The organism is Peribacillus sp. FSL K6-1552 (assembly GCF_038005205.1).
Lineage (GTDB): Bacteria > Bacillota > Bacilli > Bacillales > DSM-1321 > Peribacillus > Peribacillus butanolivorans.
Genome location: NZ_JBBOST010000001.1, coordinates 2,651,330 through 2,709,000, shown reverse-complemented (window position 1 = coordinate 2,709,000; position 57,671 = coordinate 2,651,330). Strand labels below are relative to the sequence as shown.

Genomic DNA, 57,671 nt, shown 5'->3' with positions numbered 1-57,671 from the left:
AACTTGCAAAACGAAGGTGGAGTCCTAATGATATATCGCTTACTAATTCTTGTATTCCTTTCAATCATAGTGATTACTGGTTGCTCTCATCTTGGTTCAAAGAATGAGCGGAATTCTCCAATAATTATGCAAACAAAGGACTCCGCCTCGCCTAAAGTTGTCCTTCTTGTTATTGATTCATTAATGGACGAACCTTTACAAAAAGCCATACAGGAGGATAAAGCCCCCGCCCTAGGATTTTTTCTAAAGCATGGTCAATATAGTAAAGGATTGGTAAGTTCCTATCCAACAATGTCAGTTACTATTGACAGTACTTTAATAACTGGTACTAATCCAGACAAACATAAGATTCCTGGTCTTGTCTGGTTTAACCAAGACGAACAACGTATTATTAGTTACGGAAACGGATTTTTTGAAACCTTGAAGTACGGAGTTCCTCACGTTGCTCAAAACAGCCTATTTCAATTTAATAATGTGGATCTCGATTCGAATGTTAAAACCATACATGAAGAATTAGACAACAATGGGGTACAAACTGCTTCTATAAATGCTTTAATTTACAGGGGGAATTATAACCATACCTTAAAAACCCCGAAGATCTTGGCAAAAATGACTCCCTTGCCTGATCAATATCGAACCAATGGACCAAAAATATTGTCTTTTGGAGATTTTATCAATCTGGACCCGAAAAATAAGCATGTGGTGAATCGATTGGGACTTAATGATGCATTTTCTGCTCAAGAATTTAAGTACCTTTTAAAGAAAGATATACTTCCTGAATTTACAATTATGTACATGCCAGAAAACGATCATTCAGTTCATATAAAGGGCCCTATGACAACGAAAGGGATTGAGAAACTTGATAAACATCTACAAGAAATATTAAATGTTTATCCAAAGTGGGAAAACGCTCTTGATAATATCATTTGGATCATTATTGGGGACAGCAAGCAATCATCAATTAAAAAGAACAAAAAGGAAGCTTTAATTGACTTAAGAAAGTCCCTATCGAATTATCATGTTGTAAAGCTGGGGGAAACAGTTCGAAATAATGATGAAGTTGTAATTACAGCGAATGAACGAATGGCATATGTATATAAAATAAATAATGGTTTCTCTATAAAGGATATAGCTAGTAAATTGCAAGCAGATTCACGGATTGCATGGATAGCATGGAAAGAAAACGAAATGATCCAAGTAATTTCGGGAGCTAACAAGGAAGTTTTTCAATTTAAACCGGGTGGACCTTATAAAGATGTTTATGATCAAACTTGGTATATAAAAGGAAATAGTGCAATTTTAGATCTAAATATAAAGAGTAATCATCATATTACCTACAGAAATTACCCTGATGGATTATCAAGATTATATGGGGCATTACATTCACATAAAGGAGATTTTCTAATAGTTGATGCTAAACCCGGCTACGAATTTATAGGTGAAAGTTCTCCAGAACATGCTGGAGGGGGTGCACACGGTTCCATGCACAAAGATGATTCACTCACACCAATGATAGTTACAGGGACCGATAAAAGCATTGATCATTTACGAATTGTTGATATAAAAAGTTGGATATTAGATATCTTTGAAGGGGATATCATACGAAGTAATTAATTCAAAACCTATTAAATCAACTAAAAAAGAAATCTGACTACGAGAAAACAGGTTGGTTATTTACAACTAACTAATCTGATTCCAATGCTCTTTTTGTTATATTTCATATTTCACTAAACTGCCAAGTTCGTTGAACAATTAAAGAGTACTTTTTTTGTAATGAATTTTTAACTTTTGCACATCTAACTTTTTGAAAAGCCAATGGCTAAATCATTACAAGAGCTAAAGAGCTACAGATTTTTCCCATTTCAAGGGACTTCATAGGCTCGGTCCAGTCGACTAAGTCCCTTTCTATACTACTAAAGTAGGCCAATTCGGGACTTTCTTGTGATTTTGAATCAGATTATTTAGTTCCCTTCCATCTTATAAAATACTATTAGAATTATTTTAGCCTGTGCCTGCCTCTGCCTTTTATCTAATTAACCAGCAACTATTAAAGCTCTTAATTTTGAATCGATATATCTTACACAGTTTTCTATCATGCTGAAAATCAATCTTGACTACACCTCAAAACACCCCCCCATCCTTTCGTCGATTAATAATCCTTATTTAGAATAAAATGATTTCCGAATGACACACTTTACGCATAGGCCCTAGTGGCTCTATTCGGCTTTGTACCCAAGTAATATACCGTTCACGAATCAAGTTACAATTATATTCTAATAAGGTTAATATGGGATGAAATTGGAATAATAGGATAATAAGCTTAAGTTTAGAGGTGGAAATGTTGTTTAACCGCAGAAATTCCCAAAAAAACTTAAATCGAAAAGACGATTTTAATAAGGTTTCCGATATACGAAGCCTATTTAATTCCCTTTCGTCATCAAATGATTTTATAAACCATCAAGGCAACTTAAAGGGAATTGGCTATTGGGTATCTTTTTATCGCTCTTTAATTGACGGGCAAGAACTACATGAGAGCGTACTATCTGTAATACCAACTTTAGAAACGATTAGTTTGGAACAAATTAAAGAAAATATCCCCATAGAGAATACTCTAATCACTAGCACTAGGAAGGTAATTGAAGAAAGGATGATGAGAGGCGAAATTGCCATTCGTTTAGATATGAACCTCGATGAGTGTTTGTTGATAAATATTGCCTCCAAACAAGGAAGACAAATTGGTAAACCCGAGCTTGAATTTGGAATCATTAGTCCTCAAGAAGCTTTTGTCGAAGATATTGATATCAATCTGAATCTAGTGAGAAAAAGACTGCCTATCCCAGAGTTACAAGTAAAGGAATTAACTGTAGGATCCTTATCTAAAACAAAAGTAGCTGTTATATATATAGAAGGAATTGTTGAACAGGAAAATGTCGATACCGTTATACAACGAATCAATGAAATAGAGTTCGATGAAATTTTGGATGGATCCAATCTAGCTCAAATGCTTTATGATGATTCAAATACTCTATTCCCACTTTTTTTACATACGGAAAGACCCGATCGGATTGCAAGTGCTTTGTCTGAAGGTAAGGTAGCCATGGTGATAGATAGGTCTTCTTCTGCACTAATTGCTCCAACCATTTTATTGGAGTATTTTATTACCATGGAAGATTATAATATGCCATGGATTCCAGCTTCCGCCTTCCGATTATTAAGAATATTCGCGGTCATTTTTTCCATATTCGCTACACCTCTTTATGTAGCCGTGCTAACCTTTCATTATGAACTGATTCCTAAAGACCTTTTGGAGACGATCGTTGCTTCAAGGAATTTGATACCTTTCCCTCCTTTAATTGAAGCATTATTCTTAGAGATTTCAATTGAACTGTTAAGGGAAGCCGCCGCTAGGTTACCAACAAAGGTAGGTCAGACATTAGGTATCGTCGGCGGTATTGTTATCGGTCAGGCTGCTGTTGTAGCTGGACTGACAAGTAATATTTTATTAATCATTGTCGCCTTATCGGCACTAGCATCATTTGTAACGCCAATTTATAAAATGGGAAATGCCATTCGATTACTTAGATTCCCCTTTCTACTAGGGGCACAAATCTGGGGTTTGCTTGGGATAACCATTGCGTCCGTGTTTTTAATGACACATCTTATTAAGTTGACTTCAATGGGACATCCTTACCTAGAACCAATATACCCGTTTCGCATTAAAGATTGGAAAGACAGCTTTGTTCGACTTCCTTTTATTTTTTTCAAGTCACGACCTGTAAATTTACGAACAGAGAATGTGACAAGACAACCACAAAAGCAAAAAACATCAAAAAAAAGAAAGAATGATTTTAATGAGTGATAAAAAATGAGGGTACTGTATGAACCAAGCTGGTGTAAATGATAAATATAAAGTATCACCATTCTATGTGTTTTTTTTAGTACATTCCATGCAAACAGGCATAGGTGTGTTGAGTTTCCAAAGAGTTTTAGCGAAGTCGGCGGGGACGGACGGCTGGATCTCCATAATTCTAGCAGGGCTAATTGTTCATATTATGATTTGGATCATCTATAAAATATTCAGTATCGTTCCAGGGGATATCATTTCCGCCAATACACAGGCATTAGGGAAATGGCTTGGGAATTTCTTCAGTCTGTTATTCATCATTTACTTTTTGATTCTTGGGATGACAGTAATAATTAGCTATATAAATGTCGTACATGTTTGGATGTTTGAAGAAGTACCTTCCTGGGCATTTGCTTTAGTGTTTCTAATTCTGATTTATTACATAAATTCTGGGGGGTTCCGAACTGTTACCGGCGTTACCTTTTTAACTGTATTGTTGACATACTGGCTTCTATTTGACCTTATCTATGCTATGAAATATGCTGAATTTACGAATTTGCTTCCTATTTTTGACCACAGCATTTTAGATATACTTAAAGGAGTAAAAGATAATTCATTAACCATGATTGGATTTGAATTGATTCTGATGTTTTATCCGTTTATCAAAGATGCTAAAACTTCACAAAAATATGCCCATGGAGGTGCCTTAACAACTACGTTACTGACCGTGTTCATTTATTTAGTTTCACTGGTCTTTTATTCACAAAAACAGTTAGTCCTGACTATTTGGCCGACACTGACAATGACTAGCGTTGTCGAGTTGCCCTTTATTCAACGTTTCGAATATATTGAGATCTCTTGGTGGACCTTAGTTATCATACCCAATATGACCATTTCATTATGGGCTGCCAGCAGGGGATTTAAACGCTTATTTAATGTTCAGCAAAAGTATCCATTATGGGGTATGTGTATTATTATTCTGCTTATCAATATTTTTGTTTTTGATATGGATTCCCTTTATATTTTGAATAAAATTATCAATCCATATGGCCTGTACTTCATTTGTTTATACTTGCCTCTTCTTTTGTTAATCATCTATACAAAGAAATTGAGGAACCGTTTATGAGAAAAGTACTTCCGGTTATCTTAATCTATTCACTTCTTTGCAGTTGTGCACAACAGAAAGTAGTCGACGAAGTGAATATGGCCCAGGCTATTGGCTACGATTTAACAGAAGATGATATGATCGAAGGAATGTTCGTCATCCCCATCTTTCAACAAGAAAAGATGGGGAAATATCAAATCTTAAGTGGAAAATCAACGACAACGAGTGATGTTCAAGCTATTGTATCAAAAAAGGCAAATAAGCCGGTGCTCCTTGGACAGACACGAATCGTTTTTTTTAGTGAGAAAATCGTTCAACAAATTGGAATGACAGAGCTAACCGATTATATCTACCGTGAACCCCAACTTGGGAACAGGGTTATTTTGGCAATTGTCGAAGGAAAGGTTAAAGATGTCATTTATACAAAATCTCCTAATAGTAATGTGAATATTGGCATTTTTTTAGCCGATTTAATTACTCAACAAAATGAGTCTGGTAACGGACCGGATACTAATCTCCATATTTTTTTAAAGGACGCTCTAGCAGATGGCGGAGATGCGTTTCTTCCGTTATTAAAAAAACGTAATAACGATATTATGGTTTCTGGAGTGGCATTGTTACACGAAAATAAAATAGTGAGTAAAGTGAAAACCCAAGATATGTTTGTATTTAAGACTTTAGTTCAATCCCATAAACGAGGAATTTATAAATTCAGTTTAAAAGATAAGAAAAAAAGCGAAATTGTGGTAGAGAGTATCCGAAGTGGTTCAAGTTATAATGTTTCAGACTCAGGGAGTGACCCCTCCATCACGATTAAAATCAAAATTGAAGGTCAAGTAAAGGAATCCATGAGAAGTGAAAACCTAACTAATAGAAAAATGATTAAAAAAATTGAAATGGCAATGAAACAGGATTTAACTAGGGAAGCTAACAAACTTATTAATGATTTTCAGAAAAAAAACATTGATCCGATTGGCTTAAAGGAGAAATATCATGCCAAAAATAAAAGAATGACATATGAAGAATGGAAAAAGATTTATCCTAATATGACGATAAAAGTAGAAACTGAAGTTCACATTCTTCAAACTGGCGTTTCGGAATAATATAACTACAAACACATAAGCAAAAGATTGAAAGCGAGCAAAAGAAATCATGACGTATCACTCTACAAAGGTCAAATAGAACAGAATGTATAGTTCACTCTGTTCTAAAAATGGAGGAATCCACTATAATTTATCTTGAAATGAGAGATATTCGCGAAACAAACAACCATTCATAAAAAAATGATTACAAAGAAAGCGTGCAAATGAAATAAGTTCAACTTCATTATGCACGCTTTCGGATGAAATGCAGGTTTATATAGGTATTTTACAGGTGCCTCAAATTACTTAGGGCAGTTCAAGTATTGACTTTTTTTACTTACCCCTTTATTTCTAAAGACGAGCTTACAGTAAATTCAGCCTCAGTATTGCTTTTCACTTGATCAAGTGTAACCCCGTTCTGCAATTCGATCAATTCCATACCTGATTCTGAAAATTGAAAAACTGCCAAGTCAGTAATCAGGCAATGGATGACATTTTCTCCCGTCAATGGCAGTGTACAGCTCTTTTTCACTTTTGATTCCCCATGCTTGTTCACATGATCCATAATGACAACGATTCGTTTTGCCCCTTGGACGAGGTCCATCGCCCCACCCATTCCTTTTACCATCTTCCCAGGGATCATCCAGTTAGCTAAATCCCCTTTTTCGGAAACTTCCATTCCACCTAAAATGGCAAGATCGATATGTCCGCCGCGAATCATCGCGAACGACTCAGCACTATCAAAAAAGGAAGCCCCGGCTTTTGCCGTTACTGTTTCCTTTCCTGCATTAATCAGATCCGGATCCACTTCATCTTTATTTGGATAAGGCCCAATTCCAAGTAAGCCATTTTCCGATTGAAGCATGACATTGAGGTCACCAGGAATCATGTTAGCAATCAAGGTCGGCATGCCGATTCCTAAATTCACACACATACCATCTTGGATTTCTTTTACGGCCCGTTCTAATATTTGTTGTCTTGACATTCGAAAACTCCCCCTTTTTATGCGTTAGTGGTTGTAAGTTTTTCAATTCGTTTTTGATAATGGTTTCCTACAAAGATTTTTTGTACATAAACCCCAGGAGTATGAATTTCATCTGGATCAAGCTCTCCAATATTGACAAGCTCCTCCACTTCGGCAATCGTAATTTTCCCCGCGGTGGCTACAACTGGGTTAAAGTTTCTTGCCGTTTTTCTATAAATGAGATTACCAAACGGATCTGACTTCCATGCTTTGATAAAGGCGAAGTCCCCGACTATCCCTTTTTCCATAATGTAAGTGCGACCATCAAATTCCTTATGTTCTTTACCTTCAGCCACTTCTGTCCCAACTCCAGTAGCTGTATAAAAAGCAGGAATACCTGCTCCACCCGCTCTTAGACGCTCAGCAAGAGTCCCCTGAGGAACTAGCTCAACCTCCAGTTCTCCATTTAAAAATTGTTGCTCAAACAATTTATTTTCACCTACATAAGAAGCAATCATTTTTTTGATTTGCCTATTCTCCAACAATATTCCGAGACCTGCATCATCGACTCCACAATTATTGCTGATAACAGTCAAATCTTTTACACCTTTATCACGCAAAGCATGAATTAGATTTTCTGGAATTCCACTTAATCCAAAACCGCCAACAACAATCGTTGCTCCATCCTCAATTTGTTGAATGGCACTATCCAAAGAAGACAATAATTTCCCCATTTTCTCCATCTCCATTTCCTAGTTTATTCTTTTAAATAAACAGTGATGCTGAAAAAGCAAGGATGAACACTGTAACCGTTTTCAAGATCGTAATAACAAATATGTCTTTATACGATTGCCGATGTGTCAATCCTGTAATCGCAAGTAAGGTAATAACGGCACCGTTATGTGGAAGCGTATCCATCCCTCCGGATGCCATGGAAGCAATACGATGAAGCATTTCCGGGCTGAACCCAACAGTTTGTGCCACCTGCAAGTAATGACTTCCCATTACCTCTAATGCAATGGAAAGTCCACCAGAAGCAGATCCGGTAATTCCTGATAGCACATTGACAGCGACTGCTTCCGAAACGAGTGGATTGCTGCTTGCGTTGAACACCCAATTTTGAATCACAGAGAAACCCGGAAGCGTTTTCACAACATTTCCAAAACCAACCTCAGAAGCGGTATTGAAGATTGCTAGCAAAGATCCCATTGCAGCAGCTGTTAAACCACTTGCCAGTTTGACCTTTATGCGCCCAACATTCAGAAGCATCGCTGCTAGGATCCCGATTGTCAGTGCAACAATCAAAGACCAAGAAGAAGTTACTGAGCTTATATCAGCGATATTGAAGGTTTCCTTTAACATCGTGCCATCATACCAGTTCTTTACGGAAATAGCACTGCGACTGAAAGCGAAGTTGAACGCAACTACAAGCACAAGTGGTACGATGGACAGCCAAAAGTTAGGCAGGTTTTGCTGTTCGCCACTTTCGGGTTCATTAGTATGTCCTTCCCCGTAACCTTCACCTTTTGCTAACGCTTGTTTACGACGATGTTCTAACCAGATCATTCCACCTGTGAATACCATGATTGCACCAATGATTCCGATTAATGGTGCCGCATACGTATCTGTTCCAAAATAATTCGTTGGAATGATGTTTTGAATCTGCGGTGTTCCAGGAAGCGCATCCATCGTATAAGTGAAAGCACCCAGTGCTATAGTTCCTGGCAATAACCGCTTTGGAATATCCGCCTCTTTATAAATCGCTGCAGCAAATGGATAAACTGCAAAGGCTACAACAAACAGTGAAACCCCACCATATGTCAGCGCTGAACAGGCTAGGACTACAGCAAGAATGGCCCGCTTTGAACCTAGTGATTTAACGATGGTCTTGGCAATAGATGCTGCTGCACCACTCATCTCCATTACTTTCCCAAATATAGCACCTAATAGAAATATTGGGAAGAATGATTTTACATAATTTGCTGCATATGTCATATATGTCTCTGTATAGCTCGGTAACAAATGACCACCAGATAAAATGACCGCCAATAATGTGACAAGCGGTGCTATAATAATGACCGGATAACCTCTATAAGCTAAAAAGATTAAAAGTCCAAGAGCCACAACAATGGCTAAAATTTGAATCACCAATACAATTCCCCCTTTTCTCTTCTCCCTATGCCCCCAAATTCACATTTTCAATCGGATTTTACAATTCGAGCCTGCCTTCCCCAAGTCAAGCTGAATGATTATACTACTACTTCCCCCAATTGATAATGCTTTCAACAAACTATGAAACTTTAAAATTGCTCCCTATCCATTTTCCCAATCGTAGCCCTTTGTAAAATGACAGATTGACCATTCAGCAAAATACATATGCAATAATTGTGCCAACATAATTAAAATTTAAAATTACTCATCTATTAAAGCATTTCAAATCATTTTCCCTCTCCTTTTTATTAACTGTAGAAGCTAAAATCCTCTAAAACTGTTCAGGTTTCTTTACACTCTATTAATAACCTCCAAAAAATTGTAAGCCTTTTCATACACAATTCAAATTACCTCTCGTTTAATGAACGGATTTCTTAACACATTCATAAAAATTTCCAAACAAAGAAAACTCGCCGACTTACACAAGTGTCGTAGTTTCCTAATAAAGACCACTACGAAACCTCTAGATTAATCCTCTAAAAGAGGGTGTTCAAAAGTATAAAAAAGTACCCGTTGCAAATGCACAGGGTACTTTTCTATAATCATAATTCATAAACCATACTTATTCATCTTCTCATAAAGTGTCGTCCGACTCACTCCGAGTCGCTTTGCCGTTTCGGATTTATTACCTGAAGTCATTTCCAAACTAGAAAATATTGTAGCACGTTCGGTTTCTTCCATTACTTCGGCTAAAGTGCGGATTGGGACTAGTTCTTTATGACCCGTTATTTCTTCAGGAAGATGCTTGGAATCTATCATTTCCTCTTCTTCAACAATATTCAACGCGCGTTCAATGATATTTTCCAGCTCACGAATATTACCCGGCCACTTATAGAGACGAAGTAGCCGTAAAGCTTGATCACTCATACCCTGTACACGCTTTTTCATAAGGTTTTGGTATTTTCCAACAAAATAATTCACCAGAATTTCAACGTCCACTAATCGCTTCCTTAAGGACGGAACGTGAATTTGCATGACCTTTAACCGATAATACAAATCAAGCCTGAACTCACCTTTTGAAACCATTTCTTCTAGATTGCGGTTCGTTGCCGCGATTACCCGTACATCAATCTGAACACTGCCCGTAGAACCGACCCGTTCAATTTCTTTTTCTTGTAAAACACGAAGCAATTTCACCTGCATATGCAGTGGTAGCTCACCGATTTCATCAAGAAAAATTGTCCCGCCATCAGCTGCTTCGAACTTACCTGCCTTCCCGCCTTTTTTTGCACCGGTGAAAGAACCCTCTTCATAGCCAAAGAGCTCTGACTCTAGCAATTCTGCTGGGATAGCTGCACAGTTCACTTTAACGAATACACCCATGGCTCGTCTGCTTTCATTATGAATGGAATGGGCAAACAGCTCCTTACCTGTTCCGCTTTCACCCAGTATCAACACATTTGAGTCACTTTTAGCTGCAATTCTGGCTTGTACTTTTACTTCCATAAGAGCAGGACTTTTCCCCATAATATGATCAAACGTATAGGATGCTTTATTTCTCTCGCGAAAATCACCTTTATACTTTTTTAGCTCTATTTCCAATAAGTTTACCCGTTTGGAAAGAGCAGTAAATTGCCCGACATTTTTAAATAATATTTTCCCGACCGCCCCTACGATTTTACCTTGTTTCAGAATCGGGGAACGGGTCGCAATAATGTAATTATCTTTAATTTTTTGTAATTCAGCGACTTCCTGTTTGCCAGTTTTGGCTACTAAATGCATACGGGTATTTTCGATGATTTCCGTTACATGCTTCCCAATTGAGCTTTCCTGATCGACCCCAAGAAAATCAGCATAGGCATGGCTCAACATTTGTACATACCCTTCCGTATCAACCATAACCAAACCATCATAGGCAAATTCTATAATATCTTTAAAAAGGATTTCTTCATGATTATCAATATTGAGAAAATCATTTTTATTGTTCGTAAATAACAGGAAATAAAATTGATACTCCTCATCAGCCACTTGAACAATCTCTTTTCTAACAATCACATTATTACCGTTCAAATAAATAGGCGTATTTACAGATGACAATAGATTTTTTTTAATAATCAACGTTGTTTGCTGATCAAATTGATCCTCTGAAAACCCCTCAGATAATACGCGATTGTATAGGACGATTTCTTTTTCGTTTTTCGTTACCAAAATCCCAAATGGTAATTCTTCCAATATCGCTTTTACTAATTCTAATTGAACCGTTTTATTATCATTGGCCATACCTATTCTCCTTAATCCTTCTGATGTTTACCCATTATATCATAGGAAAATAAGGCCAAGTCACCTTTACCGTTCAACAATCAGCGCTGTACCCTGCCCGCCACCAATACATAAAGTAGCAAGGCCCGTTTTTGCACCTCTACGCTTCATTTCATACAATAATGTAACTAAAATCCGCGCACCAGAAGCACCTACAGGATGGCCAAGTGCTATCGCACCGCCATTAACATTCACTTTGTCTGGATCCAGTTCAAGGTCCTTCAGCACAGCGAGTGACTGTGCCGCAAAGGCTTCATTCACTTCCATTAAATCAATTTCATCAATTTTCAATCCCGCTTTTGCTAAAGCTTTTTTTGTCGCAGGTACTGGACCGTATCCCATGATTTTTGGATCAAGCGCAGCGTTAGCATATGACTTGATAGTTGCTAAAATTTCCAGTCCCAGCTCGTCAGCTTTTTCTTTAGACATCAGTACCAGCATCGCACCGCCATCATTGATTCCAGACGCATTTCCGGCCGTAACCGTTCCATTTTCCTTAAAAGCAGGTCGAAGTTTCGTTAGCTGGTCTATCGTTAGCCCATGGCGTGGATGTTCATCTTGATCAACTAAGACCGTTTTTCCTCTGCGTTTATATTCAACAGGGACGATTTCATCTACAAATCGACCTTCAATTTGGGCCTTTTCAGCTTTCAACTGACTATGTAAAGCAAATTCATCCTGCTTTACACGACTGATTTCCCACTGTGCCGCAATATTCTCGGCCGTTACACCCATATGATACTGATTAAAAACATCCGTTAAGGCATCATAAGTCATTGAATCCACGACTTCGGCATTCCCCATCTTCTGTCCAAAACGGTAATTCGGAAGTAAATACGGGGCATTGCTCATGCTTTCAATACCCCCAGCAAGAATCACATCGGCATCACCAAGGGCTATGAATTGGGCCCCCATAATTACCGTACGGAGCCCCGACCCGCAAAGCTTATTGATGGCCATAGCTGGTGTTGTTTCCGGGACCCCTGCATGAATCGCAACCTGACGTGCCACATTTTGCCCTAACCCGGCCGATAGAATATTCCCAACCAATACCTCATCGATCATGTCAGCCGAAATATTTGCCCGCTTAATTGCTTCTTTTGCTGCTACCACTCCCAATTCAACCGCTGAAACATTGGCAAGACTACCTCCAAGGGTACCAACTGGTGTTCTTGCTGCTCCTACAATCACTACTTCTCTCATATTACTTCCTCCTTCTCCATTTTTAATTTTCCTAGTTTAATAAAATTACGGTCCCTCTCATTGATTTTCTGAGAAACGGTAGATTCCTCATAAGTGAAAATCCCTTCACCTGACTTCGCCCCAAGCTTCCCCTTTTCCACTAAATCACGAATAATGATCGGGGCATGCTTACTTTGGTCCAACTCTGGTGCAACATTATCAAAAACGCGCTGCCATGTATCAAGTCCCCCAAAATCAGCAATCTCGATTGGCCCAGTAAACGCCCAGCGAAATCCAGGTCCCGCTGTAATGGCTGTATCAATATCCTCAGCAGTGGCTACGCCCTCTTTTAAGAGATAAAAGGCTTCCCGCATCAAGGCAGTTTGCAGACGATTGGCAATGAATCCTGCTATTTCTTTTTTTAAAAGAATCGGAGACTTGCCTATTTTTCGGATTAAATCAAGTGTAGCCTCGACGACTTCCGGCTTTGTTTCATTATGCTGAACAATTTCAACTAAAGGAACCAGATGCCCAGGATTAAAAAAATGCGCGATTATCATCCGGTCCGCAAACGAAGCAGTCTCCATCAATCGAGAAATCGGGAAGGTCGATGTATTTGAAGCAATAATCGCATCCTCTTTCACTATTTGCTCCAATTGTTGATACAGGTCCAACTTCAATTCAATGACTTCCGGAATAGCCTCAATTATAAAGTCAGCATCCCTGACGGCCTCCTTCAAGTCAACCTTATATGTAATATTAGATACAGCACCCTGCTTTTCCTGTTCAGTCATAGCACCTTCTTCAATGAGCAGGGATAGATTCTCAGATATTCGATCTTGGGCTTTCGATAGAAACTCTTCTTTAATATCGTTGATAGTGACGAAATACCCGCTTACTGCAAATGACTGAGCGATTCCACTCCCCATTACACCTGAACCGATAATTGCTATATTTTTGATCATTTCGTTTCTCCTTTCTTATCCATGATATTTCCTACATTTTACTCAACTTATATACATGCAATATCCATGCCAACCCTAAGAGTAAATAAAAATCTTTTGTTATTTTAAAAATTATGATAGACTCTAAATCAATAACCATCCCCCCATATTTTTATTACCTTCCCTTGATATTTTAAATTTGCTTTCATATGAATATTCCCTATATATCAAACTAAACTTTTTGACAGATTTAGACCGTTACATTTTTTTTGGAGGAATGTAATATGGTTAAAGATAAAGTGGCGATCATTACGGGGTCTGCTAGAGGAATCGGTTTTGAAATTGGAAAGATCTTTGCTGAAAATGGAGCAAAGGTCGTTCTTTCAGACCTTAATCAAATTACAGTTGAAGATGCAGCTCTAGATTTAAGAAACAAAGGCTTGGAAGTCACCGGCTTTAAAGCAGACGTAACAAAAGAAGAAGATATTATTCAACTAATCAAACAGACCAAAAGGAAATATGGCCGAATTGATATTTTCATTAATAACGCTGGCCTTCAGCATGTTGCTCCGATTGAAGAGTTCCCAACTGAAAAATTCGAACAGATGATCAAAATTATGCTAACCGCTCCATTCATAGCAATTAAAAACGTTTTCCCCATTATGAAAGAACAAGGATTCGGCAGAATCATTAATATCTCTTCCATTAATGGACTGATTGGATTTGCTAATAAAGCAGCGTACAATAGTGCAAAACACGGTGTAATTGGATTGACGAAAGTCGCCGCCCTTGAAAGCGCATCCTCGGGAATTACAGTAAACGCCCTTTGCCCAGGATACGTTGACACACCTCTCGTACGCGGCCAACTGGAAGATCTAGCAAGAACAAGACAAGTGCCACTAGAAAGCGTTTTGGAAGAAGTTATCTATCCGCTCGTCCCACAAAACCGCTTACTCGACGTCAGCGAAATCGCCGACTATGCCATTTTCCTCGCAAGTGACAAAGCCCGAGGCATCACCGGCCAGGCTGTTGTGTTGGATGGTGGTTATACAGCTCAATAAAAAGAAAAGAGCTTCTACCAGAGGACTAAAACCCGGATAAAGGACACTTAATAAAGCGCCCTTTATCTGGGTTTTCTTTATCCTACGAAGGAAGCAAATAATAAATAAGGTGTTATTTTTTATTGACATTAAAAATGGTAGGTCATATCCAAACAAAAAAAGAAAGAAAAAAAGAGTTAGTAGCCATTAACCACTCACTCCGCAGATTTCAATTTCATAGGTACAAAATAAATTCATACTATTTAATCTTAAAGTTATGATTGAGAGTGCCTAAAAATTTTAGAAATTCTCAAATTCTTTTCAAATTTAAATTGGAATAATTTCTAAAAAAACGACTTAAAAATCTCTTGGTGCTGACTACATTCATTGCAGATATATTCTATTTCTAATGCATCTTCTCTTACTGTATGAACTGTCTCTTTTTTACAAGTTTCACAAAATCTTTCTTCGTATATTTCTTCCATTACTAATCACCCTCCATGTTCATATTGTCTTTTTTTACATTATTTTGTGTAGCTATTATATTTTGTGAATAATTAAAGGAAAAATACCATTTTTTCCTGAAGGACCTCCATAATGAAAAAGAAGAAAAGAATTCAGAGACAAAAAAACAACATTATGATGCGATTCCTAGAAACAAGAAGGCTCTGGGTGCCCATATATACGTATCGGCATTTGGTTATAGTAACTTATACCAGAAGCTACATGTATATTAATTGTATATTCGAAGGGAGCACCATGGAAGCAAATCATTATCAGTATATTAAAGAGCAAATTGAATATTATTCATCTAAACCCTTAAGGGAATCAATATTTTACGTTGTTAAGAATGCAATTATAGAAGGGGTATTTTTACCTGGGGATCGTTTAACGGAAGATGATATCGCCCAACAATTTAACTGTGCCGTACACCGGTTCGTGAAGCATTGAGAAAATTGGAACAGGAAAACATTCAAGGGTATGGTCAAAAAATACTACCTTACCATTACCCTTGAAAATCACTTTTAAGACTACAATTTAATGCACTACTAGTAAATCATGCGAATAAGGAAGTACTATGCATTGGCTGAACTTTGGCTTTAGGATCAATATAGGCTTTAGCATTATTGACTGCAGTAGGACCCTCACCAAATCCTGTTGTAATTAATTTAACCTTTCCTTCATAGGTACAAATATCGCCGGCAGCGTAAATGCCTGAAATATTTGTTTCTTGCTTGGTATTAACAATAATTGCATTTTTCTCAAGTTTGAGACCCCATTCTTTAATTGGGCCAAGAGAGGAAACAAAACCGTAATTAACAATTAGGTCATCTATGTCAACTAGTTCTTTTTCTTGAGTCTTAGTGTGTTCTAAAACAATTTTAGTGATTTGATCTGCTCCTACCAGCTCCGAAGGAACATATGGTGTTTTGACTTCAACAGACGAATTCATCAATTGGTTTACACTATGTTCATGAGCACGAAATTTATCTCTTCGATGAATCAATGTTACTTTTTCAGCGATTGGCTCAAGCATAAGTGCCCAATCAAGAGCTGAATCTCCACCACCTAGTATCGCTACTTTTCTTCCTTTGAATCGAGTCATGTCATTCACAAAATAATGTAAATTCTTGTTTTCAAACTGTGTTGCATCCTCTAGTTCTAATTTACGAGGCTGAAAAGCTCCATTCCCTGCAGTAATAATAACTGATTTAGAGAAATGAGTATCTAGGTTTGTAGTGATTTTAAATGTTCCATCTGCTTGCTTTTCAATCTGCTTAACCGCTTCATCAAGACAAATCGTCGGTTCAAATACTTTCATTTGTTCTTCTAAATTCTCTACCAATTCTTGAGCCCGTACTTTTGGAAATCCAGCTATATCATAAATGAATTTTTCAGGATAAAGAGCGGTGAGTTGACCTCCCAATTGAGGAAGACTCTCTATGATTTTCACCTTTGCTTGCCTCATTCCACCATAGAATGCTGTAAATAAACCAACTGGACCGCCACCAATAATTGTAATATCATCAATCTTCTTTTCTTCTATCATCAGTAATCACCTCGAATTTACCCTATTAGAATTAATCGTTCTTCCATTTTGGTCATGTATCTATAGATCTTGAAGGGCGGACTTGCCATGTTTCTAGAGATATTTCCTCATTTACCTGACAAGTGCTAACAAAATACAATGTGTAAAAACTGTAAATACCCGCCTTATACTTTTCAATGTAATAGCGACTTTACTTTCCTTACTAAAAAAATAACATGATTCTAAGGAATCATATAAACTTGGTACTAGTTGAGACCATTTTAAGATATCTCTAGTATAAAAGGATTACCATCAAAAGAAGCTTGGGCTATTTTTATAGATTCGGTTGGACATCCTTCTAAAGCATCTAGCACATCCTCCTCTAATTCATCAGGTATGACGGCTGTTCCTTCATTATTATCTAATGTAACAAACGCAATACCTTCTTCATCGTAATCATAAATTTCAGGAGCTGTAGCTCCACATGCTCCACAAGCAATACAAGTTTCTTTATCAACAATCGTATAATTAGCCATTTCCCCTCGTTTTCTCTCCTTTCTAAGTTCCAGTTTCTTCTCAGAGCTAATTTGGTTGTAGAAAATCTGGCTATTTCATAAGCTTTTTCTATTTACTCATTCTTGTACAGATTTTCTATGTTTCCAAATTAATGCTTCACTGAGAATTGATAATTTCTCATTATGTAAGTCCTAAGTGTTCAGACATTTTCATATGAGCACTTATTTTACCTGGTGATTATATGACATTTATGTATCAAAACGTTCTAGCAATTCAATAATCACTTTATATGTCGATGTCGTGTCCATATAGGCGTATCGGCCTTTTCCGTTAAAAAAGTTACCTGTCTGAATGACCGGATAACCCATTTTCTCCAACATCTTCATTTTCTCATCCATGTCTTCAACGACAAACGAGATATGGTGAACTCCTTCACCATACGTTTCAAGATGATGCTTCCACGTGCTCGGTGAATCGCCCGGCTCGATCAATTCTATTTGAATTAATGGCGTATTGAAAAACATATATCTCGATTTACCTTCAGTAGGCTTCCCTTTGTAAAACACATTTGTTACCTCAGGGGAACCAGAGTGAATGATCGATGGTTTTTCCATATCTAGCAATCTACAGTAGGCATCTGCTGTCGCATCAAGGTCTTTAACAACAATTGCAAGCTGTTCTACTTTGTTAGTCCCTAAAAGCGGCTGAACGCTGTCATCCTCCGGTTTTTCCCATTCTGTTTGCCTCGGTTCTGCACTCTCAAGCAGTTCAACTAGCGTTTTATGATCATCTAGTGTATCTACATACACGTATCGGCCTTCACTCGAAGTAAATTCACCTGTTTGCAATACTGGGTATCCACTTTTTCCCATCACAAGGAGCCTCTTTTGGATAGAGTCAACATCAAAAGCAATATGATGAATTCCTTCACCTGCTGTATCCAAATACTCACGCATTGTTCCTGGATTTTTATCAGGTTCAATGAGTTCGAATTGTACGGTAGGTGTATTTAAAAAAGCCAGCTTAGATTTTGAATCTGTTGGTTCACCTTTAAAAATCACTTTCGAAACAGTACTGTCACCAGTTAGAAATGGTTCAACCTTTTTAATGCCTAACAATTTTGTAAAAGCTACATTAGCAGATTCAATATCTTTTACAACAAATGCAAGCTGATTAATATTTCTATTGCCTAATAGTGAATCAGTCATGTTTATAAACCTCATTTCTAAAGTCTATTTATTTTTAACATTCATTCAGCCAAGTCCCCGCACTGACAATCCACCATCACTAGAAATGACTTCACCGGTAATCGCGCGCGCTTCGTCAGAAGCTAACAGTACATACGCAGCAACGTGATCTTCTGGCAACTGGGCAAGTTGAAGTGGGTTTCTTTTTTTAATGCTGCTTGCTTTCGTATCATTATCCACGACTTTAACAAATGGGCGCAGAGGTGGAATGACCGATAATGCTGTCAGTGTGCCACCAGGCGCTACAGCATTTACCCGAATATTTGGAGCGAGTTCGAACGCAAGTTGGCGCATTAATCCGATTTGAGCGTGCTTGCTTGCTGTGTACCAAACGCCACCTCCATCAGGATAGAAACTTGCACCAGATACAGTAAAAATAATATTGCCATTAGATTTCTGCAGTTCTTCAAGTGCTGCTTTCGCACCGAAGAAAGAGCCTTTAACGTTAATATTGAGCAGGAAATCATATGCTTCGGAAAGTGCATCGGGAGTTACGTCGGCAAATTTAGCAAATCCATCGAAGACTCCTGCATTAGCGACGAGAACATCTAACTTCCCAAATTGCTTAACAGTGGCCTGTACAGCCTTCTCATTGTCTTCGTATTTACTTACATCTCCTTGGTTAATGAGAATTTCTTCACCAAATTCCTCTTTCATTTTCTTTAGCGTTTCTATAGAGCGACCGATAATGCTGACTTTTGCCCCTTCTTGTATAAAACGTCGAGTGACAGCTTCTCCTATACCCGAATTACCACCAGTAATCAACACTACTTTATCTTTTAAGGCCATTGCCATTGTAACCAACCTCCATGTTATCTTTTTTACGATACTTACTGTTATACGAAGATAGCGAGGTTCCTTGTATTTATTGTTGTTTGATCAACAATGAATATCCGTTTGGAAAGTTTCCATTTACCATCTTCGAATATGAATTCATCATTTCGTTCCCCCGAAATCAAATCGTGTTGAATATCCGTGCTACGGCTTCGATAGATAAGTAGATAGCTCTTAACGACTGCCTTTTCACCTTCAACAAAGTCTTTAACACGCACGTTGCTGACAAAACGCCGCGTTCTGGAAGGAGGAATTTCCGCCCATGCATAATCCGTTTTCAAACGATCTACGCGGAGCTTAAGTAATTCAATATCATCATTAAATGTAAACATTTTAGTTGAATAATCCGGACGTTCAACTCCATCCTTATTGACACGTACAGGCATTTGATAACACAAACTCGAATGCATTAGATCGAACCATTCATCAAATTCAATATCATCAAGTAATTGTGCTTCATCATACAACCACTGTTCAAATTCACATTTAACAAGCATTTCTTCCACTTTCATTTTTCTTCCCCCTCCCGCTTATCATTTCGTCATTAATTCCAACCAGTATTTATAAAAATTCCGTTGACTTGCTTCTGTAAATTTATCATCGTAAGCAACACCTGGTCCGATAAAATCAACAGGTTCGCGATGAAGACCCATTGTATAATTGTAAGTTAAATTCTTTAGAAAAGGCATCGGACCCTGGGCGGCTTCAGTAATGTCCGTAAATACTTCCGTGTCATCTTGCTCAAAAATGCCAGATGGGCTAAACGTCAAGATAAACGAATCTCTTGAACGATCTTTCCAATCTTGAGAGGCGTTTTTTTCAACGAGCATCCAAGCGATTACTTCCATCTTATTGTGACCAATTGGCCGCCACATTCTAATTGAAGTGTTAGAGATAAACTGGTCTTTAATTTTTGTATGAGAAATTAAAAATGATAAGTTCGGGAAAACGTTTCCAATCATATTTTTTAAGTTTGATAACACTTCATATTGTTCTTCTGACAAATTACTTTTAAATTCATTTTTCAATTCTTCCGGGAAAGCAAAATCAGGGTTAGGTGTTCCTAAGTTTAGTCCATGTCCGTTTTCCGTATGAATTTGAAAACCACGCTTTGAATACGTTGCATTGGGTACCATGCCTAGTTTTGCAATTGAACCATGTGTGACCATCGTATGATAGGAATCACCAACAAAGTTATCAGAACCTACTTTCCAGTTAGAACTAACAACAAATCGTTGAGGGACCCCGATTACTTCCATTTCTGCCCGTCCTACAAGGATATCTAAATACCATTTTATATCACCTAGAAACTCTTCAAGCGGCTCTACATCTTCATTCCATGTTCCAAATAAAAGACCTTTATAGGATTCAAGCTTCACTTGGTGAAGCCCCATTTGTGAACGATCAAGCGTCCCGCCATAAATATCTTTTTGAAGTGGCACACCCACAAGCTCTCCTGTGTTTTTAAAGTTAAATCCATGATATGGACACGTAAATAAAGTCTTGTTACCTTTGTCAGCCCTACAAAGTTTCATTCCACGATGGGTACACATATTATAAAAAGCACGAATTTCCCCTTCATTATCACGTGTAATAATGATCGAATATCCGGCGAGGTCACGTGTCATGTAGTCTCCTTTGTTCGGGACTTCAGATTCATGACCGACAAAGACCCATGTTTTCAAAAATACTTTTTCATGTTCTATATCGTAAACCGTTTGATTGCCTAGCAGGTAAGCAGGTATTACTCCTTCCTCTGGTTTGACCGTTTCGTTCAAATAGCTAACAACTTGCTCTTTCGACATTTCTTCTATGGATTTATCAGTTTTAAGCATACTTGTAGTCTCCCCTCTATGAACATGACATGACTTAAATCAATTATTACCCAATTTGAACACTCTTTTCTTTGTTTTGCAGAGTAGCCAATACACTTAACGCAGCTAAGTAACTCGTTTTCGGATTGTTTGGCATTGGATCATTTTCTACTTCAAGTTTAAGTTTTCCGAATGAACCTGACGCTTCAATAAGGTGAATATTTTTCAATACATATGGATCGGCAATGATTTTCACTTTAGTCTTTTCAGACCCGAGACCAGCCAAAGACAATACAATAGCAACATTAATATTTCTCGGAAACTGCTTAATTGCTTCCGCAGCAGAACCTTCGAATAATACCGTTTCTTCTTCTAATGAAGAACCTGCAGGCAACGCGCTAGGCGGTTTTCTCGTTGTAATACACACGGATTCAAGCCCATTAACTGCTTTTGCCGATTTAAGTACATCGAGACCTCCGATTGCACCGGACGGGAGGAAAATATTAACGTTATTTTTTCGGCAGAGGCGTTTAATATTGTCTTCATAAGCAGCATCGGCCATTACACCTATGCTGCTTAATAATAGATTTTTTCCGCTTTTTATCACTTTCAATGCGTGCTCTTCAGCAGCTTCAATTGTCGCTGCTTCTATGACTAAATCCACATCTGAATTAAGGAGAGAGTCAACATCACTATACGACTGTGTCCCAAATTCTTCAACTAGTTGAGTTGCTATTTCTTCACGGCGTGCATAAATCGAAACGATTTTCCCTCCTGGAAGAAGTCCGTCTTTATTTATTGCCTGAAGCAGAAATTTTCCGATATTACCGCATCCAATTAGCCCTAGTTTCATGTAATTTCATCCTTCCTCAATCAGCAAACCCATATGAGTCTGCAAAGAATTCAAGTCCACAATGTCTCGTTTCGCGGGAAACACCACTTTCTTTTAAACCAGGAAAATCGAGGGCCAATTCGCTGAAAACGGTATGGTTATTATGGAAAACCGCTCCTGCTTCGAGACGATCGGCCATCTCTATAGCTAATTCATCATTCACAGTCCAAACAGACGCACGCAAACCAAATTCACTATCATTCGCTAACCTTACCGCTTCATCAACATCAGAGAAAGGCAAAATAGGGATGACTGGTCCAAATTGCTCGACCCGGACCACTTCGCTTTGCTGATCGACTCCTGTAATAATAGAAGGAAGCATATAATAACCTTGATCCCATGTTTCTGGATTAAGTTGAATCCCAGTAGTGACTACTTTTCCACCAGACTTAGCCGTACGTTCGATCAACTCATTCACATAGTCAAACTGTGCTTTATTATTCAATGGCCCCATTGTTACATCCGGCTGAATGCCATCACCAACCACGACTCGGCCAAACTCTTTGGTTAATTTTTTCACAACTTCGTCAAAGCGTGATTCATGGACATACACTCGTTTAACAGCAGAGCATACTTGGCCTGCAGCTCGTAAAATACCCATTCTCAAACGTTTGATTGCTGCTTCATCCATGTTGGCATCTTCCAAAATAATAGCAGGATCATTACCTCCAAGTTCCATATAAACTTTTTGTAGATTTCCTGCTGATTTCTTCATAATTTCTTTTCCAGTTTCTGTACTGCCTACAAAAGCAACGGTACGCACACGAGAATCAGAGCAAAGTGTGTCTCCGATTGCTTTTCCTGAACCAGACACAATATTAATGACTCCTGGCGGAAAATGTTCAGCTACCACTTTTAAACAAGTCATTATCGTTAACGGACAATTTGTAGCAGGTTTCACAACAACAGTATTGCCTGCTAAAATCGCTGGTATGACTCGTTTAAATGTCAAAATCATCGGAGAGTTCCACGGTGTGATAATTGCCGTGACACCTCTCGCTCTTCTTCTGACTTGTACATTTTGATTTCCTGGGAGCACTTCTGGTTGCCACCAGTTAAGTACCTCTGTTGCACAGCCCTTCATGACCTCAACACAACGTAGTAAATCCTTTTTAGCTTCAACAAGCGTTTTTCCATTTTCTCGAACAAAAACTGTGACACTTTCCTCAATTATTTTAGCCAGTTCCTCTGCCGCTGTATTCATCCGGGTAGCCCGGTCCTTTACATCAGAGCGAGACCAGGTTTCATAAGCCTTCACTGCCACTTCTATCGTTTCATTTACGATTTCCTCAGAACAAATTGCCACTTGGCCGACTACTTCTGACGTGTTTGCGGGATTGATTACATCAACTGTTTCTGTTATTTCTTTCCATTCTCCATTAATAAGGTATTTACCTGAAACAACCGGATATGTCGAAATCATTCTCAATCCTCCATTAAAGTTTTTTGGGTTTAAATGCTTCGGCTGCTCCTGGAGGTCCACCAAACGGCTTTGCCATTGGTCCCACAGCTTCCATATCAACAACGATCATTGAAGGCTTACGTCTTTCTTTTGCTTTTTTCAGTTCGCTTACAAATTCATCTCCAGAACCAATCCGTACAGCATCGAAGTGCATGGACTCAGCAAGTTTCACAAAATCTGGACTCAATAAATCAACTGCTACCTGGCGCCCATAGGCAGCTTCTTGAATATTGCGGAGAACACCGTAGCCTGAGTCATCAAATAATACTATGATAACAGGTAAATTTTCTTCAGCTGCAGTAACCATTTCCCCGACATTAACCATAAAACCGCCGTCTCCAGCCATCAGCACAACTGTTTTATCTTGGCAGCCCATTTGTGCGCCAATAGCTGTTGGCAGGCCTTGACCAATTCCGCCACCAGATGCATGAATAGAGGTTCTCGGTTCATAAATTTCAAATAAACGGCTGCCCCATACGTTTGCCTGAACAGTAACATCTCGAACAATAATGGTATCATTCGGCAAAATTTCTCTCATGCCATCTACAAATTTCTCATAAGGTCCAAGCGTTGCACGCAGTTGTGCGCGCACTTCATTTCTAAGTGAACGGACTTCACTTACATAAGAAGGATCTGCATAAACTGATTTTTCTTCAAGCTTTTGAATGAGGGCTGCTAACATATCTTTCGCATCGCCAACCAAACCTATTGTCGACTTATAGTTACGGTTAATTGCCTGCAAATCTGCATCGATTGCAATATGCTCTTCAGGTACTGGTACTTTCCAGTTGGACGTTTCATTCCCTCTAAAACGAACACCTACGCTGATTAACAAATCTGAATTTTCCAAAAACTCTTTTGTGGACTCATAAGCCGCGAAATGTCCTATGCATTGTTCGTGGTTTTCGGGAATCGAACCTTTTCCTGATTGGCTTGTTATAACTGCCGCACCAAGAATTTCCGCCAATTTTTGCAGCTCTTGCGAAGCATTAGCACTTATGACACCACCTCCGGCCCAAATCACTGGACGGCGCGCTTCAACCATTTTTTCCACGGCTTGTTCAGGAATAAATGCCGTTGATTGTTTTTCAGATGTTGCAACTTGTATTCCATCGAGAGAAATATCCTCAATAATTGCCGATTGATAGTCAATTGGAATTTCCAATGTAACTGGTCCAGTTGGCGCAGTTAACGCTTCTTGAATCGCCTTTCTTGCAACTGCAGCTGATTGTGCCGGATTTCTAAGCCTTACAGCATTTTTACAAGCACCGCTCATCATCGAGAGCTGGTCTTTACATTCATGTATGTATCCTCTACCTGTTCCTAGATATGTTGAAGCGACTTCGCCGGTAAGATGAAGAAGGGGAACACCAGCGGCCCAGGCTTCTACTAATGAACCTGCTGCATTTCCTGCTCCTGTACCTGTACTAGTAATTACTACACCTAGTTTTCCAGTCGCACGTGCATAACCATCGGCCATATTGACTGCACCGCTCTCTCCACGTGAACAGATGAGTTTAATGCTTCCTTCTCTAAGAATCGCATCATAGATAGGCATATTATGAATACTGACAATCCCGAAAGCAGCTTCTACGCCAGCTTGCACTAGCTCTTTTACGATGGAATCGGCGGTCGTAAACTCTATTTCTTCTTGTTTTTTCATATTGTTATCCTACCTTTTTTAAGTATATTATTAAAGCGCTTTACCGATTGCTCCTGCAGTTTCAATCGTCGATCCAGCTACATAACTAGCTTTATCTGAAGCAAGAAATACAATAACACTAGCGACTTCTTCCGCCTCACCTACACGGCCAAGTGGAATATTCCGTTTTTTCGCAAGATCGCCATAATATTCCTCCGGATCCATATCAGGTGCGTTTTTCAATCTTCTGCGCTCCCATTGATCAGTCCGTATCAATCCGAGACTAACTGAGTTCACCAAAATATTGTCAAAGGCTAGTTCCTGAGATAGCGTTTTGCTTAAATTTAAAAGACCCGCCCGTGCTGCTGCCGTCGCTACCATATGACGCTCAGGTTCTTTTGCAAGCGTTGCATTAATATTGATAATCCGCCCGCCACCCCTTTTAACTAGATGTGGATGCGCAGCACGAACGGCATATATGATAGCAAAAAACTTTAATTGAATTTGTTCATGCCACTGTTCATCTGTAATATCAAAAAAGTAACCCATCACGCTTTGTCCAGCTGCATTCACCAATATATCGATCCCGCCAAACTTTTCTGCAGTGCCATTAATAAATGAATCCACATCCGATTTAGAGGTAACATCACAAGTTGATGCAAAAATATCTTCTTTGTCCCCAAATGACAGCAAGTGACTTTGGGCATTTTCCATACGATCTTTGCTTCTTCCGCAGATAGCTACTTTTGCACCTTCACCTAGAAACATTTCTGCTGTTTTTAATCCAACACCAGACGTGCCTCCCATAATAACAGCAACTTTCCCTTTCAAGCCTAAATCCATCTCGTCACTCCTTTTATAACAGGTTTTTCTTACACGATATAGGGCTAAAAAAGAACAAGATGTTACATCTCAAGTGAAACTATAACGTCTTGCCCGATGACAATGGGAGGTAAAGAATTCCGCGAATTATATCTTTTTCCACTCTATCTTTGATCTCATTTCCCCCCCATTAACGAAACATCAACTTTAGAATCCACCCAGCCTAGATCCGGTTCCCCCCCCATTGCTTTGCGGGCTTCAGGCTTCGGGGGCCCTGCAATACCCCATTGATCCATTAAGTGAGGTACTCGTTTCCATACACGTGCTCTCCACTCAGATTCATCTTCAATCGTTTCGAGATAGCATGTATACTCCATAACAAAACCGCCTGGGTCCTGGAAATAACAGAAAATATTGTCTCCTGGCCCATGACGTCCAGGTCCCCAAAGTTCTGACAGTCCTGCTTTTCGAACGTTACTTATACCACGCATTAGTTCATCGACAGAATCAACCTCATAAGCAATATGATTGACTGAAGCATGTTCATCTTGGTTGAATGCTATGGAGTGGTGTTTCCGGTTGCACCTTAAGAAAGACATTTGGTGCTCGCTCCAATCAGTAACTTTAAAACCAAGTACATTTGTATAAAACTCTACAATCATATCTAAGTTTTTTGTATTCATGACAACATGATTCAATTTCACAGGATCTACATTTTTCTTGTTCCAAATTGACGTTTGAACTTCCACCCATGCTGAAAGCTCAATAACACGGTTTTCAGGATCAATAAATCGAAGTCCATAACCAGCACCTGCTTCATCCAAATACCCAGGTTTCTCGATGATACGCACGCCTTTTGATTCTAATATTTCAGCTGCACGATCCACTGCGTTTTTATCGACCATTCCAAATGAGATGTGGTGCAAACCACGCTTTGCTCCTTTGTAAAGGCTTAAAATATGATGTTCTGGCCCAGCCCCGCGAAAATATACTGTATTCTCTTCTTCTGGAACATCCACTCTATCCAAGCCCCAAACCTTCTCATAAAACTTTGCCTGTTCTTCAAAGTTCGGAGTAATCAAACTAATATGCCGTAAATGAGTAATTCCAAGCATCTTTTTATGCCTCCCATTAAATAGATTGTTTTTTTGATAGATTGTCTTGCGCACCTTTAACAATCTAATCGAAAGGGGCGCCTCATTATTATTCATAATGTAGGTGCCCCTCTTCTTTTAGTTGATCAGTCTTTAATAATGGCTTCTCTTTCTTTTGACCGTTGTTTTCGTAATTCTTCAAGCTCGCTACCTTCTGGATATGTTGGCAAATTAGGCTTCACCGCTCCAAGCATAACAAGCATGCGCGCCTCTTCTTTCCCATCATTTCTAATTCCCCGATACACTCCCGGAGGGCTGCTTATGCAGTCTCTTGCACTCAATTTAATCTCATGTACTTCGCTGTAGCTGTCTTCTTGAATCAAGGCTGTAACTTCTCCCTCAAGAATGAAAAATACTTCTTCTACATCATCGTGGAGATGTAACGGCCCGACACATCCCGGTGGAAGCACCATTGTACTTAGTGTAAAATGTTCCCCTGCAATTACATTTGTATCATTATTCGCTGTGGCACCTCGTCCAATATATCTCATTTGAGCACGTCTATAAGCTGGATCAATTTCCTCTTGGAACTTTAAGACGTTCCAATCGAGTGTACGGTCTTCCAAGCGTGCAACATATTTTTTTTCAAATTCTTTCACCGAAAAAGTTTCATTTGTCATTTTAAAAATCCTCCTTATTTGTTGTTTCTAAATCTCACACTGTTTTACAAGCAAAACATTGTTTTATCTATGAATTAATTCTAAAATGAAAACCCTTCATTGTCAAGGTAAGTTTTTAGAATATTTAAAACTTTGCTTATAATCAAAACAACTCTTTTGTTAAACAAATGTTCAAGCGCCTTATTCAACAGGAGGCTGGATCTCTAAAATTCATAATTTTTTTAAAACGACAAAAAAAGTGTGAATACCCATAAAGACTGGGTACCCACACTTTTGAAAAAGGTTATTCATTTTTCAGATTATATCCAGCTTTTTCAGACGTCCTTTTGATGAAACATATTCCCTCCACTGTATCCCATATGAGAGGATAGCTGTTGAGAAACTTCCAGTAATTTCGGCAAGGCAATTTTATCGATAAAATCTTCCTGATAAGCAGATTCTGTTGCCACGACATTCAAAGCAGCCAATACTTTTCCAGTCCGGTCAAATATCGGCGCCGCTACAGAACGGATACCAGGGTGAAACTCCCCGCTTGTCATCGAATATCCTTTTTGCCGAATAGTTTCCAACTGCTTCTGGAATTCCCCCGGCGCTGTAAGGGTTTTGTCTGTATAAGGAGTGAGGTTAGTGATTTGGAACATTTGCATTAACATTTCTTTTGGCTGATAAGCCAGCAGTAATTTCCCATTGGCTAATGCGTGTGCTGGTAGTCGCAAACCAATGTTCACATTGACAGCTGATACACCTCTGATTGGGGCACTACCTACATATACCACTTCCTGACCATCCAAGATGGACAAATGACAAGATGCTCCGATTTCATCACGCAGCGTCTCCATATAGGGTTGGACAATTTCCTGGAATTTCAAGCTGTTTAAATAACTAAAACCCAATTCAAGCACTTTTGGCGTTAAATTATAACGTTTTGTATGTTCATCCTGAGACAGGTACCCAATATTTTGTAGTGTAAATAATAAACGATATGGTACCGTTCTGCTTACTCCCAGTTGTTTCGCTATTTCTGAAAGCGATAAACTCGGCTGTGATTCATTAAAAAGCTTAATGATTTCCAATCCTCTTACTAATGAATTAGCACTATACTTCTCTTTCTCTTCGCTTGCCATTCAAGTATTCCTCCCGTTGTAAATTCATTACATTTCGGTGTCGCAAAAAACTATGCAGAGGAGATACCTTCAACTATTTTAATCTTTTCTACACTGAAATAAAAAAAGATAGAGACAAACTAGAAATCTATCTCATGCAACCATTCATCGATTAAGAAAAAGTAGAAAAATGTAATCCCCGACTTCAACATAGCTTTATCACAGATCACCTGAAACTTAGAAAGGACATGCAGTAAAATGTCCACCGTTCTCTGCAGTTTTCCTAGAAAATTTTCTTGTTTTATTTATTTCCTTTTTTGTTTTTGTAAGCATTTATTTCTGACCTACCGGTTGTTTCTGTAAAAACTCAGTGACATATTTATTGAACACTCCAGGATCTTCTTGATAGCATAAATGACCTGTATTCGGAACGATGGCAAACTCTGATTTCGGAATCAATTCATGAAAAATCTTTGATTCACTTACCGGTGTGACCTGATCCAGCTCTCCACACATAACAAGTGTCGGAATAGATATAGAAGAAAGTATCTCCATTTGGTTTAAATTTGATAAAGAGTAGGAAACAGACCGGTATCCAGGCGGTCGCACTTGCGACATAATTCGTTCTGCTTCTTTCACTACCTCAACTGGTGCATTTGGCGACACTAACGCTTTCACCCTTTTTTTCGCAAGTTCATAAGGCTTTAACGTATCGATAGAATGTAATCTACTCTGAAGCTTTCTTTTATTTTCTTCCGGACTTACTCCGGCTGCTCCACGTGTCGCATCTGATATAATCAGCGCCTCTACCATTTCTGGAAAACGGTTCGTAAAATCGATTGCAATTGCCGATCCCATTGAATGCCCGAGTAGGTAAACTGAGTGCAGCCCCAGACTCTCCAGGAATTCTTTCAATACATCTGCAAACTGGGAAAATTCTTGAAATTCTTCTTTTGGATCGGAACTTTCACCATACCCAGGTGCGTCCCAAGCAATTACTCTAAATTCTTCCTTCATCTGACTGAGTTGATGTCCCCAAGATTGAGAATTATTTCCCAATCCATGTAGAATAACAAGCGCTTTTCCTTCTCCTGATTCCCGATAATGAATCGAGTATTCTTCTAATTGACAAATTGGCATCCTTTTTAACCTCACAATCTTTTCACTTTCACTAATAAATAGATTTTAATGTATATTTTTAATTAAAACATATTTCCGTATATAAAACTAATTGGGGGGGCCAGTTTTATTGTCGTAAATGAGGGAAGAACATCTTATTCCCAAAGTTACAGTTAACTACACAAACTTTACTAAAAATATAAATTTAATACACTGAAGGTAAAATATTGATTTAGTATTATCTAGTAACATTTTCTACTATTTAACTAATCATTTCCAGTAATAAATATTTCATATACAAAACATTATTAATATATGAATTATAGATTTTTCTTAATTTAAATTCAATATGAATAAATCAGAATTTTTCGATTTAAGTTTTAGTAACCTTTTTGGACGCAAAAAAGTCATATACACATTTCTAATTAGTCTCTGTTGTATCACCAAAAAAAATGGACAATACTAGTTTTTTTGTTTGGCAGTATTAATATCAGGGCAAGTAACTTCTTCCATTCAGGATGTTAATTCTTATGTACCTCGATAAATCCCTTAAAATCTTTCTCAGTGATTTCCTATAAATTGTTATGGTCTTTTTAAGATTTCAACTTTCTTCCTTAACAGAAAGTTTCCCTCTGCATGTTGACTAAGAAAGCACTCTTCTCCTACATCAATAGATGTTTTCTTACCTATATTCTCACGGTCCAAGAATTGCAATCCTTTCAAGTACAAATTAGAAAGACTTATTTTACCCATGGAAATAAACCGCTTACAAATCACGTGACTTTTTACTTTTTCAAATAAAAAACATCTTTATAAAAATGTTAAAATCACAAAAGTTTATTTATTCAAAAAATATAAAATTATTAAAATATTAAATTGACAATCAATTCTATTTATTTTATCGTTAAGAAAGTAAAACTTTGTTTTCCTAGCAAAACATCACCAGTGCATATCTATCTGTCAGTATTGTGGAGAAAGGCGGGATACAGCTCATTAAAGAGCAAATCAAAACTAGTACATATACAAAATTACTTTGATTTGGGCAACCGTAATTCACTTATACTCGATGGTAAGTGTTTTAAGCATGCTTAAAAATCGACAAGGAGATGGTATTATGTTAAATGGGCAAAAAAGATGGTTATATATTGCCGTTCCAATTTTTTTCTTTTGGTTTTTCGGACAAATTGATAAGGTTGGCATTTCCATCATTCAAACAGATCCAGAATTCTTGAATGCACTCGGTATGACAGGCGATGACAAAAATGCAAAGATCGGTCTTCTTTCTTTTGTATTCACCATTGCTTATGGAGTTTCAAATCTTTTTTGGGGCTTCATCATTGACAAATTAGGTGCCCGAAAAACAGCCATCGCCGGTTTATTCGTATGGACACTTACCATGATTGTGTCAGGCCTCGCTAATTCATATGAAATGTTTTTAGTAAGCCGCGTTATTCTTGGTTTTGGCGAAGGGATGATGATTCCTGTATCAGGTAAATTCATTTCTAGCTGGTTTAACAAACGCGAATTAGGACGTGCACAGGCATCATGGCTTACTGGAAACTATTTAGGACCGGCGATAGGAGCCATTGTATTGGTGCTTGTTATTTCCTCTCTCCACTGGCAAGCTGCTTTCTTTATGCTTGCGGCCTTCAACTTATTTATTAATATCCCGATGTTTATATTTATGACAAGAAATACACCAGAAGAGCACCCGCGAATTAGTAAAGAAGAACTGGCTTTCATCCGTCAATCCGATGATGAAGAAAAGGAAGGAAACTCCTCTGTGAATAAGAGTTTCACTCAGGATTATCGTTTCTGGATTGTCTGGTTTGGCATGCTTGTATGTTCTTTTCTTTTCTTCGGAATTAGTATTTGGCTCCCTACCTATCTTATCGAAGCTAAAGGATTCGAAAAAGAAGGGATGTCAAGCATTACTTCCCTCTCCTGGTTATTTGCTTTAGGATTTGTCCTAGCCTGCGGTTTTCTGGCCGACAAGACGAGGCGTCCAAGTTTAATGGCCTCGATTTTATTTTCAATGACAGCTGTCTTTTTGACAGTAGCAGTTTTCATCCCAAATCCAATTATTGCGGGGATTTGTATGGGACTGGCAATGGGATGCCAAGGCGGTGTGTTCCATCTAAGTAATATGCTCATGGTAAAATACTCAACACCCGAAACAGCAGGCCGGGCAGCTGGTCTGATAGGATTTACAAATATTATGGGTGGCTTTTCAAGCTATATCATGGGTTGGCTTCGTGACTTATCAGGCGGGGACTTCAGTACATCAATTGCGATGCTGATTTTTGCAGCTATTTTAGGTTTAGGTGCTTATATATTCTCAATCAAGAAGGAAGCAGCTGAACTTCATTTAACACCCTTGTCTGCACAAAAAATTCAAGTATAAAAAGAGGTCGGAGGCTCCTAGTCTCCGACCTCTTTCATAGATTTTCTAAACCCTGATATATCAAGGAGATTATTATCTTGAGCAGGAATATGTGCAATTGCACCAATATCCCTATTCTGTTATTTCATGAAGCTGCCCTAGTACTTTGAGTTTTCATACTCTTGTACCTTGGCAGCTTTCATTGTTAGGTTGATAGTACGCTTTAGAAAAGCAAATCAAATTTTTGCACTTCTCTTCAAAGTACAATCTCAGAGTTTGAACCGACATTGCATCTAAACCGCTTGCCAGGCTGCTGTTGGATGATGTTAATATGGCCCAAGAAAAGGAAAAAAAAATCGTTAATATAAGCCGTTTGCTTTCTCTACTTCACTTCCAAAAAGAAAAAAGTAATCGAAATCATCATCTTTTAATAATGACTGCTTACCCTACTTAGAGTAACTCTATATCTTCTTAATCCATAATTTTATGGGGAATATTTTTGTATAAAAATGTCGATAGTTAAAATATTCAAAAAATGATAATTCCTTAATTACCCATGTTATATTGTTAATGAAAAAATACTAATCAAGAAATGTAAGGTGAGTGTGTGACAATTGAAGTTTTAATACTCCATTATATTCAGGAAAAACGTCAAAAACCTAGCCATGCAAATGAATTATTAGATTATATTCAGCAAGAATATGTGAGCGGTAAGTTGTCAATTTTTCAATATAGAAGTCTCTGTCAGGATTTATACTTTCGAGGGGCAAAACAAACTAACTCTGTATGAACCTTTCCACTAAATCAAAAATTGAACTAAAGGTTACTTCCACTTCAATGCTAAGACTTCCAGTCGAGAAACGTTTTCTGTTATTTATAATGCCCTTAGCTTATAACATGGATGAATCGAATTCGCAAAGTAGCAATAAAAGATCCGAAATTTTCATCAAAAAACCTCCGTGATATGTCCTTGTACTAGACGTTTCACGGAGGAGGTTAAGTTTTAATAGGCTTTAAATAAATATATCTAATATTAAAACCAGACCAAATGCTACAAAAGAAAGTATGGTTTCCATTACTGTCCATGTTTTGAACGTTTCTTTTACGGTTAATCCAAGATATTCTTTTACTAACCAGAAACCTGCGTCATTAACATGAGAAAACATAAGTGATCCAGCCCCTGTGGCAATAACAAGTAATTCTAAGTTAACACCCGTCATATTGGCAACAACTGGAGAAACAATTCCGGCTGCAGTTGTCAAAGCGACTGTTGCAGATCCAGTGGCAATCCGAATTAATCCCGCCACCAAGAACGCTAGGACAATTGGTGATAATGATATTACTTCAGACATGGAAGCAATTGCAGTCCCTACTCCACTATCAATTAAAATTTGTTTGAATCCGCCACCGGCACCGATAATAAGTATTATGGAGGCTAATGGCAATAAACATTCTTCTGTTAGTTTTTTAATTAACGATTTGTCCATCCCTTGTCGGTATCCTAAGAAATAGTAGGCTGCAAAACAAGAAATTAATAAGGCTATGACCGGGCTCCCGATAAACAATAAGAATTTTTCAATGTAACCCGGTAGTGGTAAATACGGTGCAACCACTGTTAATACCATTAATAATACAGGTAAAAGGATGATAAAGAACGAAACTCCAGTCCCAGGTAAACCACTTGACTTTGTTTCTACTCGGATTAATTCCGGTTCTCCCACAGGAATAACCCGTTTATGAATCCATTTTGCGAATAAAGGACCAGCAATTATAGCTGTTGGGAATGCGATGATTAATGAGTAAAGTAATACGTGTCCCATGTTTGCATTATATATGCCTATAGCCGTCATGGCTCCCGGATGTGGGGGTACCAAACCATGGACAATCGATAAACCAGCTAATACTGGAATACCAATTAATAAGATGTTCACTTTGGTTGATTTACGAATGGAAATGACTAAAGGTAGCAATATTACTAAACCAACTTCAAAAAATACCGGAATACCGATAATGAACCCAGAGAGAAGCATAGCCCATGGGAGATTCTTCACACCGAATTTATTAATGAAGAAGTCTGCTACCTGCATACCAGCTCCTGAGTCCGACATCATCTTTCCTAAGATGGTACCCAATGCCAAGATACCAATAAGATGACCGAGGACAGCACCGACACCCGTTTCATAAGCACCTACAATCTTGTCCATAGGCAACCCTGAAAAAACTGCTAAAAATAAACTGGCTACAGTTAAGCTTATGAATGCATGCCATTTCCACCATGATACTCCCAAAATAACAATTACGATTGCTATCAGCGTGATTCCTAATAAATATAGATCCATATATTCTCCCCATCCCTAAGAAATCGCTTACAATCAAACCAATACAATAAACAGAATTATTGTATTGGCTCGTTATAGGTCACAATATAGTTCTGTTTAGCCGTATTGTAATACCCTTCACTATATTCCATTACATTACCGTCTCCATCACTAGAAATCCGGATCCTCTTTAGTACTGCTCTGTCTTTTTCCATTTTCAGTGTTTCACAAATGTGATTAGGAGGAATAGCAACGGCAAACTCGTCTCTAAATGTTTCAAGTTTAATGTTTTGATCTTCCAAAAAACCATACAATGAATTTATCCGAATTTCTTTTAAATCTTCTTCGTTTATGTCCAATAAAATATAATGTGTAAAGTAAATATACGGTTCATTGTCCAATAAGTATATTCGCTCAATCTGAATGCAATTTTCTCCAAATAAAGGATAGAGGTCTGACTCTGAAGATAATTCAATCTTCCTTACGCTTAGCACTTTTTTTATAATGTAGTGACCTTCCTCAACTAATAACTCTGTGAAGCGTTTTCCTTTGGAAAGCCTCACAATCGAAGCATTCGCGATTACCTTTGTTCCTTTACCGCTTTTCTTTTCAACATAGCCTTCTTGAACAAGTTCTTTAATTGCGTTGCGTATAGTAATTTTACTCACATTAAATTCTTCTTCTAATTGAGGCTCGGAGGGAATGTTTGTGTTGATAGCATAAACACCATGTAAAATACGATCCTTCAATATTTCTTTTATTTGTAAATACAATGGTCCTTTTTTTCTATTCACATTCATTCCTTATCTCCTACCCTTATCTCTTTATATCTTCCATTTCCCCTGCCATAGCTGACAGTATCTCATTTTCCGTTGACATTGGGGTATCCCCGACAATCGTGCATGCCAACATTCCCGCTGCCGCTGCAAACCGGACAGTTTTCTCAGGTGAAAAGCCTGCCAATTCGCCATGTAAGATCCCGCTGGTATAAGCATCACCTGCACCAATTCTATCATATACAGAAAAAGAGTTGTTTTCAGAAAAGTAAAACGTTTGATCTTTATACATGTACCCGCGTAAAGAATGGGTATTGTCACTATTAATCGAACGATGAGTGCCAGCTATCGAGTGAATATTGAAGGTTTTAGCAACTTTTGGAATTAGCTCTCTAAGCTGTTCTTCTCTTGAGGTACTTACTGCCTCCATTCCTAAAATATATATGGCATCTTTTTCATTCATCATGACAATATCAGACAACGCAAGCATTTCTTCATAATGAGATTTTGCTTTATTGTAACCACCCTCCCATAAGGAGGGGCGGTAATTACAATCGAAACAAACTATTCCGCCTTTTTCTTTTACTTTTTTAGCAAGCACTTTCATACTTTCACGCACATTATCCGCCATAGCAAGGGTAATCCCACAAAAGTGGATGATATCTGTATTTTCTGCAATCACTTCAATATCATAATCAGACAATGACGCTGTATTAAAGCTGCTTTCCAAACGATTGGAGTAGGTGACACGGCTCGTTCGTTGTCCAAAGCCATTTTCCAAAAAGTACATTCCCAAGTATTTGCCGCCTCTAGTAATGAAATTCCGGCTTATTCCTAAGCGTTGCAAGGAAGAAATCGCTGCATCTCCTAGAGGATTATCAGGTAGTTTTGTAACAAGGTATCCATCATGCCCAAGCTTAGTCATCGCAGAAGCAACGTTAACTCCTGTGCCTGAAAAAGAGTATTGTAAGGTGTTAGCCTGTGTCAGTAATTCATATCCTGGCACCTGCAAACGCATCATCACTTCACCGAAAGCTACAATCTGTTTACGCATGTCTATCAACCAATTTTTTTGTTATGGCTAATAATTTCCGTACATCCTCCTCATTTGTTTTTCCAGTCTCTTTATTAATAATAGAAGAATAGATATGAGGAATAACTTTAGGCACTTTTGCTTCTAATGCGATTTCTAATATAGTCTCAAAATTATTTAAATCAATACCACCAGTTGGTTCTAAAGCAAATCCTTCTTCACCACAAGCTTTTGCTACCGCACGATACTCTTCTTCATGCTTTAGCCCTTTCATCGGGAAGTATTTCAATGCATTTCCTCCCATATCACGGACTAAGGCAATTGCAGCTTTGATAGGTACAATCGCAAGATCACTAGCTTCAGCACTTACAGGGCCGGTAGAGATATTAACGTAACCTACTTTACCTGTTGGGGAAACCAGGGAATTTATCCAACTATCTTTCTCTCCTAAATTGGCCCTTGTCGCAGCTACGGCAGGGAAGACTTGATTAATATGACTACCAGGGTAGTATTTAGCAATTTCAGCAACGACGGCTGCCTGCTTATTATCCCCAGCACCTAATCCAATCGAAACAGCTTCATCAATAGCAGCCCCGTATTCCTTCATCGCTGTAACACTAGCCTCTACAGTAGGATAATCTTTCGAAAGTACCCCAACTAATACATGCCCTTCGGCAGCTTCAAAAACTTCTACTGCATTTTCTACACTATTAGCAAGAACATTTAAAGCTACACGATTATTTAGAAAACGTTTGTTTATGTTAGTCATTCTTTGTTTCCTCCTAAGATGGCTTTTAATTGAGCTTCAATGACGTATATATCATCACCTTGCAAAGGTCGTGGATCAATATCGAAAAAGCCCTGGCGAACTCCGTAATCACGGGTATAAATAGCAATAACTCCATTTTTCAGCTTATCATTAACTTCCTTCGCTGTTGTATCCGTAATCACAGGATTAATATGAATGCGTGCTCTATAGATTGCTCGTCCAGCTTCATCCTGTACAATCACTACTTTTACACCGTCAATTGATTCAAGTGATGTGAGAACTTGTAAACTAGCTTTTTCTTTTTCACTATTGTCTGTTTTGATAAAATACTCATCCAATGCCTGAAGCAATCCAAATGTTGTTTCCTTACCGACCTTCATACTCCGTCCGATACAGTGTAATTGAACCTTTAACCATTCGATATATTTTTTCTTCCCAGCAACGATACCTGATGTCGGACCCTCAATCGCTTTAGATCCGCTATAAATGGCTAAATCCGAAAACTTTACGTATTTTTCCAAATCTTCTTCCGCCGCAGCATCAACGATTAGTGGTACGTTGTTCGCTTTGGCCACTTCCCAGGCTTCTTCAACTGAAATCATATTTTTTTGAACAGCATGATGTGATTTTACGAATAAAATGGCCGCTGTATTTTCATTAATGGCATCCGCAATATGCTCTGCCTTCCCTTCATTTGCATACCCTACTTCAACCAATTTTCCTCCACCCAGGTAAATCATGGTTTCTACCGGCGCCCCATACTGAACGTTATGGCCTTTCAGCATAATGACTTCATTCTTTTGAATAGGTTCTTGATGAAGTCTTTCGCTTTTCCTTCTGTTTCCTTCCGTTACGATAGCGGCTACTGAAAGGGCAATTCCGCTTGATGCTGAGTTTACGACAACCGCTGCTTCAGATTGAAGCAATTGCGCAATATGTTGTCCTGCCTTATCAACCAAATCTGAGATTTCAACGTAATTTTGACCACCAGTTTTCATGGCATCCATTACGGTATCTGTAGGGGCAGAAACTCCTAATATGCTCATTCTTCCGCTTGCATTAATAACTCTTTTCAAACCATATTTAGCATTCAATGAATTCTCCATTTATAACCACTCCTTTTACATCAACTCTTTGTTCTGCTACTCGCTTTTCGCCCTCGGAATCCAGTAAAGGGGTCGATTCATTCTCAATTGAGAATAATGTGAGGTTCGCGATATCTCCCTCAGAAATCCTTCCCAGCTCTGGTTTCTTTAACCACTCTGCTGCATTAATAGTAACCGCATCAATTACCTCTTTTAGCGGATATCCCAAATACAAAAATTTAGAAAGAACATTTGCCATACTAAAAACAGGGCCATTCAATCGATTTCTCCGGTATATATCCGTACTAATTGTATTGAAGTGGATACCACACTTTTTCGCAGTTTCTGCTGTTGAGAAAGAAAAACTTGCAGTTCCGTGACCAACATCCAAATGAACACCCCTTTCAATAGCCTGACTGAACTCAGGTAGAGGCTTTCCTATATCATCAAATAAATTATTGGCTTTCCCATTTAAGTAATGTGTAATAATGTCTTTTTCCTCAAGTAAATCAAGGACCTCGTTTATATTAGGTGGTCCTGAACCGATATGGACCATAAGAGGTAAATTAGTATCTGCAGAAAATTTTCTAGCAATTTTTAATGGTTCAACACCATTTGTACCAACCACACTTTTACTAATTCTTGCTTTAAGACCTATAATAAAGTCTCTATTTTCAGCAATGGCCTTTTTTAATTCTTCTTCGTTTAGCCAAGATATATCTGATAACTCATCGATTCGCTTCAATCCGATTCGTGAAATATTTAGGAAGGCGAATACATTCGTTTTCGAATTTTTACAACTACTAACCAAGTCTGGTAAGCGGTCTGCTCCAGTACTGCCAGCATCTATAATCGTTGTTACACCTGTTTTATAACCAATCTCGTCAACATCATCTCCATACGGATCGAATTCGGGAAAGGCATGTACATGCATATCAATCCAGCCGCTGGAAACAAATACTTTGTGTTTGTAGTCCATTACTTTTTCGCCGATTCCAGTTCCGGGCGGAACAATTTCTACAATTTTTCTATTTTCCAATATGATATCTGCAGCATTTCCCTCTACCATTTTTACATTTTGTAGTACGAACCTACCTGTCATTTCACTCATCCTTTTCGGTACGCCCTAAAGATTGTTAAATAGCGATTTTGTATACGTTTACAACTCTTATAAGTAGTTATTCATTTCACTTAACAAAAATAGATTATCACATTTTTCTGGATTAATCAATATAACGTTATAATGTTTAGTTTTATATTTTTTGGGGGCATTTTCAAGTTCTAATTATGCGTAAGTTGCTGCCTGAAAATACTTAAAAAAATTTTTTTCTCTTAAACATAGGTCCCTAGCTATAAGGGGACATTATTAATAATAATTAGCTAGTAAGGAATAACGAAGGTTTGACAGGGCTTTTTAATGCAGAAGGAAGTTTAATCCCATAAACAGTGAAAACCACATATTTGTTTAAACTGATGGAGCTAAATACAAATTTGTGGTTTAAGCCATTGTTGGCCTCCTTAACTTAACCATTTACTTTGCTGACGTTTTTTCAATTCCAGCCTTATGAAAAACTGAGTTTCCCCCAACGCAAGAAAAAAATTTCAATGTACCCATTCTATTTATTTCATGGAATGTGAATGAAATTTCTAAAATGTTAGATTAGGGTGTCTTAACAGGTCTTAAAAGCACTAAAAAAGGATCTTCAATTAGAAGATCCTTTTAGAACGCCATATTACATACAAAAATCTTGTATTTACAAACAGTTGATAATAACCGTTTATCTGAAAAACAAGTGAGAAAGCCTTTAATTTACCTTCTTCGATCCTTTCCAATGTATTTCTCTCAAACGATATTTTTGCAGTTTTCCAGTTGCTGTTTTTGGTAAAGATTCCACAAATTCTACTAATCTAGGTGCTTTAAAGTGAGCCATTTGAGACCGGCAGTAATTAATAACTTCTTCTTCAGTCACATTCGCATTGGAATGCAGCACAATGATTGCCTTAGGAGTTTCTCCCCATTTCTCATCTGGAACGGCAATAACAGCCACTTCTAATACATCTGGATGTTTATACAACACCCCTTCAACCTCTGTAGAAGAAATATTTTCTCCTCCGGAAATGATTAAATCCTTAGCCCTGTCCTGTATTTCAATATATCCATCAGGATAGGTTACTGCCAAATCCCCAGTATAAAACCATCCACCTCTAATTGCTTCGGCAGTCTTTTCCGGATCCTTGTAATATCCATCCATCACAACATTGCCGCGGGTAATGATTTCTCCTAATTCCTTCCCATCCCAAGCGACTTCTTCTCCATCTTGATTAACAACCTTTGTTTCCCCGTTAAAAACCAATTCTATTCCTTGTCTTGCCTTAATTGTTGCTTGTTCGTCAAGCGATTTAGATTCAAATTCATCCTTCCACTCGTTATAAAGAATGAAAGGTGAAGTTTCTGTTAATCCATACACATGGATCATATTTAAACCAAGAATATCTTGTGCTTTATGAATAAGAGCCGCAGCTGGAGGAGCACCAGCTGTCGCCATACGTGGACGCATCTTGATATTGGTTTCTTTTGCTTTCGGATCATTCACAAGCATATTGACGACAGTAGGTGCTCCACATAACAATGTAATATTTTGATTTTCAAATAAGTCCAGAATAAGAGGAGGATCAACTTTTCTTAAACATATATGAGTACCACCAGCAGCCGTAATCGCCCAAACACCACCCCACCCATTTGCGTGAAACATTGGTAAGGTATGAAGATACACATCATCATGTTTTACTCCAAGATGATACATGAAATTTGCAGCGTTAATGTAATTTCCACGATGAGTTAACATAACCCCTTTTGGTTTTGAAGTCGTTCCACTCGTATAATTTAAAGTCAGAAGCTGATTTTCATCGATTACAACCTCTGGCTGTGCTTCAAAATCAAAATCTTTAGCTTGTTGAATAAAGTTCTCATAATCTATACCATTTAAAGATGTCTTATGCCCTGTGACAGATACCATAATGATTTTATCCAAGGCAAGTTTATGAACGATCTTCTCAATCGGAGCAATAAATTCTTCATCGGCGATTAACATTTTTGAATCACTGTGACTGATAATATACTCCAGGTCCTCAGCTGAGAGACGGTAATTCAAAGGCACCATTACCGCACCCATTTGACAAATACCATAGAAGCATTCCAACATATAATGAGTGTTTGGCAACATCACTGCAACATGGTCACCTTCTTCTATACCTGCTTTATTTAAAGCCATAGAAAGTTGATCTACTCGCTGCCCAAATTCCTTATATGTAAACTCCTTCTCTTCATCAATGACAGCCACTTTATGCGGATAATATTTCACCGCCCTACGCTTCCAGTCCATTGGGGTTAATGGGGAAAACATCATAAACAACTCCTTTTTTTAACATTTCTTTTATTTGAATATTTGTAAAATTCAGTATACTTACCTCTACTAGTTTCGTCAATGTTCTAATTAAGAAATGTCTCCCGACAAAACAAAAAAATTATCTCCATAAATAGTTAGCCACTCACTTCAAATCAGTAAACATTTAAAGAGAATCTTATACTAGTTTTTTCTATTTGAAAGCTTACTAACAAAACAATTTATAAGGGATTCTTTTCTATATTGCTACAATAGGCTTAATAGTAAAAAAATTCTTAGAGGTAACAGATTATGAGTCTGCAAGGAGAAGTTTCAGTTGTAAATAGAAACAGATGAGAGGTGAAGAAGAGTCTAGAGGTTTTTTGTTTTAAATGTTTGTCTACTCGATGTAAACAATGGATTGATCGCCGATTATCCGCTTTCATCTCATAGAATAGTTAAAGCAGTGAGATTATTGCGAAATTCACTGCTTTTATAGTGGTTTTTCTTGTACAAATCTTTAGATGATGATGACATCAAGTTGACTACTCTTGCATAATATTGGTCAGTTGAGGCTCCTAAAAAACCATTCAACTTTCCTCTGACTTTTTTCTATAGGTTGTTCTCTATACGTGACGACACATGTTCGGTTAGTTTTCCCACGATTTGTTTAAGTCGTTGGGTTTCTTCTTCATTTAATACACTATAAAAATCTTGAAAAATATTTGCGAAGCACTTATTGATAGAATGATAGGTTTCTCTACCAGATGCGGTGGATTTAATATAAACGACACGTCGATCATCCTCACTGTGAACTCTTTCAATTAGATTCTTCCGTTCAAGCCGGTCAATTAACGCTGTCCCAGCTGCAGGCTTAATTTTCAAATGATTTGAAACATTTTTAACAGCTATGGATTCCTTTATGACAATTAATTGTAATGCGTGATATTGCACGGAAGTTAAATCGTATTTAACTAATAACGGCTCAATTAATTCCTGTGAGAGACTACTAAGCTCTTTAATCGCATTATGTAAATTATATAATTCACTCGAATACATATTAGACAATCCTTTCTTATTGACAACTATCTATCTAAAACTATAACATAATTAACGTGTCAAAAAATTAACCATGCGAATTAAATTGGTTATTGATATTTAAAAGAGAAAGAGAGGCTGTTTATGTCAGCAGAACAACGTAAAAAGATAATTATCCTTATGATCAATATGTTTATTGCAATAGGAAGCTTCGGTATTATTATTCCAATCTTACCTGCATACCTGGCTTCCATTAATCAAGGTGGAACTGCTGCTGGGCTAATGATTGCCATTTTCGCAGGTGCCCAACTTATCTTTTCGCCAATTGCCGGAAAATGGACTGATCAATTTGGTCGTAGAAAAATGATTATATATGGATTAATTGGTTTGACTATTTCCATGTTTATTTTTTATGCTGTTAATTCCATTTGGTTACTGTATGCTTCTCGGGTTGTCGGTGGGGTTGGGGCTGCTTTGCTTGTACCAGCAATATTTGCTTATGTTGCTGATATCACCACTTTCGATCAACGGGCTAAAGGCAATAGTTTAGTATCTGCTGCCATGTCCCTAGGGATTGTTGTTGGCCCAGGAATTGGTGGATTTTTAGCTGACTTTGGCTTAAAATTTCCATTTTTGATTTCTGCGCTAGTATCACTCGTCGCAGTAATATTTTCTATTTTTGTTTTAAAGGAAAGCGAAACGAAACAAGCTTCACAAGCTATGGACATGGCAAATAACGAATCGATGGTTCGCAAAATTGCCTTGTCTGTGAAAATGCCCTATTTCATTCCTCTTATCATTACACTTGTGATGAGCTTTGGATTAATGGCATATGAATCTGTTATCGGCCTTTATCTTGACAATCAATTTAATTCAACACCTAAGGACATCGCAACAATGGTTACAGCTACTGGTATCGTCAGCGTAATCGTTCAACTCTTTGTTGTCGACCGGATTGTTCGTCGTTTTGGGGAGGTAAGTGTGCTAATTATCTTTATTAGCGTCGCAGCAATAGGATTCCTTCTTTCACTTTTTGCTTCAAGTTACCTGATTTTCTTTGGAATCTCTCTCATCATCTTCCTTTCTACCTCCATCCTTCGACCAGTCTTAAACACACTGATTTCTAAGATGGCGGGGAATGAGCAGGGATTTGCGATGGGTATGAATAATGCATATATGAGCATTGGAAATGTGCTTGGACCCACTCTTGCCGGAATGATGTATGATGTTCAAATTACCTATCCTTTCATTTTAGGCCTCTTACTCTTGATCCTAACTTTAATGATTACAATGGCTTGGCAAAAGAAATCCCTTCATGCGAAGGCATTATCGTAGAGCTACGATAAAAGATAATGTATATATTTTTAACAATACCCCGAATAGTAGCAACTATTCGGGGTATTGTTAAATTTATTAGATATTATTGAAAATAAGGGAAGCTACTCACCTTTGAAGTCTCTCTTTATTATTCAAAAATATCCCATTTCAAGTTAGATGTTTTAGCGCTTCTCTCTTGCTAAGAGGTTTTAATTGGTGATTTAAAACAAATGATTTCACGCTCTCGGGGTTAGTTTTTGCATATTCACGCAACACCCAACCAATTGCCTTTTGAACAAAGAATTCATCGTTATTTGCTCGTCTTATTATGTAACGGAATAGACGTTCTTCATCCGTTCCGCCTTTGTAGTGTAGTTGATATAATATCGCTGATCTTTGCAACCAAATATTCTCATCTTCAATCCACAAATCGGAGTATTGAGAAATGAGTTTAGGATAAGTTGAAAACATATAGCCCATGATATGAGGAGAAAGTACATCTACTGTATCCCACCATGACTTACTTACAATCAAATTGACTAACCAAGGCATATCCTCAGGGCAGAGGTTCTTTTTTTCCTTTTCAAGAATATCAAGGGCTGCCTTTTGGTATTCCCTTTCTGGGCGGTCCCAAAGCATAAGAATGATATCTTTACGATTACTTTCCGTTGGCAATCCGTGTTCTTTCAGAAACTGTTTAGTTAATTTTCGACGAATAGGGGATCGAATCCCTAAAAATTCAAATTGGTTCCTCAAATATTTTTTAGACCAATCTGCATATTCCACATCAGTGTGTTTTGAATATACATTAACCAGTTCTTGAATATAAGAATTCATAAATACCTCCATAATTTAATACACTTTGAAAAATGTTCCCCAATATTGATTTCCATTCATGTAACTTTATCGTGATATGTAAGGACCACTAGGAAATTAAAACCCTTGGAACTAACACTAACCTAAAGTTCCTGCTTTATCGACAGCAGTAAAAAGCAACCTGTTTATTCCGTTTGGAAAAACAAGGCTGCCTATTATTTTAATCTTCTCATTTCATTTTGATGCAAAAAGAGGAAAAAAGAATTCATTGGGACAACAAAGTATTTCAATTAACATATATAGCTTTTTTCCCTTGACTGCTTTCCAGCGCTGCATCAATGATCTTAATGACGGATAGCCCCTCTTCCGATGTGACAGGAGCCTTTTTCCCCTCAAATATACTTTCTGCAATTTCTTTATAATATGTTAAATAAGATCCATGTAAAGTTTGTATTGTTTCATGTTTCTCTTTTTCCCCATCAATCGTAACCAACTGACCATAGAATTGCGGATTATCTGCACCCCAAGAGTTATCTATAGGCTTTTTCCCCTCACTTAGCGCAGCCTCTTGTCCATCAAGCCCGTATTTAATAAAAGTTCCTTTACTTCCATGTACCTGAAACCGCGGTCCATTAATCGGAACGATTGACCCTGAATGCAATATCACTCGCAGCTTTTCGTACCCTAAAATAACATGGAAATAATCATCCGTTTCTGCATTCTCTCTTTGCGCAAAAACATCTGCCCATACGAATTGTGGCCAACCAAATAAATGTAAGGCTTGATCAATTAGATGTGAGCCTAAATCATATAGCATGCCAGCTCCTGGACCCTGCTTTTCTCTCCACCTATCTCTAACCACTGGTCTGAAGCGATCATAATGGACCTGATATGTATTGATTTCTCCAAGTACACCATCATTCATAAGTTTTTTAATTGTCAAAAAATCATTATCCCATCTTCTGTTATGATAGATACTTAAAAGAAGCTCCTTTTCCTCAGCAATCTGTATGAGCTCCTCTGCCTCCCATGTTTCTACTACCATCGGCTTTTCCAAGATAACATGTTTTCCAGCAAGTAAACTTTGTTTAGCCATTTCATAATGCAAACCGCTTGGTGTCGTAATAACTACTAAATCAATCGCTGCATCTTCTAAAACTTCTTCTAAGCTACTTACTACTGCCACGTGCTTCAAATCCTGCTGCACTTTTTCCTTTTTAGAGCTTACTACTTTCGCTATTTCAAATTGCTCTAAAACACTTAGCAAAGGCGCGTGAAATGTAGCACCTGAAAGGCCGTATCCAACTATACCCACTTTAATTTTTCTCATTTTGCTTCCTCTCACTTTCTTGATCTTCTAAAACAATTAAAGGATCATCCACATTCTTTCACTCTAATTATTCGGATAGGTTTCTCTCAAAAATTTTACAGATTGGTTAATTAACTCTTTTAAAACATTAAGATCAATATCTGCTACTTTATTTATGTAAACACAACTTTTTCCGGAAGTATGTTTTCCAAAGCCCTTTAATAATTCCTCTCGTTTTGTGTCACCCGTAGCAAAATATAAACTGATTTTTGCTTTTCGAGGTGAAAAACCTACAAGAGGAGCATCACCTTCATGACCAGATTCATATTTATAATGATATGTACCGAATCCAATAATACTCGGTCCCCACATCTTTGCTATAAAACCTGTCGTTTCAGTAAAAATATCTAATAATTGATATGCATCCTCACGCTTTTTGGGGCTGTCGACATTTTCAATAAACTCGATAACACTGCTGTCAGTTTCTTTGGTTTTTGGTTGGTACATTAGAATCTCTCCTATACTAAGGGATTTAAATATATATTTTACAAAGATAACATATGCTTAAAATTCAGATCATTTGATAAGCACAATTGCATTTGTTTTAGCAGGTATATTTATGTATTCACCAGGCTTATGGGTGCGGTATAAGGACGTGGAGGTTATATCTGAAGCCATCTTTAGCTGAAAATTACGCAAGAGAATGAATAAAGAATTCTTTCAAATGATTTTATGTGAGATTAAATTATTTAATCTCTTAATTTATTCTCCGAACGTCATCCAATACCCTCCAAACAAATATCCTTAATATATTATAGAACATTGATTTGTTTTATTCTAATTTCTACCCAGTATTCATTAATAAAGCCAAAATAAATGTTTTTTGATCAAAGTGTACTCAGGCTTGATAATTCGTTACTATAACGCTTTCTATAATAATCTAAAACGATCAGGTATGGAACGGGATCTCATTCCTGATCGTTGAGTATAATCCTTGTCTAATAATCTCGCAAGTAAACTAGTTGTTCTTGCAGTTCTAGATGAAAGATGAAGGATTACTCGAACAACTAATAATGGGAGCTCTATGGTCTACGAATCTTTTCAATTTCATCCGCTACGAATTGTACCTGCGTTCCCACAACGACTTGAATGCTATGTGGACCAACGATATTGATTCCCGCGACTCCTGTGGATTTAATTTTATTTTGATCAACTGCTCCCATATTCTTCACTTCTACTCTCAAACGGGTTATACAGTTGTCAACAGACGTTACGTTAGCGTCTCCACCTAAGCCTTCATAAATCTCAGCAGCCATCCCAAAGAATTTACTTCCTGTTGACTCAGCATGGTTGCTTGCATTTGCCTCTACTCCTCCACCATTAAGTTCTTCATCTGTATCATCCTCCCTCCCTGGAGTCATTAAGTTAAACTTTGCGATCAAGAAGCGGAATAAGAAATAGTAAATGACAGCGAAAGCTAACCCTTGAAGAAGGAGCATATAAGGTTCATTTGCTAATGGCAATCTTGAACTTAAAACAAAGTCAACAAAGCCTGCACTAAAACCAAAGCCTGCTGTCCATTGGAAAGATGCAGCAATGGCTAACGAAATACCTGTTAATAAAGCATGAACAACAAAAAGTGCAGGTGCTACAAACATGAAGGCAAATTCAAGAGGTTCTGTAACTCCTGTAAAAAATGAAGCAAATCCTGCAGCGAGCATTAATGACGCCACTTGTTTTTTCTTCTTAGATTTTGCTGAGTGGTACATAGCAAGTGCCGCGGCAGGCAATCCGAACATCATGACAGGGAAGAATCCGGCTTGATACATGCCTGTAGTTCCTTTTGTTCCAGTTCCTGCCCAGAAATTACCGATATCGTTAAGCCCAATTACATCAAACCAGAACACGGAGTTTAATGCATGATGTAAACCCGTTGGTATCAATAACCGATTGAAGAATCCATAAAGTCCTGCACCTGCAGCACCTAATCCACTTATCGCTTCACCGAAATTAACTAACCAAGAGTATATGAGCGGCCATACAAAAAATAATATAAGGGAAACGAGTAACATAATAACCGCAGTCAGTATGGGGACCAGCCGTTTACCACTAAAGAAAGCGAGGGCATCCGGCAGCTCGACCTTACTAAACCGATTATACATAGCAGCAGCTATAAGGCCCGAGAGAATTCCGACAAATTGATTTTCTATATTCTCAAATGCTGGATTTACACTTTCTACATCAATACCTTGCAGCATAGCTACTGATTCTGTGGCAAGCAATGTCGTTACGACTAGATAGGCTACCAGCCCACTCAAAGCGGCTGATCCATCTTTTCCTTTCGACATCCCCAATGCAACCCCGACAGCAAACAAGATAGACATATTGCCAATGATGGAAGAACCAGCTTTAATTAAGAAAGCCGCTATCGGACTTCCCTCTCCCCATCCTGCTGGATCTATCCAATAACCAATCCCCATTAAAATGGCAGCTGCCGGCAATACGGCTACTGGCAACATCAATGAACGGCCAATTTTTTGAAGATATTTTTTCATCCCACTTTCCCCCTGACAGTTATTAATTTAGGATAACCCTATACACCTATTAGACAGCGGTTTCTTCTTTTTTAGAACTTCTTTTCTTTTATAAACTGTCTATTTCTAGGAAATTCTTAACGTTATACCCCTGTAATTTAAAAAAAGAAAAGTCCTTACAGACTTTTCTAAGTTCCTCCGGTTATTTATAGAGTAAATACTGTGCGCGAACCTTTTTAAAAGTATCCTGCTCTGGCTGATATTCTTTCATAATTTCATTCACAGATGAGCCTTCTTTAATCATTGTTCTCACCCAGTCATTTCCTATTAATAGACTGAAATTATTGGCTGCGAGAAATTCGAAATCATCTGGATAAAGATCATGAATGGTCTTGATGATGTGCAGTCCAGTTGGTACAGCCCTAAATTCATCACGATCGGTTACATAGATTTCAACTCCATGGCTAAGTTTACCTGCATACTTTGAAAACGAAGGTGTAAAAGAGGCAGCCCTAAATTTCACACCGGGCAAACGTAGTCCATTTAATTTTCCCGCAAGTTCATCGCTGTTGATATACGGTGCACCGATTAATTCGAATGGCTTAGTCGTCCCTCTGCCTTCCGAGACATTTGTTCCCTCAATTAACCCTGTAGCTGGATATACAAATGTAGTTGACACTGTTGGCATATTTGGCGATGGCAAGACAAATGGTAGCCCAGTTTCGTCATAATCCATCGAGCGCTTCCAGCCTTTCATTTTAATGACCTTTAAATCTGCACCAATTTTAAACTCTTTATTAAACAATGTAGCGAGTTCGCCGACTGTCATCCCATGTTTAAGCGGAATCGGATACAAACCAACAAATGATGAGAATTCCGGTTCAAGTACTGGTCCATCTACTGATATCCCCCCTTGCGGATTCGGCCTGTCTAACACGATAAACGGGATGTTATTTTCTTTCGCGGCTTCCATTGCATAGGCCATCGTATAAATATAGGTGTAATAACGCGTTCCGACATCTTGGATATCAAAGACAAGAGCCTCTACACCTTCTAACATTTCAGGCGTTGGCTTTTTAGTTTTACCGTACAAGCTATAAACGGGCAATCCTGTTTTTTCATCTATATAAAATTCAACGCTTGCCCCTGCCTGGGCATCTCCACGAACCCCATGTTCAGGTCCATATAACGCAGTTAATTCAATATCCGGATCGTCATAAAGCAGATCAACGATGCTCGTTAATTTGGAATCGATTCCTGTTGGATTTGTAATCAACCCCACCTTTTTTCCTTTAAGTACATCCTTCTCATCTTTTAAAAGGACTTCAATACCAGGCCTGACCTTTTGTTTTTTCTTTTCCTTATCGGCAGTAACACTTTTAGAGGAAACTATACTAAAGGCCAACAGACAAATGGTGAATATAATAAGAATTCTTTTCATTGTGTTTCCCCTCTACTTTTTAATAGGCTTGCCAGATTTAATATCTAATCCATACCCAAATTTATATAGGCTTTCGGATGGTTTTGTCACGGATGGAATATCTACTGGCAACGTCCCCCTCGGTTTTGATTCTCCAAAGATCGTCGCGATGCCTGCCGGTATATTCGGCTGCCTATACCGCCCATTTGAATATCCTTTAAATCCGTATACAGCCATCACGGCTTTTGCTTCTTCAAAATTGGCAACATCATAAGGGTTTCTTACACTCATTAACACAAACCCTTTATCTTTTTTCTGTGCATATTTCATTGCCGCTCTTGGAAAGGCTGTTGCCCACTTCCTTGAATCTTGAATACTGTCATCAATCACTCCATCATTTACAGCCGGATCGTTTTTTACAATATATGAACCAGTAATGACATAGTCGGCTTCATCAATGAGTCTTGCCACTTCACTAGTGAATGACTTTTCTGAAAAACTCATACCTGTTACTTGGACTTTCTTTATCCTCTTTTGATCAACTAATTCATTGATGCTCCTTGACATAGATTCAACCTGATCGGCAAAAGGAGCAAGAACTAAAATATTTTCATTTTTCTTAGGTTTGAAGGGCAATGTTTTATCTTCATTTTTCAAAAGAGTGATTGCATCTTCCGCGATTTTCCTTTCTTTTTTCAAATGATTTTTATTACCGACCACTTGAAGAGCCCTTAATATTTTTTTATCAATTGGGGTGTCGGCAGCGACTTTTCCCGGCTTTAGAATCCCTCTTTTCACTTTTAGCTCAAGTATTCTTGTTACAGAACGATTGACTTGATCAAGCGGAATTTCACCACTTTCCACGGCTTCCTTCACTGCGTCGAATACAGAGGTTATATTCTTTTCCATTTGAAGCGAGTTTACTTGTGCAGGCATCAATGCAATATCTACACCCGATTTCAAGGCCAAAACAACAGCATCTTCTTGTCCAAAATTGTCCGCAATGGCTTTCATATTCAATGCATCTGTAACCACTACGCCCTCAAATCCCATTTCTTCACGTAAAAGACCAGTAATGACCTTCTGTGACAGTGTTGCCGGGACCATAATTTCTTGTCCGTCTTTTTTACTGATATAAGTAGTATCATCGAATGTGGGAAATTGAACATGTGCGGTCATCATCATATCTACTCCAGCATCGATTGCCTTTTGGAAAGGAACTAACTCGATTGAACGTAAGCGCTCTTTATTATGCGAGACAAGGGGAAGACCATAATGACTATCAACCGCCGTATCTCCATGACCAGGGAAATGCTTAGTCGTTGCTATCATATTCTGACTTTGCAATCCTTTTATGGTTTGAATCCCAAGTTTTGATACAAGATCTGGATCAGAACTGAAAGAACGGACGCCAATAACTGGATTTCCAGGGTTATTATTGACATCAACAGCCGGTCCAAAATTTACATTTATACCAAGAGAGGACAATTCCTTGCCGATGATTTCTCCAGACTGATAGGCGTAATTCTTATTTCTAGTTGCACCCAGCGCCATATTTCCCGGAAGATTCGTTCCTGTTTGAAGGCGAGTTACGATTCCTCCTTCCTGATCAATAGTTATAAATAGTGGAAGGTCCTTGCTCGCATTCTGTAAACCATCTGTCAGCCGTACCGTTTGCTCGGTATCTACAACATTTTCAGCAAACAAGATCACTCCGCCTAAATGATATTTTTCAATGATGCTTGCAACTTCTGAGTTCATTTCTATAAAACCTGTTGATTTGCTTTCTCCTTGTTCTTGCCAATTACGAAAATCTGGCATGAGCATTTGACCGACTTTCTCCTCAATGGACATATTTTCTACGGTTGTCTGAACATCCGGCACTGGTTTTTTTTCTTCCGCAAACTCCCTTGCTGATGTAATTCCACCAAGAGTGGATAAAGCCAAGGAAAAAGCTAACCCAGCAGGTGCCCATATATTTTTATTCATTTTGGCATCCTCCTTTTTACTTTTTAATCTCAAAAGGCTTTCTTAGCAGTAGTAGGTAAAAAGGTTCCCAAGAGCTTTAATCAATATCTGTCTAAAGAAGTCAGTGAATCGTCATCTATCTTCAATGCTTCTTAAGTGTGTGATGATGTGTACTAAATGTTGTTAGCGGTATGATCGTTTTTTACAAATTTCCACACTCTTATGACAATAAAGGCAGCACCTTGAAATCCCAGTAGCCACCTTTTTCAATTTCTCATTCACTTTTTTATTTTCCAAGGAAAATCCAGCTCTTTTTCTGGGATCTTAGCTTTCTTAATGACAGAAAATCCTCTTGTTGTATCGTTAGTTGCTAATTAACATTTCGTGGGCAAGGGCTTTTAGTTCGTGAGTGTAATAGAGTGTAAGAACTGAAGTGAGTGAAATGATCACCTATTTTCTGTGTATTTCTAAATCTATATATATAATTCTTCACATTGTAGGTTTACGGATTGACCAGATTCCAGAAGTGCTAACAAAGGAAGATCTTCCTCTATAACTAGCCCTATCACATTGACTCGATGATTTGCTTCTAAATCTCGCTTGCAAATTTGGACCTCTCCCCGATATCGCCCATATGCATCATTGTCCATCGTAATGGAACCAAGGCAGCGTTCGACAGTATTTTGCGGCTTAACCTGTGTTGTGACACGGGTATGTTGTAGCCGATACACATCCCTTGAAACATCTGGCCGCAAATCGTAAATACCGCTTTGCAAAACGGAAGACTTCGCGCGAATAGATAGAATATTCCGATTATCGAAGGCGGATAGGTTCTCAATCAAATCGTTTTCCACACCTTGATCTCCAATATATACTCCATTCACATGCTGAAACAGTTCAACTCCGGCAGCAAAAGGATTCATAAACCTGTGTTTTTCAAGCGTCGGAAGGCCATCATGAAGGGGGCCTCGCTTACTTCCTGAACCCGGGATAAATGCAACAATAGGTATCCCATATTTCTTGAACATTCGATTTTGATTTTGAAAGAATTCTTCCTCGAGACCCGTTTCACGCCTTGGATAGAAGTTATGCCAGGCTATGAGTCTATCAGGTTTTATTCCGCTCCCAAGTACGGCCATTAGTTCATCTTCCTTTAACGTACTTGCGTTTAGTGAAAGAGAAAATACCTCAGATAAAGAGCTTATCGTTTCATAGTCAAACCCATCATCCAAGCGAATTCCCTTAACCCCTAATAACGATAAATCCTCAAAATTGCTAATTCCCAAATGATTAAGCGTGTTTAATGAGACATCTGCATGGGTTTCCATTTCATATGACTCTACAAGCTTTAATAGTTCAACCATTCTTTGTGCGTGATCACCTTTTTCTTCAGGAATATGAAGCGAGGTAAATGCTCGCTTCACACCTAAGTTTGCTGCATGAATGATTTGTGTTTCTGCATCTGGGTCTTGTAGATAAAAAGAGATTCCAATCACTTGAATTCAACCGCCATTTCATCTTTAAATCCAAATAAGTACGTAAAAATAAATCCTGCTGCGTAGGAAATGAATAACCCTGCCAAGAAAAGCACAATTTGGTTTGGATGAACTAAAAAGGTAAGTGGTAATCCAGATACACCGATTGCAGTGGTCGCAATTCCGAAGTGAGCTTGAAATGCGCCTCCTACCCCTGCCCCTAGACATGCCGTTAAGAAAGGACGACCGAGTGGTAATGTCACTCCAAATATAAGAGGTTCGCCGATACCAAGCATTCCTGATGGAAGACCTCCACCTATCGCTCGCTTTAGGCTTGCTTTCTTCGTTTTGAAATAGATGGCAAATGCCGCACCTACTTGGCCGGCTCCACCCATTGCCAAAATGGGAAGCAGAGGATCGTCTCCAATCGCGTTGATCAATTCAAGATGAACAGGTGTTAAACCTTGATGCAGACCAGTTATGACTAGCGGTAGGAATGTTGCTCCAAGCACAAATCCAGCTACAACTCCACCGAAATCTAATATATTTAATAAACCTGTTGTAATCGTATCCGATAAAAATCCTCCTACCGGCATAAATACAATGTAAGTGACTATCCCTGTAATAAGTAAAGAGATGGTTGGAGTCAACATTATATCCAGTGATTGAGGAATGAATTTCCTTACCTGCTTTTCTACCAATGCTATAAAAATCGCGGCAAAAAGGACTCCAATTAACCCTCCACGTCCTGGGAGCAAGTTTTCACCAAACAATGAAATGTCGCCTACTGCCGGGTTGATAACCAAGATACCAGCCAGTGCACCAAGTGCAGGTGATCCCCCGTATTCCTTTGCCGCATTCGTCCCAACTAAAATCCCAAGGTAAGCAAATAATCCAGATCCGATAACAGTTAATATAATGGCTAATTGTGAATCTCCCGCAAGCCAGCCCGCTTGAACGACCGCTTTTGTAATCCCTGTAATCAGGCCTGAAGCTACTAATGCAGGAATTAACGGAATAAAGATACTCGCAATTCTACGTAAAAATAGTTTAAAAGGTTTTGCATTTTTCCTTTCAATCTCTGATTTGTTCTTGGAAGCAGTTTCTTTTAAATTAAAATCTTCAGAAGATGCGAGAAGCTTTTCAAATTCAGCGTACACCTTGTTCACTACTCCTGGACCTAGAACGATTTGAATCGTTTCTTCTTCGATGACACCAAGAACGCCTTCCGTTTTTTTAATTTCATCCATGTTTACTTTTGAACGATCGATTGGTGATACCCGCAGCCTGGTCATACAATGTGCAGATCCTGCAACATTTGATGCCCCACCTAACTTTTCTAATAATTCTCGTGCTAAATCGGCGTACTTATCCCCCTTGCCCATTCAAAAGCCCCCTTTGTCAAAATCTCCAAATGAATGTTCATTTATAATGATCTGTCATCGATTGGATGGCTGCCCGTGTGTTATCAATATATTGGACAGTCTCTTCGTACTGTTCTGACGCCATTCCTAAAAATAAAATATCAATCATATATAACTGTGCCAATCGGGAAGATGTTGCAGCACTTCTAAACGGAGCTTCATTTGAAAAGGATGTATACAGCGAAGCGTCACACAAAGAAGATACCGTTGTTTGACCAAAATGAGTCAGGCCGATCGTTTTGACTCCTCGATCTTTAGCAAGTTTTAATATATTGACAACTTCAGGTGTTTCTCCTGAGAATGAAATAGCAAAAACGATATCATTTTCATCCGCATTGGCAATCAAAGTTGCAACTAAATGCATGTCAGTAAAGGCAGTTGCCCCTTTGTTGATTCGAAGCAGTTTTTGCTGAGCATCTGCGGCAACAATATTCGAAGCCCCCACTCCACAAAAGTGAACTGTTTTAGCGTTCAGCAGCAATTTAATTGCATTTTTGAGATTATCGTGATCGATAATATCAGAAGTGTCACGAATAATCTGAATCGTATTACTGGTTGTTTTTTCAACAATCCGATACAGTGATTCTGAAGGCTCAATATCTCGGTAACCCTGTTCAACAGACTTCATTAAATCCCCAGCAATCCTCATTTTCAAATCTTGAAATCCTTTCAAACCGAGAGATTTGCACAACCTTATCACAGCAGCCCCGCTTGTATGAGCAGAAGTGCTCAACTCCTGTACAGTGCTGTTCACTACCTCATGAGGATTCTGTAGGATATATTCTGCTAGTTTTTGTTCTGATTGTGGAAGCTTGCTTAGCATCGTCTGTATAATGGATAATCCTCCAGTAGCCATTGCTTTCTCTCCTTAATCCACGCGCATCGAGATGGCTTTTCTGACATCTCCATCCGCTTTTTCTAGTAACTCCGTTGCTTGACCATAAGTTGTTGAAGTCTTTATCATTACAATCGCTGGTTTAACCTGATTATTCGCCTTATCGAGCATTTTCATCGCAATATCATATTCAACATTCGTGACAGTTTGTATAATGCTTATTGCACGATCCTTTAGTTTTTGATTGCTTACATTTACATCTACCATCAGATTTTCATACACTTTTCCCATTCTAATCATGGTAGCTGTTGAGATCATATTAAGTACCATTTTATGTGCAGTTGCCGCTTTCATTCTCGTAGACCCCGTTAAAACTTCAGGTCCGACCTCAACTTCAATTCCAATATTAGCGACTTCCGTGATGATGGAGTTTTTATTGCACGATAAAGCCACCGTTTTTGCTCCTACCATTCTTGCATATTGTAAAGCTCCTTTCACATAAGGAGTACGACCGCTTGCTGCAATGCCGATAACCGTATCATTAGCTGTAAGATCCACGTTTGTTAAATCGCTTTCCCCAAACTCTTCTTTATCCTCTGCTCCTTCAATTGCTCGAACAAATGCCTTTTCCCCTCCAGCCATTATTCCCAGCACCTTATCCGGTGATGTGCTGAAGGTCGGTGGACATTCCACTGCATCAAGAACACCAAGTCTACCGCTCGTTCCAGCCCCAATGTAGATGAGTCTTCCTCCTTTCATTAACGATTCATAAGCAAATTCAACCGCCGTTTTAATATTTGATAAAACCTCCTGTACGGCTACTGCCACTTTTAAATCTTCGTTGTTAATAGCAGTAATAATTTCCAGTGTATTTACACTGTCGATGTTCATGGTCCCTTCATTGCGTAATTCAGTCGTTAATGACCGCAGTCGTTCTTCCATAGACAAATAAATCCTCCTATTATCAATTACTTAAATATAATTTCAATTTATACTCAATTATCTTGAAATTATATTTTATATTATATTAAATGGCAGCGCTTTCATTACTAAATAACAAGATTTTTTTTGTAAGTTTAGTATCATTTTACTTTTTAATACCTGATTTCAGAAAATCATTCTATTATTTCAAAAGAACGCTTACCACGTCATATTATGGAGTATGTAATACCACAGCCATCAGATGGGATAAACCTGATAGCATAATATCTACTCTTATGAATACTTTGGAATTTTCTTATATTGTAGACGGTGTTATTAGATGATCATCTGCATTTCTTTTAAAAAAAGAATAAAATCTTTTACCTTTTCAAATAATAATTAGACAAATAATAAGGGAGGGATTTATGTGGATGTTAATCGTGTAAAGCAGATTCTTTCTTCACCATCTGACATTGAGGTGAGATATAATGGCACTTCAGTTTGGATTGATAATATAAATGAAGATGGAAGAACAGCTACTGTACATCTAAGAGGGCCATTAGAGGAAAGGTCAGAAGTCGAAATTGAAGAGCTTAAAGAAATATAAAGAGTAATAAAACTTTATCCACCCATAACATTCCGAGAGAACAAAACGGGAATAGTAGCAGCCATACTTAATGAATTAGTATGGCTGCTTATAAGTGAAATCGAGATGAACATGCTTTGAACTGCCTGTGAATTTCATTTCATATTGGGTTCATTGTTGCTGAGAAGGCTTTTAGTTAAATTGAATTGTTGAGGTAAGTTAGGTAACTGTATTAGTGGTTTCTCTGAAGAAATTGGTCGAAATGTATTTGGTCCTTCACTATTCATTAAAATATACACAATTATTAAATTAAAAAAAGCCACTCTCTTTATGAGAAAGGCTTTGTTAAATGATAATTGAATGATCGTTACATTTTTTCAACTTTAATCAGACTTT

The 57,671-nt window shown here is 38.1% G+C and carries 50 protein-coding genes (1 of these 50 cut by a window edge); 10 read left to right on the top strand and 40 right to left on the bottom strand.

The window, feature by feature from the left end:
• Positions 1-3: 3 nt before the first annotated feature.
• The 4 genes from NST21_RS13120 (at position 4) to NST21_RS13105 (ending at position 6,052) form a co-directional block, all read left to right on the top strand.
• The gene (locus tag NST21_RS13120) at positions 4-1,614 is read left to right on the top strand and encodes an alkaline phosphatase family protein (RefSeq protein WP_340889498.1); all 1,611 of its coding nucleotides are present in this window, start codon (positions 4-6) and stop codon (positions 1,612-1,614) included.
• 724 nt (positions 1,615-2,338) lie between these two features.
• On the top strand, positions 2,339-3,859 hold the full coding sequence (locus NST21_RS13115) for a spore germination protein (RefSeq protein WP_445670515.1): 1,521 nt from the start codon (positions 2,339-2,341) through the stop codon (positions 3,857-3,859).
• Positions 3,860-3,878: 19 nt separating this feature from the next.
• Positions 3,879-4,970 (top strand): GerAB/ArcD/ProY family transporter, encoded by a 1,092-nt coding sequence (locus tag NST21_RS13110; RefSeq protein ID WP_340889495.1) that lies wholly within the window; start codon positions 3,879-3,881, stop codon positions 4,968-4,970.
• Positions 4,967-6,052 carry a Ger(x)C family spore germination protein gene (locus NST21_RS13105; RefSeq protein ID WP_340889494.1) on the top strand — a complete coding sequence of 362 codons (1,086 nt, stop codon included), beginning with the start codon at positions 4,967-4,969 and terminating at the stop codon, positions 6,050-6,052. Before NST21_RS13110 ends, NST21_RS13105 begins: the two co-directional genes overlap by 4 nt.
• A 316-nt stretch (positions 6,053-6,368) precedes the next feature.
• Here the strand turns inward: NST21_RS13105 and NST21_RS13100 are convergent, their stop codons facing one another.
• From NST21_RS13100 to NST21_RS13075, 6 genes are all read right to left on the bottom strand, one after another.
• Positions 6,369-7,016, bottom strand: coding sequence for a 3-oxoacid CoA-transferase subunit B (locus NST21_RS13100; protein ID WP_340452664.1), 648 nt, complete (start codon positions 7,014-7,016; stop codon positions 6,369-6,371).
• A gap of 17 nt (positions 7,017-7,033) precedes the next feature.
• On the bottom strand, positions 7,034-7,729 hold the full coding sequence (locus tag NST21_RS13095; RefSeq protein ID WP_340889493.1) for a CoA transferase subunit A: 696 nt from the start codon (positions 7,727-7,729) through the stop codon (positions 7,034-7,036).
• A gap of 31 nt (positions 7,730-7,760) precedes the next feature.
• A complete protein-coding gene (locus NST21_RS13090; protein ID WP_340889492.1) occupies positions 7,761-9,146 on the bottom strand; it encodes a GntP family permease in 1,386 nt (461 codons plus the stop codon).
• A 609-nt stretch (positions 9,147-9,755) separates the two neighbouring features.
• Positions 9,756-11,426, bottom strand: coding sequence for a sigma-54 interaction domain-containing protein (locus tag NST21_RS13085; protein ID WP_340889491.1), 1,671 nt, complete (start codon positions 11,424-11,426; stop codon positions 9,756-9,758).
• A 66-nt stretch (positions 11,427-11,492) separates the two neighbouring features.
• Positions 11,493-12,668, bottom strand: a complete 1,176-nt coding sequence (locus NST21_RS13080; RefSeq protein ID WP_340889490.1) for an acetyl-CoA C-acetyltransferase — start codon at positions 12,666-12,668, stop codon at positions 11,493-11,495.
• Positions 12,665-13,612: a 3-hydroxyacyl-CoA dehydrogenase family protein gene (locus tag NST21_RS13075; RefSeq protein ID WP_340889489.1), complete on the bottom strand. Its 948-nt coding sequence runs from the start codon at positions 13,610-13,612 to the stop codon at positions 12,665-12,667. The genes NST21_RS13080 and NST21_RS13075 overlap by 4 nt, the downstream gene beginning before the upstream one ends.
• 263 nt (positions 13,613-13,875) lie before the next feature.
• Between NST21_RS13075 and NST21_RS13070 the strand changes: the two genes are divergently transcribed.
• Positions 13,876-14,652 (top strand): 3-hydroxybutyrate dehydrogenase, encoded by a 777-nt coding sequence (locus NST21_RS13070; protein ID WP_340889488.1) that lies wholly within the window; start codon positions 13,876-13,878, stop codon positions 14,650-14,652.
• Positions 14,653-14,975: 323 nt separating this feature from the next.
• On the opposite strand, the gene NST21_RS13065 is transcribed toward NST21_RS13070, so the two are convergent.
• Entirely contained in the window at positions 14,976-15,116 is a 141-nt protein-coding gene (locus tag NST21_RS13065; RefSeq protein WP_340889487.1) for a hypothetical protein, read from the bottom strand.
• A 274-nt stretch (positions 15,117-15,390) separates the two neighbouring features.
• On the opposite strand from NST21_RS13065, the gene NST21_RS13060 reads away from it, so the two are divergent.
• Complete coding sequence (locus NST21_RS13060; protein WP_340889486.1) at positions 15,391-15,582, top strand: hypothetical protein; 192 nt, start codon at positions 15,391-15,393, stop codon at positions 15,580-15,582.
• Between the two features lie 106 nt (positions 15,583-15,688).
• On the opposite strand, the gene NST21_RS13055 is transcribed toward NST21_RS13060, so the two are convergent.
• From NST21_RS13055 to NST21_RS12990, 14 genes are all read right to left on the bottom strand, one after another.
• The gene (locus tag NST21_RS13055) at positions 15,689-16,681 is read right to left on the bottom strand and encodes an NAD(P)/FAD-dependent oxidoreductase (RefSeq protein WP_340889485.1); all 993 of its coding nucleotides are present in this window, start codon (positions 16,679-16,681) and stop codon (positions 15,689-15,691) included.
• A 260-nt stretch (positions 16,682-16,941) separates the two neighbouring features.
• Positions 16,942-17,196 (bottom strand): ferredoxin, encoded by a 255-nt coding sequence (locus tag NST21_RS13050; protein WP_340889484.1) that lies wholly within the window; start codon positions 17,194-17,196, stop codon positions 16,942-16,944.
• A gap of 228 nt (positions 17,197-17,424) precedes the next feature.
• A complete protein-coding gene (locus NST21_RS13045; RefSeq protein ID WP_340889482.1) occupies positions 17,425-18,384 on the bottom strand; it encodes a VOC family protein in 960 nt (319 codons plus the stop codon).
• Positions 18,385-18,429: 45 nt separating this feature from the next.
• Entirely contained in the window at positions 18,430-19,218 is a 789-nt protein-coding gene (locus NST21_RS13040; RefSeq protein WP_235569509.1) for an SDR family NAD(P)-dependent oxidoreductase, read from the bottom strand.
• A gap of 41 nt (positions 19,219-19,259) precedes the next feature.
• Positions 19,260-19,769 (bottom strand): aromatic-ring-hydroxylating dioxygenase subunit beta, encoded by a 510-nt coding sequence (locus NST21_RS13035; protein WP_053345930.1) that lies wholly within the window; start codon positions 19,767-19,769, stop codon positions 19,260-19,262.
• A 21-nt stretch (positions 19,770-19,790) separates the two neighbouring features.
• Positions 19,791-21,092: an aromatic ring-hydroxylating oxygenase subunit alpha gene (locus NST21_RS13030; RefSeq protein WP_340889479.1), complete on the bottom strand. Its 1,302-nt coding sequence runs from the start codon at positions 21,090-21,092 to the stop codon at positions 19,791-19,793.
• Positions 21,093-21,138: 46 nt separating this feature from the next.
• Positions 21,139-21,924: an aspartate dehydrogenase gene (gene nadX, locus NST21_RS13025; RefSeq protein WP_340889478.1), complete on the bottom strand. Its 786-nt coding sequence runs from the start codon at positions 21,922-21,924 to the stop codon at positions 21,139-21,141.
• Positions 21,925-21,940: 16 nt separating this feature from the next.
• Positions 21,941-23,386 carry an aldehyde dehydrogenase family protein gene (locus tag NST21_RS13020; RefSeq protein ID WP_340889477.1) on the bottom strand — a complete coding sequence of 482 codons (1,446 nt, stop codon included), beginning with the start codon at positions 23,384-23,386 and terminating at the stop codon, positions 21,941-21,943.
• 13 nt (positions 23,387-23,399) lie between these two features.
• Positions 23,400-25,088, bottom strand: coding sequence for a thiamine pyrophosphate-binding protein (locus NST21_RS13015; RefSeq protein WP_340889476.1), 1,689 nt, complete (start codon positions 25,086-25,088; stop codon positions 23,400-23,402).
• Between the two features lie 30 nt (positions 25,089-25,118).
• Positions 25,119-25,910, bottom strand: coding sequence for an SDR family oxidoreductase (locus NST21_RS13010; protein ID WP_053345925.1), 792 nt, complete (start codon positions 25,908-25,910; stop codon positions 25,119-25,121).
• Between the two features lie 155 nt (positions 25,911-26,065).
• Positions 26,066-27,100 carry a VOC family protein gene (locus NST21_RS13005; protein WP_340889475.1) on the bottom strand — a complete coding sequence of 345 codons (1,035 nt, stop codon included), beginning with the start codon at positions 27,098-27,100 and terminating at the stop codon, positions 26,066-26,068.
• A gap of 29 nt (positions 27,101-27,129) precedes the next feature.
• A complete protein-coding gene (locus tag NST21_RS13000; RefSeq protein WP_053345923.1) occupies positions 27,130-27,663 on the bottom strand; it encodes a cupin domain-containing protein in 534 nt (177 codons plus the stop codon).
• A gap of 314 nt (positions 27,664-27,977) precedes the next feature.
• Positions 27,978-28,787, bottom strand: a complete 810-nt coding sequence (locus NST21_RS12995) for an IclR family transcriptional regulator (RefSeq protein ID WP_056519235.1) — start codon at positions 28,785-28,787, stop codon at positions 27,978-27,980.
• A gap of 312 nt (positions 28,788-29,099) precedes the next feature.
• Complete coding sequence (locus tag NST21_RS12990; RefSeq protein WP_340889474.1) at positions 29,100-29,906, bottom strand: alpha/beta fold hydrolase; 807 nt, start codon at positions 29,904-29,906, stop codon at positions 29,100-29,102.
• A 1,093-nt stretch (positions 29,907-30,999) separates the two neighbouring features.
• Here NST21_RS12990 and NST21_RS12985 point away from each other — a divergent pair.
• Together NST21_RS12985 and yppF are read left to right on the top strand one after the other, a co-directional pair.
• A complete protein-coding gene (locus NST21_RS12985; protein WP_057215545.1) occupies positions 31,000-32,289 on the top strand; it encodes an MFS transporter in 1,290 nt (429 codons plus the stop codon).
• Positions 32,290-32,875: 586 nt separating this feature from the next.
• Positions 32,876-33,058: a YppF family protein gene (yppF, locus tag NST21_RS12980; RefSeq protein WP_082527320.1), complete on the top strand. Its 183-nt coding sequence runs from the start codon at positions 32,876-32,878 to the stop codon at positions 33,056-33,058.
• Between the two features lie 223 nt (positions 33,059-33,281).
• On the opposite strand, the gene NST21_RS12975 is transcribed toward yppF, so the two are convergent.
• The 8 genes from NST21_RS12975 to NST21_RS12940 all read right to left on the bottom strand — a co-directional run bounded on the left by NST21_RS12975 (position 33,282) and on the right by NST21_RS12940 (position 42,691).
• On the bottom strand, positions 33,282-34,607 hold the full coding sequence (locus NST21_RS12975) for a GntT/GntP/DsdX family permease (RefSeq protein WP_053345919.1): 1,326 nt from the start codon (positions 34,605-34,607) through the stop codon (positions 33,282-33,284).
• 56 nt (positions 34,608-34,663) lie between these two features.
• On the bottom strand, positions 34,664-35,386 hold the full coding sequence (locus NST21_RS12970; RefSeq protein ID WP_340889473.1) for a GntR family transcriptional regulator: 723 nt from the start codon (positions 35,384-35,386) through the stop codon (positions 34,664-34,666).
• A gap of 16 nt (positions 35,387-35,402) precedes the next feature.
• Positions 35,403-36,416 (bottom strand): sugar kinase, encoded by a 1,014-nt coding sequence (locus NST21_RS12965; protein WP_340889472.1) that lies wholly within the window; start codon positions 36,414-36,416, stop codon positions 35,403-35,405.
• Positions 36,409-37,164, bottom strand: a complete 756-nt coding sequence (dagF, locus tag NST21_RS12960; RefSeq protein WP_201180728.1) for a 2-dehydro-3-deoxy-phosphogluconate aldolase — start codon at positions 37,162-37,164, stop codon at positions 36,409-36,411. The genes NST21_RS12965 and dagF overlap by 8 nt, the downstream gene beginning before the upstream one ends.
• Positions 37,161-38,270: a DgaE family pyridoxal phosphate-dependent ammonia lyase gene (locus NST21_RS12955; protein WP_340889471.1), complete on the bottom strand. Its 1,110-nt coding sequence runs from the start codon at positions 38,268-38,270 to the stop codon at positions 37,161-37,163. Before NST21_RS12955 ends, dagF begins: the two co-directional genes overlap by 4 nt.
• Positions 38,248-39,351, bottom strand: a complete 1,104-nt coding sequence (locus tag NST21_RS12950) for an amidohydrolase/deacetylase family metallohydrolase (protein ID WP_340889470.1) — start codon at positions 39,349-39,351, stop codon at positions 38,248-38,250. The genes NST21_RS12955 and NST21_RS12950 overlap by 23 nt, the downstream gene beginning before the upstream one ends.
• Positions 39,352-40,054: 703 nt before the next feature.
• The gene (locus tag NST21_RS12945; protein WP_340889469.1) at positions 40,055-41,653 is read right to left on the bottom strand and encodes a long-chain-fatty-acid--CoA ligase; all 1,599 of its coding nucleotides are present in this window, start codon (positions 41,651-41,653) and stop codon (positions 40,055-40,057) included.
• Between the two features lie 591 nt (positions 41,654-42,244).
• On the bottom strand, positions 42,245-42,691 hold the full coding sequence (locus NST21_RS12940) for a MarR family winged helix-turn-helix transcriptional regulator (RefSeq protein WP_056519211.1): 447 nt from the start codon (positions 42,689-42,691) through the stop codon (positions 42,245-42,247).
• A 123-nt stretch (positions 42,692-42,814) separates the two neighbouring features.
• On the opposite strand from NST21_RS12940, the gene NST21_RS12935 reads away from it, so the two are divergent.
• Positions 42,815-44,005: an MFS transporter gene (locus NST21_RS12935; RefSeq protein ID WP_053345911.1), complete on the top strand. Its 1,191-nt coding sequence runs from the start codon at positions 42,815-42,817 to the stop codon at positions 44,003-44,005.
• Positions 44,006-44,155: 150 nt separating this feature from the next.
• On the opposite strand, the gene NST21_RS12930 is transcribed toward NST21_RS12935, so the two are convergent.
• The 10 genes from NST21_RS12930 to murQ all read right to left on the bottom strand — a co-directional run bounded on the left by NST21_RS12930 (position 44,156) and on the right by murQ (position 56,716).
• Complete coding sequence (locus NST21_RS12930) at positions 44,156-44,824, bottom strand: DNA alkylation repair protein (protein WP_340889467.1); 669 nt, start codon at positions 44,822-44,824, stop codon at positions 44,156-44,158.
• A gap of 265 nt (positions 44,825-45,089) precedes the next feature.
• Entirely contained in the window at positions 45,090-46,133 is a 1,044-nt protein-coding gene (locus tag NST21_RS12925) for an oxidoreductase (RefSeq protein ID WP_056519205.1), read from the bottom strand.
• 63 nt (positions 46,134-46,196) lie between these two features.
• Positions 46,197-46,619 carry a DUF1801 domain-containing protein gene (locus NST21_RS12920; protein WP_340889466.1) on the bottom strand — a complete coding sequence of 141 codons (423 nt, stop codon included), beginning with the start codon at positions 46,617-46,619 and terminating at the stop codon, positions 46,197-46,199.
• A 575-nt stretch (positions 46,620-47,194) separates the two neighbouring features.
• Positions 47,195-48,667 carry an N-acetylglucosamine-specific PTS transporter subunit IIBC gene (gene nagE / locus NST21_RS12915; protein WP_340889465.1) on the bottom strand — a complete coding sequence of 491 codons (1,473 nt, stop codon included), beginning with the start codon at positions 48,665-48,667 and terminating at the stop codon, positions 47,195-47,197.
• A 181-nt stretch (positions 48,668-48,848) separates the two neighbouring features.
• Complete coding sequence (locus NST21_RS12910) at positions 48,849-50,087, bottom strand: exo-beta-N-acetylmuramidase NamZ family protein (protein WP_340889463.1); 1,239 nt, start codon at positions 50,085-50,087, stop codon at positions 48,849-48,851.
• Between the two features lie 12 nt (positions 50,088-50,099).
• Positions 50,100-52,055, bottom strand: coding sequence for a glycoside hydrolase family 3 protein (locus tag NST21_RS12905; protein WP_340889461.1), 1,956 nt, complete (start codon positions 52,053-52,055; stop codon positions 50,100-50,102).
• Between the two features lie 452 nt (positions 52,056-52,507).
• A complete protein-coding gene (locus NST21_RS12900) occupies positions 52,508-53,530 on the bottom strand; it encodes a MupG family TIM beta-alpha barrel fold protein (RefSeq protein ID WP_340889460.1) in 1,023 nt (340 codons plus the stop codon).
• Entirely contained in the window at positions 53,527-54,894 is a 1,368-nt protein-coding gene (locus tag NST21_RS12895; RefSeq protein ID WP_340889458.1) for a PTS transporter subunit EIIC, read from the bottom strand. The genes NST21_RS12900 and NST21_RS12895 overlap by 4 nt, the downstream gene beginning before the upstream one ends.
• A 37-nt stretch (positions 54,895-54,931) precedes the next feature.
• The gene (locus tag NST21_RS12890) at positions 54,932-55,789 is read right to left on the bottom strand and encodes a MurR/RpiR family transcriptional regulator (protein WP_340889456.1); all 858 of its coding nucleotides are present in this window, start codon (positions 55,787-55,789) and stop codon (positions 54,932-54,934) included.
• A 12-nt stretch (positions 55,790-55,801) separates the two neighbouring features.
• The gene (gene murQ / locus NST21_RS12885; protein WP_445670514.1) at positions 55,802-56,716 is read right to left on the bottom strand and encodes an N-acetylmuramic acid 6-phosphate etherase; all 915 of its coding nucleotides are present in this window, start codon (positions 56,714-56,716) and stop codon (positions 55,802-55,804) included.
• Between the two features lie 400 nt (positions 56,717-57,116).
• On the opposite strand from murQ, the gene NST21_RS12880 reads away from it, so the two are divergent.
• Positions 57,117-57,296, top strand: a complete 180-nt coding sequence (locus NST21_RS12880; protein WP_053345901.1) for an H-type small acid-soluble spore protein — start codon at positions 57,117-57,119, stop codon at positions 57,294-57,296.
• A 346-nt stretch (positions 57,297-57,642) separates the two neighbouring features.
• Here the strand turns inward: NST21_RS12880 and NST21_RS12875 are convergent, their stop codons facing one another.
• Positions 57,643-57,671, bottom strand: partial view of a hypothetical protein gene (locus tag NST21_RS12875; RefSeq protein WP_340889455.1) — the 3' end only. It continues 529 nt past the right edge of the window; only the last 29 of its 558 coding nucleotides appear in the window; the start codon falls outside the window, past its right edge; the stop codon is at positions 57,643-57,645.

Bases quoted from the DNA above. Each gene is read 5' to 3' on its own strand.
- NST21_RS13115 (WP_445670515.1), top strand. From the start codon at position 2,339: ATGTTGTTTAACCGCAGAAATTCCCAAAAAAACTTAAATCGAAAAGAC.
- NST21_RS13110 (WP_340889495.1), top strand. From the start codon at position 3,879: ATGAACCAAGCTGGTGTAAATGATAAATATAAAGTATCACCATTCTAT.
- NST21_RS13105 (WP_340889494.1), top strand. From the start codon at position 4,967: ATGAGAAAAGTACTTCCGGTTATCTTAATCTATTCACTTCTTTGCAGT.
- NST21_RS13100 (WP_340452664.1), bottom strand. From the start codon at position 7,016: ATGTCAAGACAACAAATATTAGAACGGGCCGTAAAAGAAATCCAAGAT.
- NST21_RS13095 (WP_340889493.1), bottom strand. From the start codon at position 7,729: ATGGGGAAATTATTGTCTTCTTTGGATAGTGCCATTCAACAAATTGAG.
- NST21_RS13085 (WP_340889491.1), bottom strand. From the start codon at position 11,426: ATGGCCAATGATAATAAAACGGTTCAATTAGAATTAGTAAAAGCGATA.
- NST21_RS13080 (WP_340889490.1), bottom strand. From the start codon at position 12,668: ATGAGAGAAGTAGTGATTGTAGGAGCAGCAAGAACACCAGTTGGTACC.
- NST21_RS13075 (WP_340889489.1), bottom strand. From the start codon at position 13,612: ATGATCAAAAATATAGCAATTATCGGTTCAGGTGTAATGGGGAGTGGA.
- NST21_RS13070 (WP_340889488.1), top strand. From the start codon at position 13,876: ATGGTTAAAGATAAAGTGGCGATCATTACGGGGTCTGCTAGAGGAATC.
- NST21_RS13065 (WP_340889487.1), bottom strand. From the start codon at position 15,116: ATGGAAGAAATATACGAAGAAAGATTTTGTGAAACTTGTAAAAAAGAG.
- NST21_RS13060 (WP_340889486.1), top strand. From the start codon at position 15,391: ATGGAAGCAAATCATTATCAGTATATTAAAGAGCAAATTGAATATTAT.
- NST21_RS13055 (WP_340889485.1), bottom strand. From the start codon at position 16,681: ATGATAGAAGAAAAGAAGATTGATGATATTACAATTATTGGTGGCGGT.
- NST21_RS13050 (WP_340889484.1), bottom strand. From the start codon at position 17,196: ATGGCTAATTATACGATTGTTGATAAAGAAACTTGTATTGCTTGTGGA.
- NST21_RS13045 (WP_340889482.1), bottom strand. From the start codon at position 18,384: ATGACTGATTCACTATTAGGCAATAGAAATATTAATCAGCTTGCATTT.
- NST21_RS13040 (WP_235569509.1), bottom strand. From the start codon at position 19,218: ATGGCAATGGCCTTAAAAGATAAAGTAGTGTTGATTACTGGTGGTAAT.
- NST21_RS13035 (WP_053345930.1), bottom strand. From the start codon at position 19,769: ATGAAAGTGGAAGAAATGCTTGTTAAATGTGAATTTGAACAGTGGTTG.
- NST21_RS13030 (WP_340889479.1), bottom strand. From the start codon at position 21,092: ATGCTTAAAACTGATAAATCCATAGAAGAAATGTCGAAAGAGCAAGTT.
- nadX (WP_340889478.1), bottom strand. From the start codon at position 21,924: ATGAAACTAGGGCTAATTGGATGCGGTAATATCGGAAAATTTCTGCTT.
- NST21_RS13020 (WP_340889477.1), bottom strand. From the start codon at position 23,386: ATGATTTCGACATATCCGGTTGTTTCAGGTAAATACCTTATTAATGGA.
- NST21_RS13015 (WP_340889476.1), bottom strand. From the start codon at position 25,088: ATGAAAAAACAAGAAGAAATAGAGTTTACGACCGCCGATTCCATCGTA.
- NST21_RS13010 (WP_053345925.1), bottom strand. From the start codon at position 25,910: ATGGATTTAGGCTTGAAAGGGAAAGTTGCTGTTATTATGGGAGGCACG.
- NST21_RS13005 (WP_340889475.1), bottom strand. From the start codon at position 27,100: ATGAATAATAATGAGGCGCCCCTTTCGATTAGATTGTTAAAGGTGCGC.
- NST21_RS13000 (WP_053345923.1), bottom strand. From the start codon at position 27,663: ATGACAAATGAAACTTTTTCGGTGAAAGAATTTGAAAAAAAATATGTT.
- NST21_RS12995 (WP_056519235.1), bottom strand. From the start codon at position 28,787: ATGGCAAGCGAAGAGAAAGAGAAGTATAGTGCTAATTCATTAGTAAGA.
- NST21_RS12990 (WP_340889474.1), bottom strand. From the start codon at position 29,906: ATGCCAATTTGTCAATTAGAAGAATACTCGATTCATTATCGGGAATCA.
- NST21_RS12985 (WP_057215545.1), top strand. From the start codon at position 31,000: ATGTTAAATGGGCAAAAAAGATGGTTATATATTGCCGTTCCAATTTTT.
- NST21_RS12975 (WP_053345919.1), bottom strand. From the start codon at position 34,607: ATGGATCTATATTTATTAGGAATCACGCTGATAGCAATCGTAATTGTT.
- NST21_RS12970 (WP_340889473.1), bottom strand. From the start codon at position 35,386: ATGAATGTGAATAGAAAAAAAGGACCATTGTATTTACAAATAAAAGAA.
- NST21_RS12965 (WP_340889472.1), bottom strand. From the start codon at position 36,416: ATGCGTAAACAGATTGTAGCTTTCGGTGAAGTGATGATGCGTTTGCAG.
- dagF (WP_201180728.1), bottom strand. From the start codon at position 37,164: ATGACTAACATAAACAAACGTTTTCTAAATAATCGTGTAGCTTTAAAT.
- NST21_RS12955 (WP_340889471.1), bottom strand. From the start codon at position 38,270: ATGGAGAATTCATTGAATGCTAAATATGGTTTGAAAAGAGTTATTAAT.
- NST21_RS12950 (WP_340889470.1), bottom strand. From the start codon at position 39,351: ATGACAGGTAGGTTCGTACTACAAAATGTAAAAATGGTAGAGGGAAAT.
- NST21_RS12945 (WP_340889469.1), bottom strand. From the start codon at position 41,653: ATGTTTTCCCCATTAACCCCAATGGACTGGAAGCGTAGGGCGGTGAAA.
- NST21_RS12940 (WP_056519211.1), bottom strand. From the start codon at position 42,691: ATGTATTCGAGTGAATTATATAATTTACATAATGCGATTAAAGAGCTT.
- NST21_RS12935 (WP_053345911.1), top strand. From the start codon at position 42,815: ATGTCAGCAGAACAACGTAAAAAGATAATTATCCTTATGATCAATATG.
- NST21_RS12930 (WP_340889467.1), bottom strand. From the start codon at position 44,824: ATGAATTCTTATATTCAAGAACTGGTTAATGTATATTCAAAACACACT.
- NST21_RS12925 (WP_056519205.1), bottom strand. From the start codon at position 46,133: ATGAGAAAAATTAAAGTGGGTATAGTTGGATACGGCCTTTCAGGTGCT.
- NST21_RS12920 (WP_340889466.1), bottom strand. From the start codon at position 46,619: ATGTACCAACCAAAAACCAAAGAAACTGACAGCAGTGTTATCGAGTTT.
- nagE (WP_340889465.1), bottom strand. From the start codon at position 48,667: ATGAAAAAATATCTTCAAAAAATTGGCCGTTCATTGATGTTGCCAGTA.
- NST21_RS12910 (WP_340889463.1), bottom strand. From the start codon at position 50,087: ATGAAAAGAATTCTTATTATATTCACCATTTGTCTGTTGGCCTTTAGT.
- NST21_RS12905 (WP_340889461.1), bottom strand. From the start codon at position 52,055: ATGAATAAAAATATATGGGCACCTGCTGGGTTAGCTTTTTCCTTGGCT.
- NST21_RS12895 (WP_340889458.1), bottom strand. From the start codon at position 54,894: ATGGGCAAGGGGGATAAGTACGCCGATTTAGCACGAGAATTATTAGAA.
- NST21_RS12890 (WP_340889456.1), bottom strand. From the start codon at position 55,789: ATGGCTACTGGAGGATTATCCATTATACAGACGATGCTAAGCAAGCTT.